We start from the raw sequence: 57,671 nt of genomic DNA, 5'->3' as shown, positions 1-57,671 counted from the left end.
ACAAGTAATCGTTTTTCATCAGGCGATGCATACACGCGCTGAGAAGTTGGAGGCTTTCGGCCGTCTGCTGGATGTCTTGGATACGTTGCGAGAGCAGTGTCCGTGGGATCGGAAACAGACGAACGAAAGCCTTCGAACAAATACAATAGAAGAGGTCTATGAGCTGAGCGAAGCTCTTCTGGGCGAGTGTCCGGACGAGATTCGCAAGGAGCTTGGCGATGTCCTGCTGCACGTGACTTTCTATGCCAAGATAGGAGAGGAAAAAGGCCAGTTTGATATTGCTTCGGTCTGCCATGCCCTCTGCGACAAGCTGATCTATCGGCATCCGCATATTTACGGCGATGTGCAGGTGGAAAATGCTGCCGAAGTGGTACGCAACTGGGAGCAACTCAAACTCCGAGAAAAGGATGGGAACAAGTCCGTTCTCGCCGGTGTGCCGAAGTCTCTTCCCGCTTTGGTGAAGAGCTATCGCATGCAGGAGAAAGCTGCCGGCGTAGGCTTCGACTGGGAGCAGCGAGAGCACGTATGGCCGAAGGTGGACGAGGAGCTGAACGAAGTCCGAGGAGCTATTGCCTCTGAAGATACCGATGCCATGGAGGCAGAATTCGGGGACTTGCTCTTTGCCGTGGTGAATGCTGCCCGTCTTTATGGTATCAATCCGGATAATGCTCTCGAACGTACCAATAGAAAATTCGACAGCCGTTTCTCCTATGTGGAGATGCGAGCCGGACAGCAGGGCAAAGCCCTCAAAGACATGACTCTTTCTGAGATGGATGCGCTGTGGAATGAGGCAAAGCAGAAAGGATTCTAACCTCGTTCCAAGGGGAAAAAGCTATCTTTGTAAGCACGATTTAGCATTATTACTATAATGAACGAAGACATTAAAAAGAATACCTCGGCATCGGAATATTCGGCCAGCAATATCCAAGTATTGGAAGGCTTGGAAGCTGTCCGCAAGCGACCGGCCATGTATATAGGTGACATCAGCGAAAAGGGATTGCACCATCTGGTCTATGAAGTTGTGGACAACTCGATAGACGAAGCTTTGGCCGGATACTGCGACAATGTAGAGGTAATCATAGAAGAAGATAACTCCATTACGGTTCGTGACAATGGTCGCGGTATTCCGGTGGACTATCACGAGAAAGAAGGTAAGAGTGCTCTCGAAGTGGTTTTGACCGTACTGCATGCCGGAGGTAAGTTTGACAAGGGTTCATACAAGGTCTCCGGAGGTTTGCACGGAGTGGGTGTTTCCTGTGTGAATGCGCTTTCCACGTATTTGCGTGCTGAGGTGCATCGTGACGGGAAGATCCATATGCAGGAATTCAGCTGTGGCAAACCGTTGCACGATGTGGAGGTGATAGGCTCCACGGATCGTACGGGGACAACTATTCAGTTCAAGCCGGACAGCTCTATTTTCTCTGTTACGGAATACCAATATTCGATACTGGCCAAACGCCTTCGTGAGCTTTCCTATCTGAATGCGGGGATCACTCTTTCGCTGACGGATAAGCGAATAATCAAGGAAGACGGTAGCGGTTATAAGCAAGATGTATTCTATTCGGAAGAAGGGCTGAAGGAGTTTGTCCGTCACCTCGACCGTATGAAAGAACCACTGGTGGACAACGTTATCCACATCGTTACCGAGAAGCAAGGGATCCCCGTGGAGGTAGCCATGACATACAATACTTCCTATCTGGAGAATGTATATAGCTACGTCAATGACATCAATACGATCGAAGGCGGTACGCACTTGGCCGGATTCCGTCGTGGACTTACTCGAACTTTGAAGAAGTATGCCACGGACTCCAAGCTTTTGGATAAGGTGAAGGTGGAGATCACCGGCGACGACTTCCGCGAAGGACTGACTGCCGTGATCAGCATCAAGGTGGCCGAACCCCAGTTCGAAGGACAGACCAAGACCAAGCTCGGCAATAATGAAGTGACCGGTGCAGTCGATATGGCTGTAAGCGAAGCTCTCGAATACTATCTGGAGGAGCATCCGAAAGAAGCTAAGCTGATCGTGGACAAAGTCGTATTGGCAGCAACCGCTCGTCAGGCAGCCCGTAAGGCTCGCGAAATGGTGCAGCGCAAATCGCCCTTGTCCGGTGGAGGACTGCCGGGTAAGCTGGCCGACTGCTCTTCCAAAGATCCGGAGCAGTGCGAACTCTTCCTCGTCGAGGGTGATTCGGCCGGTGGAACCGCCAAGCAAGGACGCGACCGTGAGTTTCAGGCTATCTTGCCGCTGAGAGGAAAGATCCTCAATGTGGAGAAAGCCATGCAGCACAAGGTATTCGAAAGCGAAGAAATCCGCAACATATATACTGCTTTGGGGGTGACGATCGGAACGGAAGAGGACAGTAAAGCCCTCAATCTCTCCAAACTTCGCTATCATAAGGTGGTGATCATGACCGATGCTGATGTGGACGGTAGTCATATCGCTACGCTCATCCTTACGTTCTTCTTCAGGAATATGCGTACGCTTATAGAAAACGGCTATGTCTTCATCGCTACTCCTCCTCTCTACCTTTGCAAGAAGGGGAAAGAACAGGAGTATTGCTGGACGGAGCAGCAGCGGCAAGCGTTTATCGACCGTTATGCCGATGGTAATGAAAGCCGTGTGCATGTACAGCGTTACAAGGGTCTTGGTGAGATGAACGAGGAACAGCTTTGGGAGACGACGATGGATCCGGAGAAGAGGACGCTTCGTAAGGTGACGATCGAGAATGCTGCTGAAGCAGACGCCATATTCTCCATGCTGATGGGAGATGAGGTGGGTCCGCGCAGGGAGTTTATAGAAGAAAATGCTACTTATGCAAGAATAGATGCTTAGTCCTAAGAACTATCAGTACTATCCTGCGGCGCTCCGACAGCTCTATGAAGAGCTTGACGGTGCGCCGCAAGCTTTTGAGGGAGGAGAGTCTCCTTCTCGGCCTGTTATCGGCTTGACGGCCAATTACAATGCCTCCGGCTCGTGTATCGCCAGAGCCTATACCGAGTCCGTGATCCGTGCCGGCGGTTTGCCTCTACTTATTCCTCTGACTGCGGATATGAGGACTATACGCCATTATGCCACGCTCATCGATGGACTGATTCTTTCCGGTGGAGACGATTTGCTCCCTTCCTATCTGGGAGAAGACCCGATCCCCACACTGGGCGAAGTCAATCCTGAGCGAGATCGGAGCGAACTGCTATTGGTGGCCGAAGCCTCACGCCGCAATGTGCCGATCCTCGGTATCTGTCGGGGGCATCAACTCCTTGCGACAGCTTTCGGTGGAGGGATGTATCAGGACATATATGCCCGGTTGGAAAATCCGCTGGGGCATAATCCGAAAATCCCCATATCGTTTGCGGCACACCAAGTCCGCTTGCAAGGCGATTCCGTATTGGCTCGGGTACTTGGCCTAAGCGATGGCAAATCAATACAAGTCAACAGCCTGCATCATCAGGCAGTCAGCAGAGCACCGAAACCTTTCCGCGTGACAGCCCTTTCGTCCGATGGCATTATCGAAGCCATGGAGGCCTATCCGGAGAAGCCTATCCTCTCGGTACAGTGGCATCCGGAGCAAATGGCCTATGCCGGTGATGCCCGTCAGCAGAAGCTGTTCGATCATTTGGTCGCCGAGGCATCTCTCTTTGCCAGAGCCAAAGCGGTGCACCGCTCTGTAATTGTGCTGGATTCGCATGTGGATACGCCCATGCATTTTACTCCGGATTTCGATTTTATGAAGAGAGGAAATACGCTGGTCGATGGCCCCAAGATGTGCGAAGGACTTGTCGATGCCTGTGTCATGGTTGCCTATCTTCCGCAGGGCGAGCGCGATGATGCCTCACTGAAACAGGCTACGGACTACGCTACGGAGAAACTGGAGGCTATTCGTTCCCAAGTGCTCTTGCATCCCGAAAGTCTGATGCTGGCGACCAATCCCGAAGAGGTGCGAGAGGCTAAACGTAGAGGTTTGCGTGCCATTATCCCCGGCATAGAAAACGGCTATGCCATAGGCAAAGAGTTGGCTAATATCGAGCGGTTTCGTGACATGGGAGTCTGCTATATCACGCTCTGCCATAATGGCGACAACGATATATGCGACTCTGCGCGTAAGAGCAAGCATGAGCATAACGGCCTGAGTGACTTTGGTCGGGAGGTCGTTCGGGAAATGAATCGGTTGGGGATTATGGTGGATGTATCCCATACGGCTCCTACCACCGTTCGTGATGTCCTTCAAATCAGTACTGCCCCGATCGTGGCCAGTCACTCTTCGGCTCGCGCCCTATGCGATCATGCACGCAACCTGACAGACGAAGAAGCCCTCGCCATAGCCCGCAATGGAGGAGTGGTTCAGGTTTGCCTCTATGCCGGATTCATCTTCGAGCAGGAGGAAGAGGCTTCTGTGCGGCATGCTGCAGACCATATCGACTACCTCGTCAGGTTGTTGGGCATCGAGCACGTAGGTATCGGTTCTGATTTCGATGGAGATGGGGAGTTAGTCGGCTGTAGGGGAGCCAATGACCTGATCAATCTGACTGTCGAACTTCTACGTCGCGGCTATACTTCGGATCAACTCAAGCTACTTTGGGGCGAAAATTTTCTTCGAGTAATGCACGATGTGCAAGAAAGATCAAAGTGTCACTAGATGTAGTCTTTCGGTGCGTTTTAGCTGCCAAAGATTCGATTTTGGTGTACAATTATTTGCAAATGTGAAAATAACCTCTATCTTTGCATCGTGGTTTTTTCATAATAGTATTAGATTTTAAGGTTAACAAGAAGATCGAAGGCTGTCGGGAGACATTCTTTAGATTGCGAGATCCCGACCTGTGCTTATTGCGCAGGGCGGGTTTTTGTTTTTAAGGCGATCTTTTTTTGTTACTCGTTACCCTTGTCCGAAAGGATCTCAAAAAGAGCAAAAAGCGGAGGAACAGAAAGTTTAAGATGTCGGACAGTGAGGTCATGACTGTCCTGGTCCCGTTTCATCTGTCAAAATACCGAGATTTGAAAGCTTTTTATCTTCATACCACCCACTCTTGTCAATCCGAGTTTCCACTTCTTCTCTCTTATAATCGCTTTGTAGAGCTGCAAAGCAGGGTGGGCTTCAAGTTGATAGCATTTCTCAATATGTAGTCGTCCCTTAAAGAACATTTTTAAGGGACGACTATATAATAGGGCTGTATTGTTAGTTCTGAGGAAGATTGATTAGCCCTAAACAAACATCTCCACCCCAGTTGCGGTCTTGGGTGGAGTTTTTTTACTCGTAAGTTTTTGGGTGTAGAAAAGGGCGTAAATCTCATAACTTGCTGATTTACACCCTTGTTTGCGGAGAGAGAGGTTTGCGAACAATACCCCACAACTCCTTGTATCGTAGACTTTTATGCCTTTTTTCTTTTTTATTGTAGCCAAATTGTAGCCACAAGAGAGTATTTAGAGAGTACTCATAGATACTGCTATTGGAAATACTCACTTGTATTTCTTTGGTTCAAAAGTACTCAAAACAGGAACACTTTCCAAACTATTTGATAGGAAATATTTTATCAGCCTCTTGGCTACAATTTTCAGTGCACGGTGCAAGCCCTTATATATAAAGGGACTTGCACCGTGCACTGACTTTCATTAACCTATACATGGCAAATCCTCCTCAATGGTATCATAATACCAAATAATGGTAATATAATATTCTGTTTCTGAGCTTTTCTCTATGGAACTTTGCAGTAAAAAATATAAATACTTATACGATGCCCAAAAAGAAATGCCCCAAAATGGAAGAACAAGGATGCCTGTTTATTGTCTGTCCAACTTTAGAAATGAGACTTCGAGCTTCTTCCAATCTCAAGAGAGTTGCAATGAATGCAAACATGGAATACTCCAATTTTATTAAAGCTTGTAAGTTAGAGAGCAATCTCAATCTTCGCACCTATCTAAAGTGTGCAAAGGCATTTGACAAGGAGGTTGTTTTACTTCATCTCCCTTCAGGCTTTGTGGAATCTATTACGACTCCTCAGAAACATCAATGGTTCTCTACTATCGAACAAAGAGACCTCATGGAGATTGTACGCAAGCTATTCCAAATAGACACAGAAGTTATACTTTTCCACATTGAGCACTTTGTGCATCAAATGAAAGAGCAAGGAGATGATGAGAGCATGAAGCAACTATTCGCATCATTGTTCGAAGTTGTACAGAAACTTTTGAAGAATTATGGACACAAATAATCCTCTATCGTTGCTTGACGAAGTCAGAGCTCTTCGTGAAGACATCAGACAGGTGACAGGCTTCATTCTGGAACTCAAACGTGACTACTCGGTACTGGAGGATAAAATAGAATTGAATAGTTCTGATGTTCTTCGCCTTTTGGGCATCTCGAAAGCATCATTGGCGCGTTGGCGAGAAGCTAAAGTTATTCCCTATCGCTACCTGTCGAGCAATCATGTGGTTTATCCTTTCAAGGGCTTATATCTTGCTATCAAGACGGGACGAGCAACTTTCAAGGGCTTTCGCAGGTTAGAAGCTTTGCAGAGAATGAATGCCTACAAAGATGGTATCATTAAAGGCTATATGGGCGAGGATACGGTAATATTTGAAGAACTATGAATCTGAAAGAAGAAATCTTAGCTCGCACCAATCGGGGTTTAGAAGTATTCTGCTTTTATATGCCGATTGATTTCGTGCCCAAACGTAACTTTAGAAACCCTTTGTACGACGATAGGCATGCCTCCTGCAACATCTATTTGGATGCTAAAACGCAGTGTTACCGAATGAAAGACTTTGGTAATGATATGTATTCGGGAGACTGTTTTTGGTTTGCTGCTACTATTTTGGGATTAGATGTGAAAACAGATTTTCGTAAGGTCTTGGAGTGTATTATTGAAGATCTACATTTGAATATCTCAGATGAAAGTAGTGAAAGGAAGAGATATTTGCCACGTCCCTCTCCCCCTGTTATCAAGCCTAAGCGACCTATAACAAGCACAGAGCACCTCAAGCGATTCAAGTTATACGAACAAGCTTTTACAAATGAAGAACTAAAATTCTGGATGCGTTATGGCATCAACAATAAGACCCTTGAACGCTTCCATGTTCGCTCCTTGGCTCGTTATGAGTCCATTTCATCTCAAGGGAAGCCCTACTTCCTACAATCCTCTCTGGAGGAGCCGATGTTTGCCTATATATTGGGAGATTTTGTAAAACTCTATCGCCCCAAGAGTAAAGTACGCTTTCTTTATGGAGGAGAGAAAACAGAGGATTATATCTTTGGTTTTGAGCAGCTCCCCAGTAAGGGAGATATACTCTTCATTACGGGAGGAGAAAAAGATGTACTCACACTCGCTGCTCATCATTTTCATGCTATTTGCTTTAACAGTGAAACGGCTCTTATTCCTGAGCCCACTATCGAAAGTTTACAACTCAGATTTCGACACATTATCCTCCTTTATGACACGGATGAAACAGGACAAAGAGAAGCCGAACGCCAGGCAGAAATACTCTCCCATCGCAACGTGTTGAGCTTGACTCTACCCTTGGCAGGAGGCAAAAATGAGAAAGATATATCAGACTTTTTCGCTTCGGGTAAAACCGAGGCAGAGCTTAGAGCCCTGATAACTCATAGGCTATCGGAAATATATACACAAACAATGATGATGCTACGTTCTTGTGAGATAGATTATGACAACCCGCCGGATGCTTCCAAAGCCATAGTGTCTGTAAAAGGTGTCCCCCTTGGAACACAAGATAATCTTCTCTGTATTACGGGAGGTGAGGGCACAGGGAAAAGCAATTATATCTCGGCTATTCTTTCCGGAGCCCTTGGCATAGAGCGTTTGAATCCCGAACAAACCTTGGGCTTGGAGATTACAGCTAACCCCAAAGGCTTGGCTGTATTGCATTACGACACAGAACAATCGGAAGCTCAGCTGTATAAGAATTTAGGCAAGACCTTACGAAGGGCTTCTTTATCAACTGTACCTGAATTTTATCACTCGTTATACCTTGCCTCCTTCTCTCGAAAAGATCGTCTCAAACTGATTCGCGAGAGTATGGATTTGTTTCACCACAAACATGGAGGTATTCATCTGGTTGTAATTGATGGTATTGCAGATCTCATACGCTCGGCCAATGACGAAAGTGAGAGTATTGCCATAGTAGATGACCTCTATCGTTTAGCCGGGGTTTATAATACTTGCATTATTTGTGTGCTTCACTTCGTTCCCAATGGTATCAAACTCCGCGGTCATATCGGCTCAGAATTACAACGTAAGGCAGCTGGCATTTTATCTATTGAGAAAGATGATAACCCCGAATATTCAGTGGTAAAGGCTCTGAAAGTAAGAGATGGCAGTCCTTTGGATGTGCCGATGATACTTTTTGGCTGGGACAAGGATTTAGATATGCACGTTTATCGAGGGGAGAAATCAAAGGAGGAGAAGGAGAAGCGTAAGACAGATGAACTTATTGCTGTTGTGCGAGAAGCGTTTAAGCATAGCCACAGACTTTCATATCAAGAACTCTGTGAGGTGCTGATGCGAGAGATGGAAATCAAGGAACGTACTGCCAAGAAGTATATTGCTTATATGAGGGAGCAGGAAATTCTGACTCAGGATACAAGTGGGTATTATCAAAGAGGAGAGTTATGTCGAATTTAGAGAATCAAACCGAAGAACTCTGGCAAAAACGCCTGTTTGAACGTATTTTATCTCTGGAAGAAAAAGTCGACCATCTGCTCGTTCTACAAGAGCAAAGGATCGACACAAAGATTCACCCTCCCTTAAAGCCCGAGTATCTTGACATTATCGATGTATCTAAACTTCTTAAAGTGGAACAGAAGACTGTCTACAACTGGGTTTGGTCCGGTAAAATACCCTATCTTAAGGCTAATGGACGATTACTCTTTAAGCGAAATGAGATTGATGAGATGCTAGAAAACGATAGAATATTGGAGTAGATGTTGCAACAAATAGAATATCAGAAGTTTGCATGCTCGAACTTAATTGTCTAAATTTGCAAATGGGGACGAAAAGTGTCCCTGTTTGCAAATTTGAACAATAGGTAGATTGCCTGAAGATGGTTTACGGAACTTTTATTGAAAGTGTGCTTGCAGAGGGACGACTAACATTCTCTCGCGAGGAACTAATTAGTCGTGGAGTATCTCCTGAGTTAGTAAAGAGAACTATCTCTAGATATACTCAGCTGGGTAAACTATATTCTATCAGACAAGGTTTTTATGCAATTGTTACTCCAGAGTTTAGTACTCAGAATAGAGTACCAGAGGTGTTATTCATTGATGACTTAATGAAATACCTACATACTCCCTACTATGTTTCTCTATTATCTGCCGCAGCTTTACATGGTGCCGGTCATCAACAACCAATGAGTTTCTTTGTAACACAATCAGGCACAAAAATTAGGAATATTGAGACAGGAAAGCATTTGATAGATTTTACTTTATCCCAACATTGGGAAAGTGAGTCTGTTATGTCATTAAAAACAAGAACGGGATATATCCAAGTTTCCACACCAGAAGCAACAATCTTCGATTTGGTTATATCTCAAAAGAAAATCGGTTTAGGGAGAAGTATTGAGGTTATTCAAGAACTGACTGATATTATACAAAAGTCTAAAATGAGATCACTAGTTCGTTTCTACCCTGTTGCGATACGACAAAGAGTAGGGTACATCTTGGACTTCATTGGTGTAGATTCAACAATAATAGAATCTTCTCTAAAATCTGAAATCCTACATAAGGTGCCTTTTTCTCTGTCTAAACCAAGAGTTGGTACAGCTGACGAAAAGTGGAAGGTTATAATGAATGAGACAATAACAACGGATATCCTATGATTCCTCAAAGATATATTATAGAGTGGCGACATATAGCTCCGTGGACAAATGATGCCCAGGTAGAGCAGGATTTGGTAATTAGTCGAGCTTTAGTTGAGATGTTTCAATCTGAGCTGTTGCGCAATGCTTTGGCTTTCCGAGGAGGAACAGCCTTGCATAAGCTATTTATTGCTCCCCAAGTGAGATACTCTGAGGACATTGATTTAGTTCAAATCTCATCAGAGCCCATAAAGCCAATCCTTATGGAAATCCGTAAGCGGTTAGCATTCTTAGGGACAAAACGTGTCGTTAAGCAACACATTCATAACAACACGATATTGTATCGATTTGAATCAGAGATGCCTCCTATTGTCAATCTCAGACTTAAAATAGAAATCAATACACGAGAGCACTTCAGTGTTCTGGGACTACAAGACTTCCCTTTTCGTGTTGAGAATTCATGGTTTTCAGGAGAGACCACCATCAATACATACAAATTAGAAGAGTTATTAGGAACAAAGTTGCGTGCATTGTATCAACGTCGCAAAGGTCGAGATCTCTTTGATTTGTATTGGTCTCTCAAGCAAGGAAATGTTGATTTAGAACAAGTATTGGCTTGTTACCAAAAGTATATGGAGTTTGTCGTAGACAAAGTCCCTTCTAAAAAACAGTTCTTAGCGAATATGGAAGATAAGATGCAGGACGAGGAGTTCCTCTCAGATATGAGAGCTATTATTCGTCCAGGGATAAATTACTCTCCGCAGGAGGCTTGGACATTGGTAAAAGAGAAACTAGTTGATTTGTTATAATGAATCTTGGCACAATTTATTTTTATATTTTCCACTTGGGCTTAGAGATTACCACACGACTCATGATGCCCGGGTTTTCTGGCTCGCTCTTCTTAGGAGCGTGCATAGAGGACTGCGGCGTTGTCATGTATTGGGGCAAAGTGTGAGTAGACTCTTGCGTTGCCTCTTGAGAGGTCGTGTTTTGTACTCCTCCTTGTCCTTGCCTCTTCTTCTCTCCATCTTTGATTTCTTCCTTCTCAGGCTCAGGCGGAGCAAGCTCTAAGGCAATTTTTCGGTCGAGTTCGGCAGCTTGTCCTTTGAGCAAACGCAGTTCGTTCTCCTTCTTCCACGATCCATTGGCAATTGTCGTGTACACCCCAATATCTGCCGTCGCCTTGGCAAGTTCCTTCTCATGTGTCTCAATGACCTTAGGGATACGTTCGAGGGCATTGACAAAGTTAGCACAGGCAAGTTTAGGATCACTGGCGAGCTTACCATTGTTATAGGTGTAATAGATACCTTCCTGCCCTTTGACAAAAAATCGATTGGACGACATCTGAAAGAGGTCTTTCATGGAGCTTTCGGTCTTGACCGTTATCGAGAAGCCATAAATCTCCCCAATCTTGTGATGCTCGCCATTGGTGCGGGCTTTCTCCTCAATCTCCTGAAGGCGTGCTGCCATCACCTTGATGTCTGCACCCTCGTCTACGCCTTTCAGAATAAGCTTATTGATGGGATTGCTCTCAGCATCTCGCTCTACTCGGCTCTCAAAGGTTGATAGGTCTGCTTTGGCTTCCTGCACTCTTCCCGTATGGTACTCGATAGAGTGCTGTATCTCTGCCAATTTACCACTCGCGGCATCACGCTCTTTGAGAAAGGACTTACGCTCTGACTCAAGAGCTGTTATCTTCTTATCAAGCTTGGCTTTCTCCAAAAGGTCTGTATTACCCGAGAGTACGGCCACATATTCCGAGAAGTTCATACCGCTATCCTCGTCCATAGAACCCTCGTCAATCGTACGAGAGCCGAGCGTATTTGTCTTGAGCTGATTGATGAAGAGCTGCTTGTTGTGCAGGAGATTGAACTTATAGCTATCTAATGAACGCTCAACGGCATAGATAATGACATCAACCTTATTGTCGGCAAACTCTTTGGCCACAAGGTTCCCTTTACGGATGGCTCGTCCATTGCGCTGCTCAAGGTCTGAAGGACGCCAAGGCGTATCGAGATGATGAATCGCTACCGCTCGCTGTTGGGCATTAACTCCCGTTCCAAGCATTTCGGTGGACCCGAACAGGATGCGTATACTTCCCTTATTCATACCCTCGATTACTGCTTTTTTAGCCTTCTCATTTTTGCATTCTTGAATGAAACGGATCTCTGATGAGGGTATGCCATAGTCTTCAGTGAGCTTACGCTTGATTTCCGAATAGACATTCCACTCTCCGGGCTTGTAAGTCCCGAGGTCAGAGAAGACAAATTGCGTCCCTTTTTGTGCATTATACTTTTGGTAGTAGTCGTTAAGCATTTTGGCGCAGTGAGAAGCCTTATTGTCGATGTGGTCTTCGTAGGCAGAATCAATCATGCGTAGGTCAAGACTCATCTTCCTCGCGTAGTCGGTTGCTATAAGCATTTTCGCCTTTTCCTCTTTTTCGCTTAGTGGTTCACGACCAAGAAGAGTGGCATTACCGGTCTTAGCAAACTCCATCAGTCGTTTGATAAAATCCTCCTGCTCAGGTGTTGGCGGAATGTTGTGTAGGACTTCATTCTTCTCTGGCCGATCGATACCGATGTCCTTGGCAGTGCGGAAATCGCAGATCTCCGCATAGAACGAGGCGAGTTCCGGTACCTTAATGAAGGTGCGGAAGCGTTCCTTCTGAATGATTTCATTTGTTACTGAAAACTCATAGTCGGTGCTTTTCTTGGCAAAGACTGCTGCCCAAGCATCAAAGCTGTTGATACCTTGCTTCTCAAGGGCTTGCGGACGCAGGTATTTGAAGAGCAAATAAAGCTCGGTCAAACTATTGGAGATTGTAGTGCCGGAGAGGAAAGTCGCCCCCAAGTCCTTGCCCGACCGCTCCTGAATGGTACGAATTGCAAAGAGCATATTGAGGGCCCGTTGTGAGCCATCGGGGTTCCCCAAGCCTGATACACGGTCATGACGGGTATTGAACATCAAGTTCTTAAATCGATGCGACTCATCCACAAAGAGGTGATCAATGCCCATCATCTTAAAGTCTACGGCATCGTCCTTGCGTTCGGCTATGCTGTCTTGGATATCTCGGAGCTTAACCTCTAAGGTCTGCTTCCGTTTTTCCAAGCCCTTGAGCATACCCCGAGAGATGTCCCTACCCTGTTGGCGCAACACCTCGAGGTTCTCTTCCACCGAGTCCATCTCCTTTTGCAAGATAGCCTGCTGTATTTCGAGGGCTTGAGGGATCATTCCAAACTGCTCGTGGGTAAGGATAATACAGTCCCAATCATTGTTCTTGATGTCGTTGAAAATACGTTGACGGTTCTGCTTGGAGAAGTCCTCTTTACCGGGATAGAGGATTTTGGCATTAGGGTAAGCTTTGCGAAAGGTATCGGCAATGTCAAAGACATTCGCCTTTAGACCGATAATCATCGGCTTATTCACCAAGCCCAATCGCTTCATCTCGTAGGCTGCTGTACACATAATGAGAGTCTTGCCTGCTCCTACTTCATGGTCGCAGATACCCCCTCCATTGTTTTTGAGCATCCAGACGGCATCTTTTTGGCTCTTATACAGGCCGGGAATCCCTAACCTCTTGAGGTCGAGGTTAGGGAAAGATTGATGCGAGCCGTCAAAATTTGGACGGACGAAGCAGTTAAAGAGCTCATTGTAGCGATCAGCAAGTTGCTCCTTAAAGCTCTCGGGACTTCTTCCCAGCCAATCGACAAATCCTTGGCGGATTTCTTCAATTTTGGCATTGGCTTGCTGTATCTTCTCACCATCCCTGACTTTGATAGTTTTTGTTTCACCCGTAGTCTTATCTACCACCTCCTTGTTCTTGTTGATGTCGGGGATGGTATTATGTAAGGCATGCTTGAGGAGATGTAAACCATCATAGCGACGAAACTCTCCTTGTACCGCATACTTGTGCCAGATACTGGCATTCTTCCTATCACAGCTAATCGTGTACTCATCCATGTTGGAATGGTAACTGATACGAATGTCCGTTTCAAAGAACTCGGAGGCAAACTTCTCATATACACTACTCGGAATCCAACGCTCTCCGAAGTTAAAATCAAGGTCGCTAAAAGGAATTGGCGTTGGGCGCGCTGCCATGAGTGCTGCCAAGCTCTGCTTGCCTTCCTCATGGTCGGGGTGGTCAAGCAACCAAGAGGCAAGCCTATCGGCTTTCTCAATCACATTGCCTGATACGAACTTGTCGGCAACCTCGTAACCATCTATCTCGGGATTGAAATAGATGCGTCCTTCCAAGGCAGAGAGGATATCCGACTCTTCCATCTCAGGAAGCAGAGAACTCATATAGTCAAGTTCTACCGTGCCGTACTTATTGAGCGAAGCACTGAGTGCTTCCAAGGGGTCGGCAGCAATGGTGAGTTCGGATGTGGAGAATCCCGTTGGATGGTCAAAGATATCGGCTTTGACAAATTGACCATTTTCTGACCTTTCGAGGAAGAGCATCTCCACCCCTGTGGCATCCATCTTGATGATATCGGTATTGCTTTTCTGATTGAAATGTCCCCAGCGAGCTACATAACTATCATATAGTCGATTGAGTTTACTGCGCTCCTCTGTTTCTTCGGAGTGGTTGATTGCTTCGTAGTCGTATAGGCGGTGATAGCTCTCACGGATTTCAATGTAGGCTTTGAGCTTTGAGAGTTGCGCATAAGGCAAATCCATCGGATTGAAAGTCGGATGCTTTTTCAGATCGGAGATAAACCCCACTTGACCATTCTGTAAGACGATAGAGCCATCCCTCAGATGTGAATCTGGCGTAGAGAGAAAAGGGCGAGGTGAAGCGTCAAAGATTTTCTTAGTCTCGATAGCAGATTGAACCGGATAAGCCTCATTTTCATTTGTATAGTCGAAAAGACTACGTTCGTAGCCACTTGTTGCTTCCTTTTTTTTGTTGGCTCTATGACGACGCTGTGTAGTTGAATGAGCGGTCTTTGTCGTGGAAGTAGTATTTGATTTCTGCTTGGACGCAGAGATCGGTTCTTTAATACCCTCATTGAACAGTGCAACCTCTTGTGTCCATAGGGTGTACTCCTCCGGAGCAAAAAGAAAAGTCTCAGACCAATCAGGATTCTCCATTATGGGATGGTGATCATCATCGAAGTAGACCGTTTGACCATTCATCTCTCGGGGAGGTTCTACATCTGTTCGTATTTCGGGTACCTCCTTCTGGTATTGATGGTGTAGCGTCAACGTAGGAACACCTTCGGGAGCGGGTTCTTCTTGGGACGTAAGACCGGCCGTAGGTGTTTGCTTTTCTTCTGTATTCTGTACCTCAGTTTTTCCCACCTCTGTCTCTTCTCCAATCTCTTCTGATACATTCTCCATCGCGGGAGTAGCTTCCTTAGTATATCGTCCTCTAACAAGGTCCTCGAGTTCCGCGATTTCGTGAAGTTTCTGAGGTTTGAAGTATAGATCTCGCTCTATGCCTAAGCCATGTATATTGACTTCCGCCATCTCATCGAGAGACATAATACCGAGTTCCCATTCATACCCCATGGTTACCGCACCGAAGCCGATACGCTCTTTGGGGTCATATTCGAGCAAATAAGCTGTGTAAGCTCCCATCGGAAAGAAGTAGCGAGCATAGGCGACTTTATCTCCGATAAGTTCCCCTTCAGTGCTGTAGAGTTTAGGTAGCTGTTTCTCGATGCTCTTAGGCAGGAGCGTGTAGGCATCGTTAATCTTGTCATCCTCCTCTGCACCTTTGCCTTTTTCCTCTTTGGACTCAGACAAGCCTGCTGTTACACCCAATTGACGGAGCTTCTTTTCGGCTTCAGCTTGTCGCTCTTCCTCTGTCATAGCAATGCCTGTCTCATACAATTTTCTGTCAAAACGCGTCCTTATATCCTCTGAGAGCTGAAAGCGTAGACTTTGAGCCATCTCTTCAATACCACCATCGAACTCATAGACCCACGTGGGTTTACCATAAGGGTCTGTACCCATCGTGCGACTTGTGGCGATGGTGTGTTTCATCACTTCCTGCCACTCACCCTCAAAAAGAGAGCTATGATTAAAGGCAATAGAGAAGCCATCACCTTTGGGTATCGGGAAAGTGCTGATAAAGGCTTGCTCCATCCCTTCGCCAATATCTTTACCCGACTGCTTTTGCAGGACAATGAGGTCGCTTCCGACTTCTGTGCCGGCATTCTCACTGAACATACCCGAGGGTAGGCGAATAGCCGAGATAAGCCGACTGTTTTGCATCAGATAGCGACGGATAGGCTCGTTACGGGGAGCATCGAGGACACCTTGTGAAGTGATGAAGGCAAGTAGCCCACCCTCCTTGAGCGTATCCAGCCCTTTAACGAAGAAATAATTATGAATGGCTCTGGTAGATTCGCTCTTGAGTACATCCTTACCCTTGGTATAACTACGGTCGTAGACCATAAAGTCTCCAAAAGGGATGTTACTTGTCACAAGGTCGTACTTATCCTTGTCCTCCACTTCTCCAATGGCTTCAAAGGGTTGATTCTGCACGAAGATATTCCCTTCACCATAGGGGTGAAGGGCTTGTGAAATGCGAGCCGTCAGGAGGTCTTTCTCCATGGTATCGACAAGACTTACCTGCTTGGCAAAGGTCTCGGCAAAAGCTCCCATGCCTGCGGAAGGATCCAAACATCGCTTGATGGTAACCCCGGTTGTCGCAATGGAGTCGGCAATAGCTGAGACAATATGTGTGTCCGTGTAGAAGGAGGTGAGTACACTCGCCTTTATACTATCCCAATAGCGTTTGGCGGTATGGGCATCTATTGCTTCTCGATAAATGAGTTGCTTGAGTTGTTGCGTGGGGACAAATAGGTTTTGCTCTGAGCCGGACCAGTGTCGGATGTCCTCGGCTTGGTCACATCTGTTGAGGACACACTTGAGTCCTCCAAAACCTTGGTAACCCCTCAATATTGTTTTTTCAGCCTCGGTTGCCTCTCGACGCTCTTTCTCTAAGCGGAGTACGACACGAATAGCTTCGGTATTAGCCTCTAAAACAACTTTCTTATTGTATGCCATGGTTGTAAATCAGATAAGGTTACACAGTCGATAGTGAAGAGCGTATCTTGCACTATCGACTGTTCGTTTTTTGCGGTGAAAGAAAAAAATGTTTTTATCCCTTCTTTTTCTTACCCTCAAACTCAAAGGTTGTACTGTTGTCGTCTTGGAGAACGAGTCGAGCATTGAACTTCTTACCGGCCTTGCTCACTAAGCCTTTGAGAATGGGTGTTCGTTTGGTATTGATCAGGTCTCTGAGATTATCCTCAGAAAGAAATGTGCCACAAACTTCTCGGAAGATGACGAAGCCACAGCCCTCGTGTCGGCACTTGGCAATCTTTGCATAGATACCGACACTTTCGTTACCACACTTGGGACAGCGATAGGTCGGGTAGCTCTTTTGGGGAAGCGATAGCTTCAAAAGCTCCTGACAGATTTGCTCGGTATACGCTGCAATACGCTGACTAAACTCTTGGGTAGATGCCGAACCTGCTTCAATCGCAGAAAGAGCAACTTCCCACGCTCCTGTCATCTCAGCATTAGCGATACGCTCGTCTTTGACAATCTCATAGACCGAAAGTCCTTTTTCTGTGGGTACGATGCTTTTCTTCTCTCGTCGGATGTACTCTCTCAAAATCAGAGTCTCGATGATGTTTGCTCGTGTGGCAGGTGTTCCGATACCACATTCTGCCATCGCTTGACGGCTTTCTGCTTCTTCGACCTCTTTGCCGGCATGTTCCATAGCTGAGAGCAAAGTCGCCTCAGTATAGAGGGGCTTAGGTTTCGTTTTGTGTGTTGTGATTCCGGCAGAGCTGACCTGCAGGGTTTCTCCTTCTGTAAGGTTGGGAAGAGAAGCCAACTGCTCTTCTTCATTTTCTGTCTCCTCTCCTTTGTTCTTCTCTTTACCCTCTTGAGCAACGGCTTTCCAGCCGGAAGATAAAATATGACATGCTTTCCAAATATAGGAATGGGTGCCATCCGTGAAGATGACCTGCATACGCTCCTCTTCTGAGTTCGGAGAGAAGGCTTCGATAAAGCGTGTACAAATCATCTGATAGATGGTGTTTTCATCTGCACTGAGCCCCAATGCCCTTTCTCCGGTTGGGATAATGGCATGGTGGTCGGTGACCTTACCATTATCTACGCTATGACGGTTGAGAGGAGCTGTCAAGCCCTCTCCAAGCATACTGAGAATAGCAGAAACTTCCTCGAAGACATCTTCACTGATGTAACGACTGCCTGTACGTGGGTAGGTTGCGACTTTCTTCTCATAGAGAGATTGAGCTATTGAGAGTGTCTTCTCTGCCGAGAAGCCAGACTTTCGATTTGCCTCCTTCTGAAGTGTGGTAAGATCATACAAGAGAGGTGGAGGGGTAGTTCCTACCTTTCTTGTGAGCGATGATACGGACAATCGGCCCTGACTGAGGAGAGCACTGAGAGCAGTCTGTGCCGAGACCTCATTATCGAAGCTGTTTGTGCTAATGGCTTTGAGGAGGATCCCCTCCTTCTCCACTAAGGCATTCACTCTCCAATAAGGGACAGAAGAGAAGTTCTTGTTTTCAAGGTAACGACGGCATACCATCGCAAGCGTTGGTGTCTGTACACGTCCCAAAGAGTAACCTCCCTTACGAGCGATCGACAAGGCCCGACTGGCATTGATACCTACAAGCCAATCAGCCTCACTTCGAGCTTTAGCGGAATAGTAAAGGTTATCATAGTCTCTCCCTGCTTTCACCTGAGCTAAGCCCTCACGGATAGCTTTATCTGTAAGTGAACTAATCCAGAGTCTGTCGAATGGCTTGTGGCAGTCGAGGTATTGATAAATCATGCGAAATATCAACTCTCCCTCTCTTCCTGCATCGGTTGCTACGATGATGCGTTCTGCCAAACCAAAGCAATGACGAATGGCTTTCAGTTGTTTTAGAGCAGCAGGATCATCACATAGTTCTTTATCCTTGCGGACTTGGCGAACGATGAGTCGGAAGGGATCGGGACGAATGGGCAGGTCTTCGGCTTTATAGGTAGATAAACCATAAACTTCGGGCATGGCCAGCGTAATGAGATGCCCCATCGCCCAAGTCACGAGGTAGCCACCTCCTTCGAGGTATCCCTCCTGTTTCGTATTTGCCCCTACAATACGGGCAATATCACGAGCTACCGAGGGTTTCTCGGCAATAATACATATTTTCATTTGTTGTTCAATTATTTAGTTGTAATTTTGAGCCTACTATATGACTCGCACTTTGTGGGGAATATCTTCAGGCTTTAGTATAATCAGTTATGTGCTGCCTCTATTACTCGGTTTTACTGCAGATTGTTGTACAATTTTAAGTTTTACAAGAAAGGAGATACGGCTTATGGATTATATTGTATTGGCTCTTGGGGTTGTGGCAGATAAAGACCTTTATATGTAAAGATGATATATTCCTAAGACATAGTGATTAACCCCACTGCCGCCACCTACAGAGACTCGCTTTTGCGAGTCTTTTGCTTTTTACATCTTGCGTCCACGACGCTGTTGTGTCTTTCTCTCTTGCCTCTCTTTTTGCTCCGCTGTGAGCTGTGTTTGGCCGGATTTGAGAGGTTCCTTTAAGTGCTTAGTGGCTTCGTTGCTCTTGCCTTGGTTATTGACTGCTACCTGCGTCTTGTGTTCTTCAGCCACGGCTTCGACCTTGCCATTTCCTTGTTTCTTGTCAGGATTGTATTTGAAGAAGCGTGGGCGGTTCTGCTCCTTATCCATACGTACATAGGCATTAAAGCTTTTACCCTCCTTATCTACCATATTTTTGAGATAGAGCGTGCTACCACTGTTCAATGCTTCACGCTGTTTCTCGGTTAGCTCCAAGCCACAGAGTTTATGAGGCACTCCTCCTTGCTTCTGCTGTTGATCTTGGCGCTGTTGGAGACTTTTGCTTTCTCCAAAGATAAATTCGATACCTTTCTTCTCGGCATTTACCTGCAAGGTCGCATCAAAGGATTTGCCATTCTTCGAGGTCATACCTTCTACTTTCACCGCCTTGCCTTCTACGAGGTCTTTGTACTGGATATCAGAGAGAGTAACACCCTTAATCTCTTTGGGGATAGAGACACGGTCAGCACGCAGAGCGATAACCTCGTTGGTCTGTGGATCAATAGACACATAGGCGGCAAAAGACTCGCCATTCTTCGGAGTTACTTCAATGGTTTTTCCAAGGTTGCCTGTTTTGAGAAGCTGTTCCTTCTCCTCCGGAGTAAACTTATGTCCCATATAGGGGAAATCCAACTGCGGCTCTTTACGCATAGCATGAACGGCTAAGCCTATGTTACCATCATCATCAGTACGGAAAGCGAGGCGTGCTTCTGTATAAATAGAACTGTTGCCATAGGGTACAGCGATGCCCACAAGGTCGCTCTTCTGCCAGTTGAGCATCTTCTCTAAAGCTCCACTCGCTTCGAGTTTCTCTCGGTTTAATCCGAGATCTTCGAGCATACGCCAATCAATCTTTTCTGGATCAATGGCTGTAGCATTTTTTTGCATGGGTAAAAAGTCCTCAAAGTGTACCTGACTCTCTTGGAGTTGTGCTTTCACTGTGGGGCTTTGTCTGTTTTGAAGAGCTGTGCGAAGGTGCTCCACACCTTGTTCCACATTGTTAGCTACCACCTTATACAGTCCGAAACGAGAAGGGTCATTGAACTGTTTGAGGAAGTTGGTCATAAAGTTCTTGAAGAGTCCATCCTTGCTGTTGAACTTCAAGAAGGAAGCTTGATTGGCTTCCCGTGCTTCTGAGGTCTTGAGTTGGCCACTTTCGTCAATACTCGAAATGACAGAAAGCGTACCGACCTCTTGGTCGTTTTTCACGGCTGTGCGGTCTTCTAAGACCAACACGTAATCATTGTTGTTCGAATCCATAATTACTTGTTATTAAAGTGGTTGTTTTTGATGGGAACAAATATATAGGCAATAATCCTATCCTTATAGATGTCGGGAAATCACGGGAAATCACAGGAAGAAAAATAAAGCATATAAAAATTTTCTTGTTTCAATTTTTATTTGTAACATTGTGATCGATAGTTAAAGTAAGACATAGCGAAATTGCTTTAAAATGTTCCGTAGTTGTATAACACATAGTTGTATAACACCATGTTTAAAAAGATGTCTGGTTAACAAAGTCTTTTGGATAGTGCTTTCGTTAATCATACCTTGTTTGTCGTATGCTCAGACGGCTGCAACCAAATTGTGGGGAGAGGTTAAAAATTCCACTGGTGAGGTAATGGATTTTACCAGTATTGTTGTGATGAATCCTAATCTACCCAACAAGATACTGGCATCAACGTATACGGATGACCGTGGCAAATATCAGATTGCCGTTCGTTGTGATTGTGATAGCTTGGTGCTTCGTGCGTCACGAATTGAAATGAAGCCTGTTATTATGAAAATCCCCAATTTATCGGGGCAATATGATATAGAGGTAGATACAAAGCCAATTGAATTGTGTGAGGTTGTGGTAAAAGCGAAAAAGATGTATTCTAAGAACGATACCATCAATTATAACATAGCTTCTTTTCTCTCTTCATCCGATCAGACAATTGCCGATGTTTTGAAAAAGATGCCCGGCATTACCGTATCGAAGAATGGGCAGATTTCCTATCAGGGCAAGCCTATTAAAAACTTCTACATAGAGGGTCTCGATCTCATGAAAGGATATTATGGGATCGCAACAAATAATATTGACCCTAAGAATATAGGGTCGGTGCAAGTATTCGAGAACCATCAGGATATTAAAGCCCTGAAAGGACTGAAGCCGGAAGAGCAAGCCTCGATTAACATACGGCTGAAGGAGGGAGTGAAGGGAATATTCAATCTGATTGCAACGCTCGGAGGAGGCTTTGCCAATGAGACTCTATGGAACAATGCCACCATCGCCACTTATTTCAAACGCAACAGACAGCTTCTTGCCACATACAAAGGAAATAATAGTGGCGATGACTTGTCGCAGGAGCTTTATTCTTTTGACAAAGACTATTCGCGAACAAGTACAATCTCAGCCATTACAATGCCTTCTGCACCAGAGATAGATAAGCGTTTCTATTATTTCAATTACTCACATAGTGCTACTTTCAATAACGCTTATCGTATCGGGAAAACAGGAGAGTTGGGGATCAATGCGGCATATCTTCACGACAAAGACGAGCGGAGCAATTGGTCGAGCATCGGCAATACGCTGCCTGATGGTTCTCAGAATGTGGTCGAGGAAACCATGATGGGGATGGCGAAAAGAAAAAAGGCTTATGGAGACATCACCTACTTGCAAAACAGCGACCACTACTACATGAAAGAGCAGGTGAAGTTCGACTGGAACAGAGCCAATGCCAACAGCCGAATAATAGCTGGGAACAATTCTATTGACCAATTCGGGAAGGTTGATTCATACTGTTTACTCAACAACTTTCACCTCATCAATGGAAATTCAAAATACAGGGGTTATGAATTTACCTCTCTTATCAATCTTGAAAAGAGGCCTCATTCTCTTACTGTTTCTCCCAATCTGTTTCCTAAAATTATTGCAGACCCAATATTACATCAGCAAGTAGGTACTCATAATTTTACTACAGAAAATAGTTTTTCGTTACTTTCTGCATGTAGAATAGGGAACATGCACGTACATCCCTCAGCTACAATGAATTATCAGCGCACCGCGTTGAATAGCTCACTTGCAAACTTCAGAAATGATTTGACTTTTAGTCTCATCAATGTGGGTGTTGGAGTACAAGCAACATATAATGGAGAGAAGTTACATGCCTCTTTATATATGCCCATAAGGTACAAGCATTTCCGACTGTCTGACATAGTAGAAGGCCAAACGAGAAAAAAGTTTGGAGTGCGCATAGAGCCCTCTACCTCTGTTACTTACAACATCAATAGTAATCATGAATTAAGATTAAACTCCAATATTTCTTATTCTACTCCGGTCATTGAGAATTTATACACAAATAATATACTCACCTCATATCGCCAACTTTTTGCATATGATATTACAGGATTGTTCGAGGGTCTTAATCAATATCATTCTTTGGGCTACTCATTCAAGAATATCCTTTCTATGAGCTTTGCGGGGATTGATTTTTTGTGGCATCATCAGAGTCCGGAGGTTCTTTATGGATCATACTATGACGGCATATCCGAACACTCTATCAATCAGCCTACTAAGGAAAAAGCCAACACGCTTACGGCAAAAATCCACGCAAGCAAAGGATTTGATTGGAAACGGCTGAAAATTGGGGCATCGTTATCTTATTCTTATTACAACAATCCTCTGTTGGTACAAGATAGGATACTACGATATATTGGCAATGCAATATCTGCAAATATAGATCTCTCTTTTGCTCCATTAAAATGGTTCTCTCTTTCTTATCAGGGAGAATACTATCAGATGGTTTCACATCAAAGAGAGAGGCAACACCAGCCACGGTTACGCACAGTAAGCAACAACGCCTTGCTGAGTTTCACACTGCCAGCAGGAATAATGCTAACAACCTCACTCAGACACTATTACAACAACTTCAACAGGGGAGATAAGTCATTTCTCTTGCTGAATGCTGAGGCAAATTATACCATCAAACGTTTTAGCTTTACGCTCTCTTTTGACAATTTGCTTAATCACAATACATACTCATACTCTGACATATCGGCACTCACTGAAAGCCGATCAGTATATAACATCCGTCCTCGTTGTGTATTGTTGAAAGTTAGATTTAGAATAATATAAACCCTTTAGAATATGAGACTCCTATTTTCCATCGTTTGTATGTTCATATCATTTGTCGCTCATGCGCAAATAACAACACCATTTCCGCAAGTGCTTCAAAAGAGTAATGCCGTTGATACGGCACAGTACAAGGTTACATACCAATTGAGATATAAAAATCATCCTGCAGACAAGGACTATCACAGCGATATACGCAATGTGTATATAGGCAGGCGCCATGTGAGAGATTTTAGCGATATCATATTCCATTTTGACTCGCTTAGCACAGAAGCCTTCAGGCGTGGAGCTGTGGTGCGAAGCAACATTCAAGGAGAGCCATGGCCAATAGAATTAATCGTTGGGCGAACCAGTCGAAACGCAGATATTAAGTATCGTATGCCACTACAAATAGGTGTATTGCATTACCAAGAGGATATCCCCCAATTCAATTGGGATTTCACAGAGAAAACTGATACTGTTATTGGTTACGTATGCTCTATGGCCACCGTTTCGTTTGCAGGTAGAAATTATGAGGCATGGTACACAGAGAAAATTCCCCTGCCGTTTGGGCCATATAAATTTGGTGGTCTACCAGGCTTGATCCTAAAAATACAGGATAGTGAGAACCAGTACGTTTGGGAGGCAGTAGGCTTTGAAAGATCAAATACTCCGATGATGACATACCATTATGAGGGAGAGAAAAGGTGTTCTCCAGAAGAAGCGAGTAAAACTATCGCTCGTATATTCAAGTCACCATTTTCTTTTATTGCCGCAAGTATGGGTGGAGGGAAAGTAATGATAATAGATAAAAATGGAGATGCCCCAAAATCAAGAGATATTGATGGAGACTCCATTGCATACAAAGCTTTGGAAGTCAAAAACTAAAAATAATTGCCTTGCAGTTGTAGTGTTTAATCAAATTATGTTTAACAATTCAGTTAATTTCTTATGAGAAAAGTCAGTATGAATGAGCTCTCAAAAAGAGCAATGAGCGCTCGTGAAATGAATGCGCTTGCAGGTGGCAATGTTTGTGGATGTGGATGTCATGGTTCATCTTCAACACAAGACAATGCAAATGCAAACTACAAAGGGAACTTGTCATCCAGTGGTGGGCAAGCTGTAGTAATTGCTGACATGAACGATGGTACTAAAGTGGTAATAGAAGTTAAGTAGTTGCCACTTTTCCTTAATGAGGGAGTGTATGGTTGGGGGATTATTCTTCGGAACATGCACTCCCTTCGTTGTATATGCAACATATTATAATTCTCGTTTGTCTACATGAAGCAGTTAACAGCACAAGATATAAAATTGTTTTTTGCTAATACACAGCAAATTACATTTGAAGTCACAGAAAGATGCAATCTAAATTGTAAGTATTGTGGCTATGGGAGTCTATATAACAACAAAGATCCACGGCATAATGGCAATCTGACAAAAACAAATGCTCTTGCTCTCTTGAAAAATATAAAAGAGTTATGGGGTAATGGATATGATGCCTCTGGCCCATCTGTGATTCATGTCAGTTTTTACGGAGGTGAACCCCTCTTGAATATGGAGCTTATTCGCCAAGTAGTTGATTATGTAGAATCAGATATGAGAAATGATTCCAAGAAATTCGTTTATTCAATGACGACAAATGCAACTTTATTGCGTAGATATATTGATTATCTCGTGGAAAAGAATTTTCATTTACTTATCAGTCTCGATGGTGATGAGTATGCTAATTCTTATAGAGTTGATCGTAGAGAACATCCTGCATTTTCTCAAATTATAGAAAATGTTGATTATGTCCAAGCTACATATCCGGACTTTTTTCTTAGCAATGTGACCTTTAATTCGGTCATAACCAACAGAACTACAGTCAATTCTACCATATTGTATGTTCAGGAACGGTATGGGAAATCCCCCTCAACTAGCGAAATCAATAATGTCGGCATCAATCCTTTGATGTTGAATACCTTTAAGGAAATGTATCGGTCTAAGAATGATGATTTGAAAATTCAAGAAAAGCACGCCCCAAACTCTTTTGAGCTCGCCTCTAATTTCGAACGTGTAGCCAAATATTTCCAGATGTATAGCGAATATTTCTTTTCAGATTACAATGAATTGCTGTATTTGTCGAATACTAATAAGAGTAAGCCTCCTACAGGAACTTGCTTGCCTTTTACAAAAAAGATTTTTGTTACTGTAAATGGGAAGATATTTCCTTGCGAACGAATTGGAGCTGCATATTCTCTAGGACAAATAGAGAATGGGGAACTACAAATAGATTACCAAAACATTGCAGACAAATACAACTCGTATTACTCTAAAATAAGTCCAGTATGCTCAAAATGTAGTGATTATAAAGGCTGTCTAAACTGCTTTTTTAATACTGGTCAACTTGTGTCTCCTAAAGCTGCTTGCAATTACTTTGTTACTCCAAAAGAGTTTCAAATTTTGCAAGAAGAGATATATGCTTTTGTGAGAGCTTACCCCGAGTCTTATGAATACATTATGACAAAATACGAAATAATATGATGGAAAAAAGATGGATTTGTTTGTCTGAGAAATGCTTCGTTGATTTTATCGACTATAAATCTGTATTTATGTATAATACCGAGCAGCATTCCATGTTGTCTACTGAGAATTTAGACTTCATTATGCTTGTGCAGGAATTACAGAGCCCAGCTAATTTAGGGAGTGTGGAAATTGGAGAGAATAGAGAAACTGATAGCACTATTTCTGAGGCCCTAAGCAAAGAGTTGCTGTATATAGAAAATAGCGTCAACAAACCATTGATCTTTTTGCCCATCCTTAATCTTCAGAGAGATTTGGAGAGAGGGGATAGTATTGAAAGTCAAATTTCAATTATGGGGAATAAAGCAAGGTTTGTAACAGGCATAAATATTTGCATTAACATACCATTTTCTCCCATCGGCAGCAAAGTGGACTCGTTAAGGATGGAGGCAATTTCGCAAACATTTGTTAGTAGTTCTAATTTAGAAAAATCAAAAAGTTTATCTTATGGAGAATTGGAACAAATATTGAGTTCCCTATTTGCAACAAGCATTAAGAACGTAGACTTGATTTTTAATTTATCTCTGATGAGACTCGATGAAATAGAACGACTATCTTATTTGCTAGTAAAATATCCATACGATTATAGAATTCATAGCTATATTGACGGGGTAGATCTCCAGACTATAGAAACTCTATCGCGCAAAAAAATTTCACTGTCTTTATATTTCGATCGCTATACAGCCTCACTCGAAAATCAAAAGAGCTTGGAAACCACAATTATCGCAAAGCTGGATAATGTTTCTGTTACTAAATTCGTTTACGATAAAGAAGATATGGAAGCCGATTCTCAGATCGCGTTGAAGCCAATATTCACGAAGGACAATATAGCGTTCTTTAAAGAACATATTTATCTTTCTGCAAGAGATATAATGTCAATTCGACCCACAATGAAAGAAATTATGAGAAATACCAAGTTGAATTACAACTTTTTTGGCATTCTAGATGTCCTTCCAGATGGAAGTGTCTTAGCTCATGGATCAAGTGTTTGTATTGGAAATATAGCGAATAAAAACTTTATAGTAGAGTCTGTTATTGATGAATTCCGTAATAATCGTTCGTGGAGACTAACTAGAGATCTTGTTAATTGTAGAATTTGTAAATTCAGATATATCTGTCCTCCAATATCTGCTATTGAAATTGCTTCTCATGAATTTAATATATGCAATTTATAATGTATGTTTATAAATAAATTTCCGTGTTATACACAGCTCAATAGCATGGATTGCGGTCCAACATGCCTAAAAATAATTTGTTCATTTTATGGTATTAAACAAGATATAGAATTGATTCGAAATATCTGCGGTTTTTCAAAAACAGGAGTATCTCTTCTTGCATTAAGCCATGCGGCTACAAAACTTGGTTTTGAAAGTGTTGGGATTAAATGCAAGTTGGAAGACTTATATGAGATGCCTTTGCCATGTATTCTTCATTGGAATCAGGGGCATTACGTTGTTCTTTACAAAATAAAAAAGAGAAGAGACGACTTCGTTTTTTTTGTGTCTGATCCTATCGGATATAGATTTTCCTATACTTCTAAAGAACTTTCTACTTGCTGGCTAGACTCAGCTAATGGTCAAGGTGTCCTTTTATGTCTAGAACCAAGAGCTGATTTCCCAAATGAGTTTCAAGAAAAAGGATTTTTTTCAAAATCTAAATGTAATAATTTGGGGCTTTTATCATATCTAAAGGGCTACAAAGCTCAGTTCGTAAATACCTTAGCCGGTATATTATTTACCTCAATTCTTATTTTACTCCTCCCTTTTTTGACTCAAGCAATTGTAGACATCGGGATAGCGCATAAGAATATTAGCTTTATAAAGCTGATTCTTATCGCTCAACTTTTTCTGATAATTGGAGCTAATTCTGTCGACTTCATAAAAAGCTGGATATTACTTCGAGTTGGAATGAGTATAAATATAACTATAATATCTGATTTTATACTAAAAATAACAAGACTTCCCATTAGTTTTTTTGATCAAAGAATGACTGGAGATATCTTGCAACGCATAGGAGACCATTCTAGAATCAAAGATTTTCTCACAGAGACATGCCTAACTTTTATGCTTTATTTTTTCAATATAGTTATTCTAGGGGCGATTTTATTAATATACAGCAGGACTATTTTTGCCATATTCTTTCTGGGAAGTGCAATTTACTTAATTTGGGTCGCTTTCTTTATGAGAAAACGTGCAATACTTGACAATAAGTTATTTGCGCAAAATGCAGCAATTCAAGGGAGCCTGTATGAGCTTGTATATGGTATGCAGGAAATTAAACTTAATGGGTGCGAGAATCAAAAACGATGGAAATGGGAGAGAATTCAAGTCCAGATTTACAAGGTGTTGAGAAAAGGTTTGACAATATCTCAATATCAAACATCTGGAGGGATAATAATTAATCAAGTTAAAAATGCTGTGATAACAACTGTCGTTGCTGTCTATACAATTGATGGACAATTATCATTGGGAATGATGATTGCTATTCAATTTATTATTGGTCAGTTAAATAGCCCTATTGAACAGTTAATAGGCTTGATGAATAAATATCAAGATGCAAAGTTAAGTAATGAAAGACTTAACGATGTCTATGCAATTCCAAATGAAAATGATTATAAAAAAACTCAGATTTCAGAATTTGATGGTGATATTTCTTTTTCTAATGTTTCTTTCAAATATGACAACTTGGATGAACAGTATACACTATCAAATATAAATTTGGTTATTCCCAAAGGGAAGACTACGGCAATTGTCGGTTTGAGTGGAAGCGGTAAAACCACTTTGTTAAAACTGATGTTAGGATTTTATTCTCCAATGGAAGGTGAAATTTATATTGGGGATATGGCATTGTCTGATTGTGACATTAGTCAATGGAGACTGAAATGTGGTGTGGTAATGCAAGATGGTTATATTTTTTCAGATTCTATAGCCTCTAATATATCTCCAAAAGATGAAGAAGATATTGATCTTGAGCAAATGAAATTTGCTGCACATGTAGCTAATATTGATACTTTTATCGAATCGTTACCCTTAGGTTATAAGACAAAAATAGGTAATGAAGGAAAGGGCCTGAGTCTTGGACAGAAACAGAGAATTCTGATAGCTCGAGCTGTATACAAAAGACCTCAATTTATATTTCTTGATGAGGCAACAAATTCTTTAGATGCAAATAATGAAGTAGAAATAATGAATTCATTGAATAGTTTTCTTGTGGGAAAAACATCAGTAATTATAGCTCATCGCCTTAGCACTGTACGAAATGCAGATAAGATCATCGTGATGGACAAAGGTCTGATTGTAGAAGAGGGGGATCATAACTCCTTAATAGAAAGGAGAGGATTATACTACACATTAGTAAAAAATCAGCTGAACATATGAAAATGTCAAGTTTGCATAGTCCGGAATTCGAAGAAGAACTTCATTTTGAAGTACAATTTTTTGATAAGTATGGTATGTTTATAATTGTGTTGCTGCTAAGCCTTGTTCTCTACATCGCCTCTAGTTATACATTAAAAGAGTCGCAATCGGTAAATGTGATAAATGAAAATGCGAATTATACTTCACACAAAGGCAAAGTATACTCTCTTAATATCATCGGCATTAAGAATTTCTATATGTTTTCAAGAGATTTTGAATTGGTGATAAACAATAGACATATTCCGTGTTCTATTTTAGCATACAATGAGGATAATCAGCAGAATGAGATAATAATAACGTTTGTATCGTCCGAAGAACTAAGTTCAAGCCAAATAGAATCTGCTACGCAAGGTTCCGTGAAAGCTGAATTCTATATTTCCTATAGAACTTTAGTGATTAATCCAATTAAATCATTATTATTTCGCAACAAAGGGTCCCTTCCATAGGATTTTATTTATAGACTTCGCAAGATAATTTAGCAATAAATTTTGATTGGTTATTGTTTTATTAATTTTGATAGATTTGGATCCTTTTTTATTCTTTCAACTTCGTAATTCACCAGTGAAAGAATCTCTAATTTCACCTTATGGTAATTGCTTTCAATGACTCTTTTTAGATTGTCGGAGCCATCTTCGTTTGTGAAGTCGGCGATGGTCGGGATAGGTTCGTAGGCTTTCATTTCGGCGGAGACCTTGGCGGAGTCTACTACTATCTCAGCGTGAAAGATCTTCTGATTGATACGTTCATCAAAGTTGTCGGACACTGCCCCCACAAACATACCTTGTGTTAGGTTACTAATCTTAGATGCCGGGATAAGGCTATCCATCTGCGTAGAGATAGAGGTGGACTTATCGTTGCGATTGATAGTCATAGATTGGCGTTGCTGGAGCACCTTGCCGAAACGCTCCGAAAGCGTTTTGGCAGTTTCGCCAACCGCCTGCCCTGAGAAAATATTGCCCACCGTATTTTGTATCACCTTGCTCTCTTTATCTCCATAGTCACGAGTGAGCTGAGAGAAGTCCTGAAAGCCCAAGCAGACTGCTACCTTGTTGCTTCGTGCTGTTGCAATGAGGTTGTCCAGACCTCGGAAGTAGATGGTGGGCAATTCGTCTATAATTACCGAAGATTTGAGTTGCTTCTTCTTGTTGATGAGCTTCACAATACGGCTATTGTAAAGCCCAAGTGCCGCTGAATAGATGTTTTGTCGGTCGGGATTATTGCCGACTACAAGCACCTTTGGTTCTTTCGGATTATTGATATCAAGCGAGAAATCATCACCCGTCATTACCCAGTAGAGGGCTGGCGAGATCATTCGAGAGAGCGGTATTTTGGCTGATGCTATCTGCCCCTGTAATTGGTCTTGTGCTCCACCCTCCCACGCATCCATAAAGGGAGAAAGATAGTTGGCAAGTTCATCATAGGAAGTGAGTATCGGGAATATCTGGGCATAGGGACGGTTAAGGAACTCAATAGCGTGGGGGAAGGTGCAGAAGCGACCACCATCATAGATCTTCAGAAACCAAATGATACCCGCAAGTAGAATGATTGGCGACTCCACGAAGAAATCCCCCTGCTTCTGAATCCAAGAGCGGTTGAGATTGAGCATGATGGTGTAGGCACTCTCATAGGCATCAGATATATCGGTCATAAAAGCAGGATTGATGGGATTGCATCGATGGCTCTTGCGTGGGTCATCGAAGTTGATCACATAGAATTGTGGCTTTATCTTATAGGCATCAAGATGCTTCCGCAAGTGATTGTACGCAACCTCAGATAGATCTGGGAACTTATAGTCGTAGATATACATCGCAAACCCCTTCTCAATCTGCTGCTTGATGTAGTTGTTCACAATCGCATAAGACTTGCCCGAACCCGGTGTACCGAGTACCATCGAGGCACGAAAAGGATTGACCACATTGATCCAGCCGTTGTTCCACTTCTTCTTGTAGTAGAAGCGAGTCGGCAGATTGACGGAGTACTCGTTGGTCATCAATCGAGTTTCCTGCATAAAACTCTCATTCTCAACATTGAAGATATCGTCCATGAGGTTGTTCTTAAGGAGACGACTCATCCACACACCAGCCATCAGGAGGCAGATGTAACCGACAGAAAGTGTAAAAATGTAGAGTGAGGCTGCTCCCACTTTACCAATCGGTAGAGCAAGTTGCCACCAGTTGAGAAAGAAAAGGACAAAACCAAGAGAGAGTACAGCCCCAATCTTTGCCCAAGTGATTTTCTCCTCCTTGACGCCCTTTGTGCCTAGGCAGGAGAGAGCGAGGAACACTACACAAAAGAGCTTCGTCCAAAGGATAGATGAAAACAAGCCTGTCGTTCGCTGAAAGTTCATCAGGATTTTGTCTACAATATCCTGCGTAAAGCCCCACGCATGAAAGGCTTCATAGCAGAACCAATAACAGTTGATAAGGAGGAATATCACGGATAGTCCTCGCATAAAGTCCATAATCTTGCCGAGTGCTCTCAGATCATCTTCTTGTGCCATGTGTATTTGTAGATTTTTCTCGTCAGAGCGAATATAAAGATACTTTTGTAACCTGTTATTACTGAGAGAAAAGAAATTAAATTGAAGGAATATTACAGAACTGAAAATTTTGTGTACATTTACCGCATAATATAATTAATATTGCATTTTTAAAGTTCGCCATGGAAGCTCACAACCTCTTTACGAGTATCATTATTCCCTCAATAATGGCTCTAACAGCTATTATTACTGTTGTTATCAAGATGCAGGAACACTTTATCCTACTAAGCAGAAATGTGGTAAAACAATCTAAGGATGAGAATCTCGTAAATAAAGGCTTATTGCCTAAATTCTCTCTTGGAAAGATTTTGTTTTATAGGCGACTAACCATGAAAAAAGCGATGAGTGCAGCCAAAAATGTTGCAAGGAATATAGAAGCCTTAGAGTTTGAGCCAACAATAATTATTGGTATAGGACGAGGAGGATCTATTTTTGGAGCTTTGATTTCATATAACTTATACCATACCCCAATCTTTAGTGTCGATCGAGAATATGAATGGCTGGAAAAGAGACATGATAAGATGTTATTTACTTTTGACATTCCCATTCATTTAACGCGTAGAGTATTGCTGGTTGCAGGTGAAGCTCATACCGGGGGAACGATGGAGGCTTTTACTAAGTATTTGAGAAGTATAGGGGCAGGAGAAATAAAAACATGCGTTTTTTATAAGCAAAGCATATGTACACAGCATATAGATTTTTGGGGAATGGAAGGAGAGAATACCATACTAATGCCTTGGCAAAATGCCCAATCCATTCGAGATAGTTTAAGTAAAGCGCAAGCAGAGCAATTAAAGAAGATACAATGCCAAAGAGATTGTCCTAAGGTAATATATCTTGTGCGCCATGCAGAAACTGAAGAAAATTCAGATGGAGATCGTTTTATAGGTTCTACCAATGCCATCTTAAGTGAACATGGTAGGGCTCAAGCAGAACAAGTGGCTGACTTTATATCAAAAAAGGGGAAGATCGATCTTATTTACACTAGTCCTCTTCTTAGGTGTTTGGAAACAGCTCAAACCATACAGCAAAAGGTCCAATCACATCTGCTAAAAAATGATGATTTGCGTGAAATGGACTATGGTGTTTGGGAAGGACTTCAAAGGGAGGAAGTAAAGATACAATTTCCTGAATTATACCATAAATATGAAGAGGATCCTTTTCATAATTATCCAGAAGGAGGAGAGAATCCTTTTGATGTCCAGGAGCGGGTCAGAAGATTTTGGGAGAGAGAGATCCTTTCACTACCAAGCAATGTCAATCAAGTTGTTGTAGTAACTCATAAAACCACAGGTAGAATATTATTGAATAATGTTATAGAGGGTAAGGGGACCTCTTTTAGGGGGAAACAGATGGCTAATGCCTCAGTTGCAAAGATCTCTATAAAGCTAGGAATTGTGGAAGTCGAGTATGAGAATAATCGAGTATTTCTCTCTTAATAACTGATATTTTAATGGATATTCAAAAGATAGTGAAGTTCTTCGAGCAGTTACAAAATCAAAATTTTGTTCAATGGGAGGATTATTTCGGTAAATATGATGTTGAATTTTCTGATAATATAGCTGAGACTATTTTTCAATCATGTGATTGCGATCATGTTGTGTTGTTCAATAACAGACTCAGCAAAGTCATGTTGCTCAAAACATCAGATTCCATACTGTCAATTGGTGGTTTTCAGGCTCATAACAGGGGAAAGATAGAAGCAAAAAATAGGGAAAAAACTTTGATAACTGTACCAACTCAACTAGCAAATGATTCTTTTGGGACAAATAGGTATAGCCTTCAGGATAATGAATGTAAGCCTTCTATGGGAGGGATTTACCCTCGCAAAACAATTTTTGATTTTTCGATTCTTCTGTCAAATGAAATAGAGAAGTCTTTGTGGGGAATTGGTGAATATGTGGGAGTATATTTTTCCATTATAGACTATTCCTCAAAGTACCAAGAAAATTTTGAAGAATTAATTGCTTGGACAGTAGAGCAAATTGATGAATTAAGTTCTCTTTTGAAAAGAGAGGATAATAAGACCATACTAAGGAGGATTGCGAGTCTTTTGACTGTAAAATGCCTTATTATGAGATCTAACGAGAATCATGAGATAGGTTGCGGCATCGATCACTCTTTTGCTCGGTACCTTGAAAATAAGATTCAAATACCTCACGGAAAGGCTGTCTACTTGGGCTCCCTCTTAGCCCTGTTATTTTATCCTGAGTGGGAGGATAAGGGCATTTCGTTGGAGAAATTATTCGAGATCGGGCATTATGTGGGCATTACAATGTCAGATATTCAGTTCTTAAAAACGCTGGATTTTTTAACTTTAGTTGAGGAGGCTTCTTTACTTCGTCCCAAACGTTCCTTTTCATTAGATCAGATACAGGAGGGAGAAGCAATGCGGATGAAAAAAGCAAAAGAGCGAGCCAATATGATTACACAAATATGGGACAGATAAAATTAGAGTATAGAGTAGAGAAGATAACTGTACCAATTCAAACCATCATTGGGGAGTTTGAATATGGGAGTACTTTTGCGTTGTATCCTTCTCATGAGAGCGTAATGCCAAGTGGTATGGGAGAGTTAAAATGGATTCAATACCATTATTCTGGAAGCCTCTTGGAAGTTTGGATTGATGACTCATTCTGGGAAATGGACTTTTTCTTTGAAAAGTTTATGACCTTATGCCTGCATAACTTATCTGATTTTGGAAATATCTGTCTTGACAAGATAGATATCTCAAGCTCAAAATTGAAAGACATATTATTCCACGGAGAAAAGTCAATAATCACCACTCCTTTAATTGGAACTATATTCAAACCTTATTATCACCAGACGGTTGAGGAGAAAATATCACAAGCGGAGCGATTTGTTGATTTAGGGTTCAATGTTTTCAAAAATGATGAATGTTACTTTTTGCCCAAAGAAAAGTTGGCAAAGGAAGTTTATAATATCCATAAGGCAATAGGAAATGACGCATATTTTGTGCCTAATATAAGTTCTGTGGTTACAGACATTGACTTTATGAAAGAGCTTATAGAAATGGGCACAAGCATTTTTATGGTCGATTACTTAATTTCGGGTCTAAGTTCTATTTATAAACTTAAACAGAGTTTCCCTGAAATTACAATATGGGGGCATAGAATCGGATATCAAGCTATAAAATCTTCCATCTCGATGGATGCTTTATGTACTTTGGGACAATTAGCCGGGATTGATTTTTTACACGTAGGAACTCCTGTTTCTGAAGCCATACTTGATTGTAAATGTTTAGTCAATAGGCAAAAAATGTATAATTCTAGATTCAGGCCAGTTTTCACGAAAACAACCCCAGATGTACTAAAAGAACTTCTACCTATATTTGGTTCTAGTGCTATTTATCTAGCATGCGGATACTTTAGAACTCAAAATGGTAGTATTGATTGGAATAGGGTCATCCATTGGAAATCTTTTTTTTAATATTATGAGGGCTTATTGTTGTAATAAACAAGCGGATTTATATCCCAAGCTTTGGGAAATTTTTGTTTCAACTGCGTTTTCAAGCATTTTGACATTTTTTGCCAAGAGTTCAAATATGCTGTCTACTTGGAGTATAGTTGTTGTATTTTTTGTATTGTTATTTTTTGTATTGTTATTCATATTTCGTTTACTTCGTTTGAAACTATCCTCACTTGGCGTATTAAAGGTTTTTCCTAATAGAGACGAGGCATATAAGGATATTTTCAAAGACTTAGTGGACTCCAATGAAATACTCCTCTTAGGTTATAAAGGTAATGCTTTGTTAAGCAATTCAGACTATCCGTCAAGGCTAGAGATTTTAGAGGAATACTCTCGAGGACAAAAGCTTACAATCAGAGCATTGCTATTAAACCCTCAGGAAAAACAATATGTCAAACGTAGAAGTGCTGAATTAGGAGAAAAAAACTTACATCGTAATCACAGTAGAGATATAGAAGATAGCATAGTAAATTTTAGAAAAGTAAAAGAAAATGGTATTTTAGATGTAGAATGTCGTCTATTTTCAGAAGCGTTGAAGTGGAGCTTGCTTTTTTCCGATAAATATATTTTGGTTAGTTTTTATAACAATAAGGTAAGGGTTAAGCTATCTCCTTGTTTTAAACTTAGAAGAAGCTCAATGTTAGGATGGGCTTTTGAGAAACATTTTAGGGATTTATGGGAAAAAAAATCAATAGATGCCTTCACATCATATACAAGACCTTGTATTATAGTTGTAGTTGGAGGCTCTTTTACTGGTAAATCTATAATATCCAATCATCTATCAAATAAATATCAATTTTCAGGGGTGCTTTCCACTGATATGGTTCGGAATTTTTTTCGTATTAGCACTAGAGATAAAAAAACTTATCAAACATCCACGTATAGAATGGATGATAGTGAATTAAATATTCAAAAAAATAATGTTTCGAATATGATTGAACAGATGCTGGAGATTTATCGAAGCAGGAGAGAGAAAATTATTATTGAGGGAATGCATCTCACAGAAGATTTTTTGAGAAATATAAACAAACAAGATTGTCTTATAATAGGATTAGACAACAAAAGGGATATAAATGATCGGCTGGATTTGAAAATGAAGACTACCCGTGAGGAAGTCTCAAAAAAAACAGAAGATGAAAAAAAACGAATTAATGAAATACATTATGGAATTATCGAGTGCTGTAAAAGAAATAATTTTAAGGTAGTTGAATTTGAAGATATTGAAGATGCAAAGATAGAGTGTGAATCTCTGGTAGAAGAATTTTTCACTCAAAGGAGTAAAATGTAGCGATATGAATGGTAGAAAAAGAAGAATTATAATAAAAGAGGAAGTTCAAAAAGCTTATCAATTCCAACTAAAGAATACTGATTGGACTTTTTATTCAGAAAGAGAATTTGTCGAATATATACTATCTCAAAGGTTCAATTATTTAGTTCTTCTCTATTCTTTGTTTATCACAGCCTTTGCAATGATCAGAGGAGAGAATAATAAGATTATAGTATTGTTCCTAGGCTTTCTGATAGTTTCAATGATGGGCATAACTATATACAGAGTGTATGTCAAACTGATGATTAATCTTGAGATTTTAGATAAATTGGGGGATATGCATGCATTCCATTTTATTAGAGCAAAGGCAAATCAAAAGAAATGGTATGCACTCTTCAAAGTTAATCCAATAATTGGCAAATGGCTTCCTCTCTTTTTTAGTGTTTCACTTCTCGTAGCTTTACTCCTTATTACCTTTGACTTGTACCATTTTGAGGCTTAAGTTACGATGCTTTGGATAATTACCTATTCTTCAATTTACTTCTTTTTCGGAGTTTGCGTTGCCAAGCCGCCTCCTTCCAATCATCATTGCTTGTTGGAAGAGGTGTATCACTAATTAAGTTTTCAAGCACCTCGTCAAAGAGGTTATCGCCTTCTGTCTCTTGGGATGATAAATCAGGAGACCATGGTTTATCGATCTGCTCAGGAACCGACAACTTACCATAGAGGCTTTCATCTAAGAATCGATTGTGTATCGTATCTGCGAAGTAGGCTTCAAATTGATTGGCGGCATAGCCTTTGCCGAGTCGAGAACCATTGAGGGCGATACCTTCAGTGTCGTCAATGAAGGTGATACCGTAGATACGACCACTGTTATTCTTCCTAATAACTGCTCGTAGACCTTCGTTCTTTAGTCTACTATGCAGTTCCTCCTCTGTTGGGGGAGAAGTTCTCATCACCTGTAAGACCCTTTGTCGTATGTTTGCCACAAGCGGTTTGATGTTCTGTTTGGATTGCTGCATCTTATGTTGAACAGCAGAATAGCCTACCCCTCGTCCAATTTCTGAGGCATGGATAGGTGTACCGATCTTACTCCCCTTACCATCTGTCGGGACATAGACCAATCCGTTGTATCTCTTTCCTCTATACTCCGTTTTCACTTCCTCTACGGCAAGCTTATACTTAGTAAGAATCGCATTGAATTCTCCCAAAGAGCAGAAATGGTAGTGAGAAATAACGGAGCGGGCAACAGAGGCGATCTGTTCCTTTATATTTCCTTTCCCCTGTTTCACACCTTGAATCGTTGCTATCTGGTCTTTTCTTTGAGTTGTACTCGGAATCAAGCCATACTTTTGCTCCAAGGCATCGGTTATCTTCTTACTTCGTCTCTTCTCAAATTGGTCATTCAGTTTGCGCCCCTTTCCATCTATGCGTAGTGATACGATATGAATATGTTCGCGTGCAATGTCGTTATGCTTAAAGATGATATAGGGCTGCTTGCCATAGCCGAGTGCCTGCATGTACTCTTGGGCTATCCGAGCAAGAATATCGTCCGATAGTTTCTCATCGGGATGCGGATTGAGGGAGCAGTGAAAGACCACATTCTTCGTCCTGCATTTTTGGGGGATAAGTGCTTGCATATCGGCAAGAATTTCATTCATTGTGTACTTGCCACTAGTATTCTGATACAACCCCTGAGCCAAGAGTATTGTCGCCTCCTCAGCCTCCACTTTTTTGAAGTTGTAGCCGAGTGCTCCTCCGAGGTTTGCTGTGCCGGAAATCTTCGCAATCATCGCTTGCGGTAGTCTATAGTAAGGGCTATTGCCTGCTCTTGTAGGGCAATAATCTGTGAAGCATATTGCTCCAACTTTTGTAGCAAAAGTTGAGCTGTTTTCACCGAGTGGTAGCTGTTGATTGCCTTCACAACTTGATTGTAGAGGATGCCGATTTTATGAACTTGTGCCGTGAGTTCGGAGAGTTTACGATAGTATTCCACGGCTGATTTGTCTACGGTAATGACCTTAAAACTCTCTCCCAAAAGACGGGCACGCACGAAGTCTGACTTTGTTTCTGCTCCCGATTTGTGGAAGAGGGCAATGACCTTTTGTTGGTCTTTGGGATTGGGTAGGCGAGTATCCCACCTGTCCCAACGTTCTATCTTTTCATTCATGGCTGTATTGTTGGTTAATGACGACTTTGGAGTCATTTTCTCCTCGCACCGAGGCAAGGGGGCTTTGTCGGCAGAAACGGAGTTTGTCGGACAAAGACACACCTTGCCGGTATCAAGAGATGATGCTGATGAAGCATCCACCCTCTTCGGGGGCTACTTCGATGGAGATAGTTCTCCATTTTCTATTCCTCTGCAAAGTTAGAGGCTTGTTGTAACAGTCTCATCATAAGGGATATTCCGAGAATATCCTGCTATTTCCCGATGCTTCCCTAGGGGTTGAAAGCGACTGATTTACCAACTTATTTTGCAGCGGATTTAGGTCAGAACCGACTGACCGACCTAACTCAGAATAGACCAACCGACCTCCGTTTGTAAGTCGGTTCAAAAGTAGGAAAGTCACGATGTAGAGCAGTTATTGAATCCGTCAGTTAATCAAGATTTCAGTCGCTTAGTTTAGACTGAGTTATCTATTCACTAACGAATCAACCTCAGAGCATCGGTCGGTCACTAAATCCAAGAATCAGTTATTTCCGTAAACAGTTATCTGACATGAAAACACTCCCTATGCAAGCTCCCATTTATTTGGGCTTCGCCTCACAAAAAGGCGGTGTCGGCAAGAGCTCTCTTGCCGAAATCCTTGCCTCCATACTTTACTATGAGAAGCATCTCCCTCTCGTAGTGGTCGATTGTGACGGTACGCAGGAATCGTTCTATAAACTTCGAGAGCGGGAACGCAATCTCATTCAAGCTTCCAAGGAGCTGAGCGAACAGCTCAAAGTCCATTTTACCAAGTTTGGGCATCCGGCTTATCCCATTTTACGCTCCACCCCTGATGCGGCCTTGAAAGATGTCCAAAAGTATCTGGAAAGCTCGGAACGAAAGGAACGGTTGGTCATCTTTGACTTTCCGGGGCATGCCGGTACAGAAGCCCTTTTACAGCTCTCCATAGAGATGGATTATATCATCTCCCCCATAGAAGCCGATCCTCAGTCCCTGGTATCCGGTTTTGCCTATGCTCAAACCGTTCGGGACTTGGGTCTCAGTTTTGAAGACGCACGCATTCGAGACCTCCTGCTTCTTTGGAATAAAATCAATCGCAGTGCCAGTCCTGTGGTTGTCGACCACTATACGAAATATGCCCAAGAGGAGGAGATCAACCTGTTTGATACCCGTATCTACCATTCGGTGAAGTTTTCTCGAGAATTAGGTCAGGGAGGCGTCAAAGGCGTTTTTCGCAGTTCTTATTTACCACCCGTACCTGCACTTCGTCTATCCACAGGGATAGATGAATGGGTAGAGGAGGTTCTCCAACGTTTTCACCTTATTCATGAATAAATCATGCCTTCCATCCAAGAAAAACGACAAAAGATATTGAGTGCCAAACTTCAAGAGATGGGCGATATCGGGGTTACGAAGCGTAGTGCAGAGGAGTCCCCCTTTTTCGACCAACCCGTGGAGTTAGAGCCACAAGAGGCTCCGATACCGACAGAGGAGACATCGGAGGATGCTATACCTACGATGACAAGATCTAAGAGTAACAAGGAGAGCGGATGCTCTTTTCAAGAGTACCAAAAACGCTTCTTCGCTCCCTCTCGTGATGGTATCGGGAAATCTGGCTTCACCATCCATGGGGAGATTCTGCAAACACTCCGAGATATTCTTCGTGATGTCCGCTCCAAAGCGACACTTACGGCCTATATAGAGAACATCCTCTTGGAGCATCTCAAAGAGCATCAGGCGATGCTTAATAAAACAGCGGCACAGTACAAACGTAATCCAACCATCAATTTAGACTTGTAACGATGCAAACGATACTATTGAATGTCCTGCTTCTCTTGGTTATCATTTGGGTGCTACTCCTCATTCTCTATACTTACTGCTCCAAATTCTCTCGAATGGGTAAGCAGGAGCAAGGGCACGCAACTTCTAAGCAGGAGCAGAACAGGGAGGAGAAACTTCACGTTCTGGTGGGGAAAAGCAAGGGGCTTAGTCCCTCAGATTTCCCTAAAGTTCCCAAGACTTCCTCCTCCGAAAAAGCACTTGAAAATGCCAATAACTTTGCGGAGTCCGAGGTGTCGGAGCAGCAAGAGAAAACTGAAGAAGTGCCCACGATTAGTGAGGAAGAGAACGAACTCCATGTCGCTTATACCATGGAAACCGTCGATGAGGATGAGGTCTTGAGAGAGGAACTGTTACTCACTCCCGATCCGACTCCGGAGGTTTCTCCATCGGCAATTCTTGCTCGTGACCTTGTGCGCATGGGACGCTGGAGCAAACATGACGATACCCTAGATGAAGAGGATGACGCAGAAGTTCAGGCAACCCTCAGTAAAGTGCAAGGTACTGACTTGATTGAGAAGTACAAAGAAAACCTCAAGGCACAAGAATCGAAGCATACCAAGTTCTTGGAAGCCATGCGTCGTGCAGAGGAAGCTCAAATACAAAGCGATATGGAAAAAGCTGAACATTCCCCAAGACAAGAACCTCAAGGAAGCAATGAAAGAACCTTAGACTATTACCTCTAAAACACAAGCGGAGTAATGGATGGGGTAGCACATGAAGGCTACACGCAAGTAGTACCATGAAAACGAGCTGGAGAGGTGCTCCCCATCCAGACCTCCCCACACAACAGAGAATAACCTATTCATAATCAATAACAATAAATCCAATAACATGAACAGAAAGAAAATCGCATTGATGTTGCTCCTCATCGCCACTGCAACTGCAGGAGCTTATGCACAGGGGAACGGTATGGCCGGTATCAACGAAGCCACTAAAATGGTGACAAGCTATTTCGATCCCGGTACCAAATTGATTTATGCCGTTGGTGCTGTAGTCGGCTTGATTGGGGGAATCAAGGTATACAATAAGTTCAGCTCGGGAGACCCTGACACAAGTAAGACGGCCGCCTCTTGGTTTGGGGCATGTATCTTCCTTATCGTAGCTGCCACCATCCTTAGAAGTTTCTTCCTCTAATGGGATCTTGGGAAATCAATAAAGGTGTAGGACACACAGTGGAGTTCAAGGGCTTGAAAGCTCAGTATCTCTTCCTATTTGCAGGAGGGCTTCTGGGGACTTTCATCATGGTGGTCATACTGTACCTCTTGGGCATTAGTCAGCTCGTTTGCCTTGGCATAGGCGTATTGGGTGCCACGCTGGTGGTGTGGCAAACATTCGCTATGAACCGCAAGTATGGCGAGCATGGGCTGATGAAAATCGGAGCGGTACGCTCCCACCCTCGTTACCTTTTGAACCGGCGTACCGTTTACCACCTCTTTCGTAACCTCAAATCACAGGCAACAAGATGAGAAACAGCAGTAAGATGAGCACTCTGGAGGCAAAGTTCCCCCTGCTCGCTATTGAACAGGGATGTATCATCAGCAAGGAAGCCGACATCACGGTGGCTTTTCGGGTGGAACTGCCCGAACTCTTCACGGTGACTTCGGCCGAATATGAAGCGATGCACTCGGCTTGGCATAAGGCAATCAAGGTGCTGCCCAACTACAGCATCGTGCATAAGCAGGATTGGTTCATCACGGAAGAATACCAAGCTAAGCTCGCAGAGAGTGGGTTGAGCTTCCTTGCTCGCTCTTCGGAGCGACACTTTAATGAGCGTCCTTATCTGCACCACTCGGTCTATCTCTTCCTTACCAAAAGCAACAGGAAGCGTATGGCACAGCAGAGTAACTTCTCTGCCCTCTGCCGTGGGCATCTTATCCCAAAAGAGATTGAGGATAAAGACTCTGTCATCAAGTTTATGGAAGCCGTCGATCAGTTTGAGCGCATCATCAACGACACTATGCTCATTCGATTAGGGCGTATGACGGAAGAGGAGCTTGTGGGGACAAAGGAGAAAAGCGGTTTACTTGACCGTTATTTCTCCCTTTCCGATGAGCATCATGCTTCGTTGGAGGACATCCGATTGGGTGCCGACCTTGTACGTGTGGGCGACAATAGGCTTTGCTTGCACACTCTCAGCGACACGGACGACCTGCCAACGACTGTCAGCACGGATAGCCGTTACGAACGACTATCCACCGACCGCAGTGACTGCCGCCTCTCCTTTGCTTCGCCCGTAGGGCTGATGCTTCCATGTAATCACATCTACAACCAATACCTCTTCATTGAGGATAGCGATGCCAACCTGCAGCGCTTCGAGAAGCAGGCAAGGAATATGCACTCCTTGGCACGCTACAGCCGTAGCAATCAAATCAACGAGGAGTGGATACAAGAGTACCTCAATGTCGCCCACTCTCAAGGCTTGACCTCTATCCGTGCCCACTTCAATGTGCTGGCATGGAGCAGTGACAACGAAGAGCTCCGCCAAATCAAGAACGATGTGGGGAGTGCCTTGGCTCTGATGGAGTGCAAGCCCCGCCACAACACCATTGATGTGGCTACACTCTATTGGGCAGGCATCCCCGGCAATGCTGCCGACTTCCCCTCGGAAGAGAGTTTCTATACTTTCATCGAGCCTGCGCTCTGCTTCTTCACAGCCGAGACAAACTACAAGGACTCACTTTCTCCCTTTGGTATCAAGATGGCAGACCGCCTGTCGGGTAAACCCATACACTTGGACATCTCTGACCTGCCGATGAAAAAAGGTATCATCACCAACCGCAATAAGTTCATTCTTGGTCCGTCGGGGAGTGGCAAAAGTTTCTTTACCAATCACATGGTACGCCAGTACTACGAGCAGGGAGCACACGTCCTGCTTGTCGATACGGGTAACTCCTATCAAGGCTTGTGCGAGCTGATTCACGGCAAGACCAAGGGCGAAGATGGGGTCTACTTCACTTACACAGACGAAAACCCCATCTCTTTCAACCCCTTCTATACGGATGATTACCTCTTTGATGTAGAGAAACGAGAGAGTATCTGCACCTTGCTTTTGACCCTTTGGAAGAGTGCGGAGGAACAGATTACTAAGACGGAAGCGGGAGAGCTTGGTTCGGCTGTCAATGCCTATATCGAACTCATTCGTTCGGATAGAAGCATCACACCCTGCTTCAATACCTTCTACGAGTATCTGCGTGACGTGTACCGAGAGGATATGGGTAAGCGAGAGATTGAGGTTACCCTCTCCGACTTCAACATCAACAACCTCTTAACGACCCTCAAGCAGTATTATCGAGGCGGTCGCTACGACTTTTTGCTGAACTCGGATAAGAACATCGACCTGCTCAGCAAACGCTTCATCGTCTTTGAGATTGATGCTGTGAAGGATAATAAAGACCTCTTCCCCGTGGTGACCATTATCATCATGGAAGCCTTCATCAATAAGATGCGTCGCCTCAAAGGTATTCGTAAGATGATACTCATCGAGGAAGCATGGAAGGCCATTGCTTCAGCCAATATGGCGGACTACATCAAGTATTTGTACAAGACCGTCAGAAAGTTTTTTGGAGAAGCAATTGTCGTCACACAGGAGGTGGACGACATCATTCAGTCGCCCATCGTCAAGGAGAGCATCATCAACAACTCCGACTGCAAGATCCTGCTCGACCAGCGCAAGTATATGACCAAGTTCGACGGCATACAGGCTATGTTAGGGCTTTCTGAAAAGGAGAAGAGCCAAATCCTCTCCATCAATCAGAACAACGATCCCAACCGTCTTTACAAGGAAGTTTGGATAGGCTTGGGTGGTATGCAGAGTGCGGTTTATGCGACAGAGGTATCGCTTGAAGAGTACCTCACCTACACGACAGAAGAGACCGAAAAGCTCGAAGTGATGCGCCTCTCGGAAGAATTAGGAGGAGACATCGAAATGGCTATCCGTCGTTTGGTCATGGAGAAACGACAGAAGTAAAACCCTTAAACAACAGTAACCTATGAAAAAGTACATCCTTATGGCTCTCCTTGGATTGAGCCTGTTCATTTCTAAAGCCCACGCTCAGTGGGTCGTAAGTGACCCTATGAACTTTGCGGGAAATATTGCCAATACGGTCAAAGAGATTGCCACAGCCTCCAAGACGGTCAAGAACACCTTGAACGGTTTCAAGGAGGTGGAGAAACTCTACAATGACACCAAGAAATATTACGATGCTCTCAAAAAGGTGAATAACCTCATCGGCGATGCCTACAAAGTGAAGGAGACCATCCTGATGGTGGGTGATATTTCAGAGATTTATGTCTCCTCCTATAAAAAGATGCTCAGTGATACGAATTTCCGTCCTACTGAGCTGGCTGCCATGGCTTCAGGCTACAGCAAACTTTTGGAACTGAGCGGAGAGAGTCTGAAGGAGTTGAAATCCGTTGCTAAGAGCAATGTCTTCTCTATGAATGACAGCGAGCGGATGCAAATGATAGACCGCATCTATAACACCGTTCGAGAGTATCGCTCTTTGGTATCGTACTACACTCGAAAGAATATCTCCGTGAGCTATGTGAGGGCACGACAAAAGGGTGAGCTCGAGCAGGTACGCTCCCTATATGGTACTTCAGACATACGTTACTGGTAAGCCATGGATTTTTCAAGTTTACACGAACTGCTTCGCTCCACCTATCAGGAGATGATGCCCTTGGCCTCGGAGATGACAGGTATTGCCAAGGGGATAGCCGGCTTGGGTGCCCTGTTTTACATTGCCATACGTGTTTGGTCGTCACTGGCAAGAGCCGAGCCGATAGATGTCTATCCTTTGCTTCGCCCCTTTGTTTTGGGCTTCTGTATCATGTTTTTCCCTACGGTGGTACTTGGTACGATGAATGCAGTTCTCTCTCCCGTGGTGAAAGGCACAGAACAGATGGTACACAAGCAGGAGGGAACACTTGACAAACTGACTGCAGAACGTAACAAACTGCAGGAGGAGGCCTACCTGCGTAATCCCGAAACCGCTTATCTCGTCTCGAATGAGAAGTTCGACCAAAAGATAGAAGAGATGGGGATTATCGGCCCCGAAGATGCCGTAACTATTGCAGGAATGTATGCAGAACGTGCTGCCTACCAAACCAAGCGATGGTTCATGAAAAAGGTGCAAGACCTTTTGGAGCTTATCTTTCATGCTGCCGGTCTTGTCATCGACACACTCCGCACTTTCATCTTGATTGTTCTCTCCATCCTCGGTCCGGTTGTTTTCGGCATTGCCGTGTGGGATGGTCTTTCGGGGTCACTGACTGCATGGTTTTCACGCTACATCTCAGTCTATCTCTGGCTACCTGTCAGCTCCATCTTGACAGCCCTTCTGACAAAGATTCAAATCTTGATGATTCAGAAAGACATCGCCCTGTTAAGTGACCCCAACTACATCCCTGAAGTGGGCAGTTGGTACTATATGGTCTTTTTCCTTATCGGTATCATTGGCTACTTCTCTGTTCCGACCGTTTCGGGATGGATTATCGAAGCAGGAGGAGGTATCGGTTCTTATGGACGTAATGTGAATCAGACGGCTCAACGAGGAGCTCAGGGAGCTTATCTCGGAGGAAAAGCCGCTGCTGCAGGGGCAGGTGCTTCTATCGGTAACATCGGAGGTCGTATCAAAGGAGCTCTACTGAGAGGAAAAGGAAACTAATAAAGAAGAACAAACAGCATTTTTATGGAATTCAAATCACTCACCAATATCGAAACCTCATTCAAGCAGATACGGCTTTATGCCCTGCTTTTTGTACTGCTCTGCGTAGCAGTCTGCGGTTATGCGCTCCATGCCTCCTACTCTTTTGCCTCTCAACAGAGGGAGAAGATCTATGTTTTGGATGAAGGCAAGTCGCTCATCCTGGCACTCAGTCAGGATGCCGCAATGAATCGCCCCATTGAGGCACGTGAGCATGTCAGACGCTTTCATGAGCTCTTCTTTACGATTGCACCCGACAAGGCAGCTATCGAAGGGAATATGGAGCGAGCCTTTCTGCTCTGTGACAAGTCCGCATTCAACTATTACAAAGACTTGGCAGAAAAGGGCTACTACAACCGAGCCATCTCGGGAAATGTCAATCAGCGGATAGAGATCGACTCGATACATTGCAACTTTGAGAGCTACCCCTATGAGGTAACGACCTACGCTCGACAGTTCATCCTGCGTCAGAGTAACGTTACGGAGCGTAGTCTCATTACAACTTGCACGCTTCAGAACTCCGTCCGATCGGATAACAATCCACAGGGCTTCTTAATGGAGCATTTTCTTGTGCGTGAAAACCGAGATCTACAAACCTATAAACGTTGATGCCATGAGACAGACATTTACACGAGCTTATCTCCGTCTCCATCTTTGGTTGCGCCGGCGATGTGACAGAATGAGCCCTCGCAGACGAAAGATTTTTGTCTACACGCTGAGTCTGCTCTACCTCATTACCTCTTGTGTCATGATAGCCAACCTGTTTTTACCCAAGGCGGAGAAATCGTCCGCTAACATCATCGTGGAAGAGGTTGTCGATAGCCCTATCCCACGAGATAGCGTACGCCTCGATATGATTATGTACCAATTAGCTTGTAACAATGGAAAAGAAACAGAAAGAACAACTTAAGAAGATACTCATCTATAGTGGTATCGGCTTACTCTTTACGCTCTCTATGTGGTTTATCTTTCGTCCCTCTGAAAAGAGCGGAACAGAGGAAGAAAGGGGGCTGAATAAAGAGTTGCCTCAAGCCTCCGTGGAGCAGCTCCCCGAGAATAAACTCAAGGTCTATGAAATGGGAGAGCATTTGGAACAAGAGGAGATCTCCCGCAGTGAAATGGGCCAACTCTCCGATTACTTCGAGCGACAAGGAGAAGAGACGAACGACTCCGAACATACCTCCTCGGTCTCCAAAGTTGCCTCTTCGATGGAACGCTACGAGGAAAACAGTCGCCTTCTTTCCTCTTTTTATGATTATGACCCAAGAGATGAAGAGCGAGAAGCGATGCAGGCCGAGATAGAAGAACTCCGAGCTCGATTAGAGGTGCAAGAGAGCGAGCAGGATGAAGAGGAGAAACAGCTTGCCTTGATGGAAAGAAGTTACCAAATGGCATCCAAGTACATGACTCAAGCAACTCCTCCAAGTAATTCCCCTTCAGCTACCAATGCAAAGGAGGAAACTTCGGTTACCTCAGCTTCAACGACCCTACCCGAAGTGGAGTTGATGCCCGAACGGGAGCATTTGGTCTCTTCCCTTGAGCAACCGATGACAGACTCTGCCTTCATTGCCGAATATGCAGGAAGAGAACGTAACCTTGGGTTTCATTCGCTCTCGGCACAACGCCCCGCCCCCCTTCGTAACACTCTTCGATGTGTGGTGGATAGAACAACGACACTCCAAGAGGGAGATTTTATTGTCCTTCGTCTGACGGAGGGAGCTCGGCTCCATAATCTCTCTCTGCCCCGCTACAGCCGTATCGTGGCTCAAGCTAAAATTGAGGGCAATCGTATGCGACTGCTTGTTCAAAGCATTGAGGTCGGAGGTTACATCTCCTCCGTCAAGCTCTCAGCCTACGACACAGACGGACAAGAGGGCATCTACATCCCCGGCTCTGAGAATGTATCTGCCCTCAAAGAAATGGGGGCGAACATCGGAGGCACTGTCGGTACCTCCTTCACCTTTGCATCTTCCGCTAAGGATCAAATCATCTCCGATGCCGCACGCGGTGTGATGCAGGGAGCTTCACAGCTTTTGCAAAAGAAACTGCGTACCGTTAAAGTGACGCTTAAAGGGGGCTATCGCCTCTATCTGCTACCGACTCAATAACAACCAAATCAGATATTATAAAGACAATGAAAAAATGGATTTTATCAGCCCTGATGCTCTGCTCATTCGGGCTAACGGCTTTTGCTCAAACAGAATGTAAAGAAACAACGCCTGCTCATTTACCCTCTTCAGGAGAACTCTTTCAAGGAATGAGCAGGGCGATTCCTGACGGGAGAGTCGTACTACCTTACGGCTTGGAAGTTACCTTCGACAAAACGGTGCACCTTATCTTTCCTTCGGCCATCCGATATGTGGACTTGGGAAGCAATAACCTGATTGCAGGCAAGGCGGAGGATGCCGAGAATGTGCTACGTGTCAAGGCTGCCGTTCGAGACTTCGAGACAGAGACCAATATGAGTGTCATCTGTGAGGATGGTTCTTTTTACTCATACAACGTAAAGTATGCCGAAGAGCCCGAGAAGCTCAACGTAGAGATGAAAGACTTCCTCTCTCCGACAGACGGACGCCTGCCCTCTAATCGCGCAGACATCTATTTCAAAGAGTTGGGCAACGAATCTCCCATACTCGTAAAACTGATGATGGAGAGTATCTACAAGAGTAACAAGCGTACCATTAAGCATATCGGGATACGACAGTTCGGAATGAGGTTTCTACTTCGGGGACTCTATGCGCACAATGGGCTGCTCTATTTTCACACACGCATAGACAATGATACCAATATGAACTACTCAGTGGATTTCATCACCTTTAAGGTCGTAGACAAGAAGGTCGCCAAGCGTACCGCGATTCAAGAGCATGTTCTGCAACCCTTGCGTGCCTATCATCAGATAATGTGGGTGAAAGGACAGAGTAGTGACCGAAGCATCTTTGCCTTAGAACAGTTTGCGCTATCGGAAGATAAACAACTCGAAGTAACGCTCTATGAACGAAACGGAGGTCGCACGCTCTCCTTCTACCTTGAGCAGGAAGACCTACTACTTGCCCGAAAGATTGATAAGCTCAAACTCAAATGGTAAGCCCTATGAAGAAGTTTTGTTTACTCCTCGCTTGTGCTGTCTGCGGATTCATCTCCGCAAACGCACAGCGACTTATCCCGAAGCAAAAGGGGATTGAGGTAGTAGCGTCTGTGCCAGTGATTAAGGGCGAGAAGCTCTTTACAAAAGGACAGTTTGGTGTGGGTGTTTCGCTGACAAAATACCTCAAACGAGAGAATTATGCCTTCCTCTCAGCAGAATACGAGGAGCAGAGCCTGCCGTATCGCACTTATCAAGTGCCTATGCGTGATATGCTCTTGCAAGTAGGCTATATGCAACCTATCCTCTCGGATAGAGGCAAAAACATATTTACCTACCTCGGCATCTCTGCCCTCGGAGGCTATGAGGAACTGGGTGAAGAGAAATCTTTGCTCCCCGATGGGGCAACCCTGCTTGACCGCTCCCGCTTCGTCTATGGCGGTGCGGTGCATAGTAGCATTGAGTGCTTCCTCTCGGATAGGCTGCTTCTCGTCCTCAAGGCTCAGGGGCGACTGCTCCTCGGCTCGGATGTGCATCGTTTTCGTCCTGCAATATCGGCAGGTATTAAGTTTAACCTTTAAGCAACAAGAGAACAATGAAAAAGAAAATATTCAATACGCTGTGGGTCGTGGGGGTACTCACTTTCGCTGGGTTTTGTCTACCTGCTTGTAATCGGGAGCTGGATGTGCAGCAGTCTTACGACTTTGCTTTACAGACGATGCCCGTTCAAAAAGAGATCAAGAAAGGCGAAACAGCTGAAATCCGTTGCTCGCTCAAAAGAGCAGGCAACTTTGCCGACACAAGGTACACCCTCCGTTACTTCCAGCCCGAGGGCAAGGGCATCCTAAGAATGGACGATGGTTGGGTATTCAAGCCCAACGACAGCTACCCTTTGACGAGGGAAGAGTTTCGCTTGTACTACACTTCGCAGTCTGCAGACCGTCAAACGATAGATGTGTATATCGAAGACAACTTCGGCAAAGTACAACAGTTGACCTTTACTTTCAATAATAAGACAGAGAAGAAAAAAAGCTTAAGGCATTCTTAGATAGATGTACAACTATATGGGCTTTGGAGATTAAGTTTAATTCAGGTGTCACTCCGAAAGGATAGATACCGGCATCTTTTCATTGGTTAAGTACCGAAATAAGACTTTTTCCTGACGAGGTAATTTTGTAAATTTGCAACATATAGATTAATATAACAATATATTTACACAATGAACGTAATTGCTTTAAGAGGTGAGCCTAATTGTGGCAAAACAGAGACTCTGAAGATAGTCCATAAGAAGATGTTGAAAAAAGGGTTTCGACAAGTGGCGGGAATATATCAAGACTTAGGTAACAATGACTTCCTTGATTTATTAGAGTTTAACAATAAAAAGATTGGTATTGTATCTCAAGGGGACTATGCTCGAAGCCATAGGGGAGGAACGTCAGTAAAGAAATACTTAGAAGATCTCAAACGCAAGGGAGCTGATATCGTTATTTGTGCTTGTACAGAGGGGCCAACTAAGGGAAACATTCAGAAAGCAATTAATGGCTATCAGAGTCGGTATATTGATAAAGAGAAGTCAGTAACCGATTGTAGAAAAGATAATCTTTTCTCCGCTGAAGAAGTTATGACTCAATTGATGAATCTACTACCGTAGCAATTCATCTGAGACTTTCTTTTGCTTCTTTACTTTGGTCGCCTGCTCGGCTCAAAGACAAAGAAAAGAAGTCCCGAAGTGATTAAGCAAATCGCTTCGGGATTTTTGTTTTATAGGCTATGGCTTAAGCTACACAGCTTTGTATCTGCTTGATGTTTTGGTGTACAAGGTCAATGATGCGGTCGTGATATTCGGTGTTCTTGTTCAGCAAGCCACGGCATTGAATGACTTTCATTGTTTCAAGCGATACCTCTACCGTTTCTATCCGTTTGCCATTTATACAAGCTGAAAGGATAAGTGAGTTCTCTTTGAGGTAGTAGGCATTATCGAACACGCAATGGTGCAAGACTTGCCCTTCCTCCATATACTCCTGCACACTCTCCAACACACGTACCTCAATCGTGCCGTCTGTGAAGGCGATGCCAAAGAATGGAGCTTTGAGGGCTTGAAAACGCGCCTCATTCTCCAATGCCTTTTGTCGCTTTCGTGCTTCGACTTTCCGCTCTAGTTGTGTCTGCAACTTTCGCTGCACTCTGTCGTGGGCTTCTTGTAAGCTATCAGGACAAATAAAGTGAGCGTTGTATATATCCTTGCCCAACCTCTTGAGCATATCCACATAGTCGCACCAAAGGGCTATGTCTGTGATGTCGTACTCCCTACGCAGTGTTATTTTGTAGGCTTGCCAATACTCGTCTATCTTCCTTGCTCGGCTGAGGAAGTATCGTAGATGCTCGATGCGTCCTGCCTTCATAAGTGTTTCGGCTCGGCTATCTGTGAGTAGGGCAGGGATAAGCACAGAGGGGGCGATGTCGTGGCACTCGCCTGCAAAGCCATTCCTGCGAAGAGTGTCTATTGCCTTGACCTTGGGATATAGGGGGCAATGGGCGATAAAGCGATAGGCTTCATTCTCGTTACGAATAGCCATAGGCGAATAGTAGGCAAAGCTATCCACATAATGCCCCATAATTCTCTGTACGGCGACAATCGTCTGTCGTCCACTCTCGCTCCACCAATACTGCCCAATCTCTATAATGGAGGACACGGCTCGGTAGCCCTTCTCCATACCCACAATAAGTAGACACATACGCAAGACTTGATACTCTCCCGATGTCGTTAGGATTGTAAAGTACTGCTTCTGTTGCAATTTTCTTTGATAGGTTTCTTTGACCTGCAAGCCTGCCCCACACTGGGGGCAGGTGCAATGCTCTGTCGTTTCGTTCATCTGCCACGAATGCCCACAATCCATACAAGTGGTTTTCCCTTTGGGTAGGCGGTAGGCAAAGTGGTCGATACATTCACGGAATGCCCATTGCTTTTGTATTTTGGTTATCGGGTGGAGGTGCTTACTCTGAGCCAAGACGGCTTGCTCAAATTTATTTCGTGGTTTCATAGGCTTATAAATCAAATAGAGAGGGTTGGGGTATTGGGTCGCTGTTGATGCTTACCTTGGCTTTCACTCGCTTCGGCTCTTGTAACTTGCGTAGCTCTTCGGTTTGATACTGCTGTATCGCCTGCTTGCGTGCTTCGGCTTTCTCTTCTTCGGTGAGGACTATGGTGTGATTGACTACCACATTGCAGGCTACACGGCTACCCACTTCTAAATCGTCTTCATCATAGTAGTGTACCGCCATAGCGTAGATTTCATCGTCCTCAAAGCCATTGCACCCGCTCTGTCGCACCTGCTGTAAGATATAGGTGATGCAGTCCTCGATGTTCTTGCCGGGCTTCGCCAAGTTAGGAGCAAATAGGGGGTCTGTCATTGCTCTTTGATTAAGATACTCGGCTATGGTGCGTGTGAATTGTTCTGTTCCTTTCATTGTCTTGCTCTCTTTGGTGCTTTATTTCCCGATTGTCCATTCTCCATTTCGATAGACAGAGAGGCAGGCATATTCGTTACATAGCTCGTGGGAGAGGCAACGCATATAGAGAGTGCCATCTTGACTTAGGCTCTTGCCCAAGTCCTCAAATAGGCTTTTAGGGAAGTCCCAACGGCTGTATAGCTCGGCTTCAATCTGGAAGTCATCGCTTTGCTCATGCCAATCATCGGGGAAGTGTTCCTCTATAAATGCCCTAATTGCGTCTATCGTTTCTGCCTTCTCGCTTGATGCGTAGAATAGGTTGGTGCATATATTTGCCATAATCGTCTTAATGTTTAGGGATTTCTACTATCTGATTGATGTGCCCACATAGGTGTTTGCGTAGGCTGGTGCGGTCGGGGGCATAGTACTCAGCCCATTGTCCGTATTGATTGACCAAGTATTTTTTCAGCACATCAAAGAAGTCAAATCGGTAGCCCATCACGGGGATGGCGGTACGGAAGTAAGTATTGCTATTCACGGCTTCACATAGCCAATCCTTTTCCTCACGGCTTATCGCTTCGCCACGATTGAGTTTTTCACGCAAGAGGTAAGCTTTACACTCACGGAGGGTTTCCAAAGGTTGTACCTCCCACTGCACGAACTTAGTCGCCACTGCACGCTCACGCTCCCCAATCCCCGAACTTATGCGGTAATGAGAGGAGGTGCTATATCCTTTTCTGCCCATCGAAGATGTTGTATTTATTTTCTGCTTATCCATAGTGACATTTTTTTTATGCGTCCAAAGATCGGAGTATGCTGATTCCTTTTTTCGAGCAAAACAGAGGTAGTGGGGTGAAAGCTAATACAAGGTTTGGACGGAAAATACGACCTGAAGAGAAGCACCGCGAAGCGCAAGTGTGGAGATTTTCCAGACCAACCATAGGCTTGACCTTGAGGTAGCATAAGCCCCATACTACCTTTGCGAAGAAAAAGAAACAGCATCCATCTGCCACGCATAGGGTGGAACGTTCTGGATAGCTGAGAGCAGAAGCGAACTTGTTCGAGTTCTGCCGAAGCGGACAAACGAAGATAAAATCAGCGAATGGTAAAAGAAACAGAAGTGCAAAGCCGACAAGCCCGAAAACAAAAAAGGTGACTACCCCCCGAAGAGATAGTCACCCAGAAAGGTTATTGTCAATCGTCTACTCTAGAAGACGAAGAGTAAAATTGCTGCTAAAACAGCCAACCAAAAGAGGATGCTAAGCAGCGTAAGTGTAACTCTTAGTATCGTACGTACAATGAAGCGTAGCACCAAGAAACCCACGAAAATGCCGATGACGGTTACGACTTGAGGCGTAACGAGCTTCGAGATGAAGTAAATTGCACAGGCAACAACTGAGAGTAGGAGCACTAGTTCAATGATACGTCTCCAGTCGATAGAGCGAGAATTCTTCGTTGGCTCTGCCTTAGGCTTATCGTTGGTAGTCTTAGCCCTAATGAAAATAGGACTGTGAACATCGTGATTCATTAGTTGAGTATTCATATTCGGGAGCATTTTAGAGTTTCAAGAGCTCCACAAGATGCCCCGAAACACAAAGACAAGGGCTTGCCTCTTGGTGTGTGGGGCGGAGTGTATATCTTGGCTCTTGATGCTCCAATGCTCCCGGTAGGATAAAGTTACTTCGATGATTCAGCTTTCTCCATTGTAGGCAAGTTGTCATTCTCGATAAGCTGAACAATCATTCCTGTGAGTTCGGTGTAGAGAGCCTCGTACTCAGTGCTTCCGTCAAAGTCGTCTGTGAGGTCATACTTCGCGAAGACTGCTTGAATGAATTGGTTACCAAGTAGAATGGGAGCAAGCTTTTCTGGTAGTGGTTCGGGCAATTCTTCGCTGAACTCATTCTCTAAAATAGACACAAGGGTATTGTGCTTAGAGAAGTGAAGACCTTGGTAGAGAACTTCGCTCGAAATCGCCTCGGCTTCGAGGTGGGAGAAGCCCTGCGATATGGCATCGCAGTAAGCGGTGAGTGCTGCATCGACACGAGCTGAAATAAAGGCTGCGTCTGCCATTAACTCGGGGTGATAATCATTGAGGTAAGTTTCCAACTTCAGGCGGAAGTAAGAAAGCTCCTTCTTAGTCTGACTCATAATATTATTTTAGTTTTAGATGAAACAAGTCTTTGTTAGATGCCCATGGCGGTATTGAATTTATCAAGTTTTTCAGCGAGTTGCTCCATATCATGCTCTATTTTTTTGTTAGTGATACGGGCATAGATTTGCGTGGTCTTTATGTTGGTATGCCCTAGCATCTTCGATACGCTTTCGATAGGTACACCTTTAGAGAGCGACATCGTTGCAAAGGTGTGGCGAGCTAAGTGGAAGGTCAGATTCTTCTTGATTCCACAGATGTCGGCAATCTCTTTGAGGTAGGCATTGGTCTTCTGGTTAGAGAGCATCGGGAAGAGTTTCCCCTCTCGATAAGTTTGGTCGCCATATTTGGCGATGATACTTTTAGGTATGTCCAGGAGGAGAACATTGGTCGAAACACTAGTCTTCTGACGCTGCGTCATAATCCACTGCTTGTCGCCTATAGTGACGATGTGGTCGGGCGTGAGGTTGGCCACATCAATATAAGCCAGCCCTGTGAAGCAGGAGAAGATAAAAATATCCCGAACGAGTTCGAGACGTTGTAGTTCGAGTTGCTTGTTCGCTATTTTGAGAATCTCCTCATCGGTCAAGAAACCTCGATTGACAGGTTCCAAGTGGAAGCGATGATTGAGGAAGGGATCATGATGAATAACACCCATCTTACCCCCAAGGATAACAATCGTCTTGAATGTTTTCATAGTCTTTGTCGCCGTGTTGGGATTTTGCCCAACAATGGTACGCAGATAGATGTTAAACTCACGAATGACCGTAAAGGTCAATTCTGATAGTTTGAGGTCGGAGCGTTTGTAGTTCTGCTGTAAGAACTCAGCAAAGCGACGCTTACATACATTATACTTCTGGAGTGTGGCAGGAGCGATAGATAGTCCGACTTGCTGTGCGATGTCTGCGTTGTGCTTATCGAAAAGTTGCATTATCGTGTCAATGTCAACTTTCTTCCCTAAGAATTCGGTTTTGATACGCTCCAAGCATAAGTCGTCGCTATCCTCCAGTTTGCGATAAATGTTTTGCAAGCCATTGCGGATATTGTCCAGCTCCAAGTTAATACTGAGGGCTTCGGTAGTACGTCCCTTTATTTTCTCGTTTACACAGTCCCACTGTGTTTGCACGACAGCGATGCCCGTAGATCCAAGGGATAGACGCTCGTTGTTGAGGTAAATTCTCAACATCACAGGAGTCTTGCCATCCTTGTTGACATAGTTGCTTCTAAGATAGAAGGCTGTTCTAAAAATAGACTTCATACACATCTGTTTTTAAGAGTTGTAGCCAAGGCGAGAAAAATTGTAGCCACGGTGACCATAAATTGTAGCCAAAACGTGAAAACTAAACCTCTGTAACCACGCTACAAAGTTCTACATAATACTTTGAATAACAGCAATGTATGAGTGCTCTAAACGAACTCCCTACGTACTCTTGGCTACAATTTTCAATCGGCTCGAAAAAGTGTAGCCAGATTGTAGCCATTTGAGAGTATTTTGGGAGTATTTGCGACCTCTGTACGTACTCTGAGAAGATGTGTAGGTATAAAAGAAAAGTATCGTAACTCATTGAAGTTACGATACTTACTGATTTTGTTGGTGTTTTCTGAACTCTTGTTCAGAGTACCTCAAGCGGAGAGAGAGGGATTCGAACCCCCGGTACCTCTCGGTACGGCGGTTTTCAAGACCGCTGTAATCGACCACTCTACCATCTCTCCTAATCAAGAAATAAATGACGTATCTCTCAATTGCGGTGCAAATATAAAGGTATTTTCTAAACGGGCAATCTTTTTGCCTGCTTTTTTGTTTTTGTACAGAACTGGTTAGAACAGTAACGCTTTGGCCAGGGGTGACGCATTAAAACTGTATTGTGATTAGTTGTTGTGGCTTCATTCGAGCCAATTTCTTTTGGATACGAGGGATTGAAGACTTCATATTCGTCTTCAGTCGCTCTATAATGAGTAAATTGATCTTTTGAATGAGATCCATAATCTGCGCCACATTCCTCGTTCTCTTGTGCGAGGCATCGTGTCCGAAATAGACATCCAAACAGTGATGCAACTTGTTCTCTATTGCCCAATGTCCACGAATAGCCTGTTTCAATGAAGAAAGATCTGTCAATGACGAAATGTAGTAGGCCGCTTCTTCGCTCGTTTTGTCGCTCTTTTTATCCCTTCGTTTGCGTACAACTTTGTGTATCGACCCAATGTTGTCCTAAATAAATTATGAGTTAGGCGTAACCCGTTGAGTTATACAGCCCAACGAAAAAATAAGAATTTTAATCTCGCCTTTCCCCTAATTGTTGTCATCCGGAGGCGGTTTGAAGGGTTCGTTAAGCCACTTTTCAAGATCAATTTTGGTAAAAGTGTTCAGCCTTAACGACACGACAAGGTTTGCCAGCCCCCATTTGTAACGAGCAGTATGCTTTAGCCAACAGAGTAGCAACATTGTTGTTAGGGCAGTCCATATCTGCGTTTCCACA

The 57,671-nt window shown here is 43.6% G+C and carries 52 protein-coding genes, 1 tRNA gene and 3 pseudogenes (1 of these 56 running past the window's edge); 39 read left to right on the top strand and 17 right to left on the bottom strand.

The genetic code is table 11. The features are described 5' to 3' along the window. The 11 genes and pseudogenes from F452_RS0104140 to F452_RS0104090 form a co-directional block, all read left to right on the top strand. A protein-coding gene (locus tag F452_RS0104140; RefSeq protein WP_026292173.1) for a protein-disulfide reductase DsbD family protein crosses the window boundary here: on the top strand, positions 1-8 show its end. Its footprint begins 2,059 nt before the window's first position; the window shows 8 of its 2,067 coding nt (coding positions 2,060-2,067); the start codon falls outside the window, past its left edge; the stop codon is at positions 6-8. A gap of 17 nt (positions 9-25) precedes the next feature. Further along, positions 26-811 carry a nucleoside triphosphate pyrophosphohydrolase gene (mazG, locus tag F452_RS0104135; protein WP_018964979.1) on the top strand — a complete coding sequence of 262 codons (786 nt, stop codon included), beginning with the start codon at positions 26-28 and terminating at the stop codon, positions 809-811. Between the two features lie 57 nt (positions 812-868). Then, positions 869-2,833: a DNA topoisomerase (ATP-hydrolyzing) subunit B gene (gyrB, locus tag F452_RS0104130; RefSeq protein WP_018964978.1), complete on the top strand. Its 1,965-nt coding sequence runs from the start codon at positions 869-871 to the stop codon at positions 2,831-2,833. Further along, positions 2,826-4,634, top strand: a complete 1,809-nt coding sequence (locus F452_RS0104125; RefSeq protein ID WP_018964977.1) for a gamma-glutamyl-gamma-aminobutyrate hydrolase family protein — start codon at positions 2,826-2,828, stop codon at positions 4,632-4,634. Before gyrB ends, F452_RS0104125 begins: the two co-directional genes overlap by 8 nt. 266 nt (positions 4,635-4,900) lie before the next feature. Next, positions 4,901-5,116, top strand: a pseudogene (locus tag F452_RS10700) (IS982 family transposase); the annotation flags it as partial. A 635-nt stretch (positions 5,117-5,751) separates the two neighbouring features. Then, a complete protein-coding gene (locus F452_RS0104115) occupies positions 5,752-6,204 on the top strand; it encodes a hypothetical protein (RefSeq protein ID WP_033317141.1) in 453 nt (150 codons plus the stop codon). Next, a complete protein-coding gene (locus tag F452_RS0104110; RefSeq protein WP_018964974.1) occupies positions 6,191-6,583 on the top strand; it encodes a hypothetical protein in 393 nt (130 codons plus the stop codon). The genes F452_RS0104115 and F452_RS0104110 overlap by 14 nt, the downstream gene beginning before the upstream one ends. Next, complete coding sequence (locus F452_RS0104105) at positions 6,580-8,631, top strand: bifunctional DNA primase/helicase (protein WP_018964973.1); 2,052 nt, start codon at positions 6,580-6,582, stop codon at positions 8,629-8,631. The genes F452_RS0104110 and F452_RS0104105 overlap by 4 nt, the downstream gene beginning before the upstream one ends. Next, positions 8,619-8,930, top strand: a complete 312-nt coding sequence (locus F452_RS0104100; protein WP_018964972.1) for a helix-turn-helix domain-containing protein — start codon at positions 8,619-8,621, stop codon at positions 8,928-8,930. The genes F452_RS0104105 and F452_RS0104100 overlap by 13 nt, the downstream gene beginning before the upstream one ends. Positions 8,931-9,049: 119 nt before the next feature. Next, on the top strand, positions 9,050-9,823 hold the full coding sequence (locus F452_RS0104095) for a type IV toxin-antitoxin system AbiEi family antitoxin domain-containing protein (RefSeq protein ID WP_018964971.1): 774 nt from the start codon (positions 9,050-9,052) through the stop codon (positions 9,821-9,823). Next, positions 9,820-10,611 (top strand): nucleotidyl transferase AbiEii/AbiGii toxin family protein, encoded by a 792-nt coding sequence (locus F452_RS0104090; protein WP_018964970.1) that lies wholly within the window; start codon positions 9,820-9,822, stop codon positions 10,609-10,611. Before F452_RS0104095 ends, F452_RS0104090 begins: the two co-directional genes overlap by 4 nt. A 22-nt stretch (positions 10,612-10,633) precedes the next feature. Here F452_RS0104090 and F452_RS0104085 read toward each other — a convergent pair whose 3' ends face one another. From F452_RS0104085 to F452_RS0104075, 3 genes are all read right to left on the bottom strand, one after another. Then, positions 10,634-16,822, bottom strand: coding sequence for a helicase-related protein (locus F452_RS0104085; RefSeq protein WP_018964969.1), 6,189 nt, complete (start codon positions 16,820-16,822; stop codon positions 10,634-10,636). A gap of 94 nt (positions 16,823-16,916) precedes the next feature. Then, positions 16,917-18,992 (bottom strand): type IA DNA topoisomerase, encoded by a 2,076-nt coding sequence (locus F452_RS0104080; protein WP_018964968.1) that lies wholly within the window; start codon positions 18,990-18,992, stop codon positions 16,917-16,919. A 303-nt stretch (positions 18,993-19,295) separates the two neighbouring features. Then, positions 19,296-20,690: a DUF4099 domain-containing protein gene (locus F452_RS0104075; RefSeq protein WP_018964967.1), complete on the bottom strand. Its 1,395-nt coding sequence runs from the start codon at positions 20,688-20,690 to the stop codon at positions 19,296-19,298. Between the two features lie 361 nt (positions 20,691-21,051). On the opposite strand from F452_RS0104075, the gene F452_RS0104070 reads away from it, so the two are divergent. The 7 genes from F452_RS0104070 (at position 21,052) to F452_RS0104045 (ending at position 29,947) form a co-directional block, all read left to right on the top strand. Beyond that, entirely contained in the window at positions 21,052-23,547 is a 2,496-nt protein-coding gene (locus F452_RS0104070) for a TonB-dependent receptor (protein WP_244263768.1), read from the top strand. A 12-nt stretch (positions 23,548-23,559) separates the two neighbouring features. Then, the gene (locus tag F452_RS0104065) at positions 23,560-24,411 is read left to right on the top strand and encodes a GLPGLI family protein (RefSeq protein ID WP_026292171.1); all 852 of its coding nucleotides are present in this window, start codon (positions 23,560-23,562) and stop codon (positions 24,409-24,411) included. Positions 24,412-24,474: 63 nt separating this feature from the next. Then, positions 24,475-24,699, top strand: a complete 225-nt coding sequence (locus F452_RS11370) for a TIGR04149 family rSAM-modified RiPP (RefSeq protein ID WP_080637680.1) — start codon at positions 24,475-24,477, stop codon at positions 24,697-24,699. Positions 24,700-24,804: 105 nt separating this feature from the next. Next, on the top strand, positions 24,805-26,046 hold the full coding sequence (locus tag F452_RS0104060; RefSeq protein ID WP_018964964.1) for a radical SAM peptide maturase: 1,242 nt from the start codon (positions 24,805-24,807) through the stop codon (positions 26,044-26,046). Further along, complete coding sequence (locus tag F452_RS0104055; protein WP_018964963.1) at positions 26,043-27,260, top strand: hypothetical protein; 1,218 nt, start codon at positions 26,043-26,045, stop codon at positions 27,258-27,260. The genes F452_RS0104060 and F452_RS0104055 overlap by 4 nt, the downstream gene beginning before the upstream one ends. A gap of 3 nt (positions 27,261-27,263) precedes the next feature. Further along, positions 27,264-29,462, top strand: coding sequence for a peptidase domain-containing ABC transporter (locus F452_RS0104050; RefSeq protein ID WP_018964962.1), 2,199 nt, complete (start codon positions 27,264-27,266; stop codon positions 29,460-29,462). 2 nt (positions 29,463-29,464) lie between these two features. Next, positions 29,465-29,947 carry a hypothetical protein gene (locus tag F452_RS0104045; protein WP_244263766.1) on the top strand — a complete coding sequence of 161 codons (483 nt, stop codon included), beginning with the start codon at positions 29,465-29,467 and terminating at the stop codon, positions 29,945-29,947. Between the two features lie 50 nt (positions 29,948-29,997). Here F452_RS0104045 and mobC read toward each other — a convergent pair whose 3' ends face one another. Then, on the bottom strand, positions 29,998-32,001 hold the full coding sequence (gene mobC, locus F452_RS0104040) for a conjugal transfer protein MobC (RefSeq protein WP_018964960.1): 2,004 nt from the start codon (positions 31,999-32,001) through the stop codon (positions 29,998-30,000). A gap of 206 nt (positions 32,002-32,207) precedes the next feature. On the opposite strand from mobC, the gene F452_RS0104035 reads away from it, so the two are divergent. Genes F452_RS0104035 through F452_RS0104015 form a run of 5 tightly spaced genes read left to right on the top strand, consistent with a single transcriptional unit; the run spans position 32,208 to position 37,298 of the window. Beyond that, positions 32,208-33,479, top strand: coding sequence for a histidine phosphatase family protein (locus F452_RS0104035; protein ID WP_244263765.1), 1,272 nt, complete (start codon positions 32,208-32,210; stop codon positions 33,477-33,479). A 14-nt stretch (positions 33,480-33,493) separates the two neighbouring features. Beyond that, the gene (locus F452_RS0104030) at positions 33,494-34,489 is read left to right on the top strand and encodes a dehydroquinate synthase/iron-containing alcohol dehydrogenase family protein (protein ID WP_018964958.1); all 996 of its coding nucleotides are present in this window, start codon (positions 33,494-33,496) and stop codon (positions 34,487-34,489) included. Then, a complete protein-coding gene (locus tag F452_RS0104025) occupies positions 34,477-35,490 on the top strand; it encodes a RuBisCO large subunit C-terminal-like domain-containing protein (protein WP_018964957.1) in 1,014 nt (337 codons plus the stop codon). Before F452_RS0104030 ends, F452_RS0104025 begins: the two co-directional genes overlap by 13 nt. Continuing rightward, on the top strand, positions 35,441-36,817 hold the full coding sequence (locus F452_RS0104020) for a hypothetical protein (RefSeq protein ID WP_026292170.1): 1,377 nt from the start codon (positions 35,441-35,443) through the stop codon (positions 36,815-36,817). The genes F452_RS0104025 and F452_RS0104020 overlap by 50 nt, the downstream gene beginning before the upstream one ends. A 4-nt stretch (positions 36,818-36,821) precedes the next feature. Then, positions 36,822-37,298 carry a hypothetical protein gene (locus tag F452_RS0104015; RefSeq protein WP_018964955.1) on the top strand — a complete coding sequence of 159 codons (477 nt, stop codon included), beginning with the start codon at positions 36,822-36,824 and terminating at the stop codon, positions 37,296-37,298. Between the two features lie 19 nt (positions 37,299-37,317). Here the strand turns inward: F452_RS0104015 and mobB are convergent, their stop codons facing one another. Then, entirely contained in the window at positions 37,318-38,589 is a 1,272-nt protein-coding gene (gene mobB, locus F452_RS0104010; RefSeq protein WP_018964954.1) for a conjugal transfer protein MobB, read from the bottom strand. Then, on the bottom strand, positions 38,586-38,966 hold the full coding sequence (locus tag F452_RS0104005) for a plasmid mobilization protein (protein ID WP_018964953.1): 381 nt from the start codon (positions 38,964-38,966) through the stop codon (positions 38,586-38,588). The genes mobB and F452_RS0104005 overlap by 4 nt, the downstream gene beginning before the upstream one ends. On the opposite strand from F452_RS0104005, the gene F452_RS0104000 reads away from it, so the two are divergent. The 4 genes from F452_RS0104000 to F452_RS10695 all read left to right on the top strand — a co-directional run bounded on the left by F452_RS0104000 (position 38,965) and on the right by F452_RS10695 (position 41,491). Continuing rightward, positions 38,965-39,168 (top strand): hypothetical protein, encoded by a 204-nt coding sequence (locus F452_RS0104000; RefSeq protein ID WP_018964952.1) that lies wholly within the window; start codon positions 38,965-38,967, stop codon positions 39,166-39,168. The genes F452_RS0104005 and F452_RS0104000 overlap by 2 nt on opposite strands. A gap of 347 nt (positions 39,169-39,515) precedes the next feature. After that, entirely contained in the window at positions 39,516-40,301 is a 786-nt protein-coding gene (locus F452_RS0103995; RefSeq protein WP_018964951.1) for a ParA family protein, read from the top strand. Positions 40,302-40,304: 3 nt separating this feature from the next. Beyond that, positions 40,305-40,766, top strand: coding sequence for a DUF3408 domain-containing protein (locus tag F452_RS0103990; protein ID WP_018964950.1), 462 nt, complete (start codon positions 40,305-40,307; stop codon positions 40,764-40,766). Positions 40,767-40,768: 2 nt separating this feature from the next. Beyond that, positions 40,769-41,491: a hypothetical protein gene (locus F452_RS10695; protein WP_050563581.1), complete on the top strand. Its 723-nt coding sequence runs from the start codon at positions 40,769-40,771 to the stop codon at positions 41,489-41,491. On the opposite strand, the gene F452_RS11930 is transcribed toward F452_RS10695, so the two are convergent. Further along, positions 41,474-41,614 (bottom strand): hypothetical protein, encoded by a 141-nt coding sequence (locus F452_RS11930; RefSeq protein ID WP_155259037.1) that lies wholly within the window; start codon positions 41,612-41,614, stop codon positions 41,474-41,476. The two genes, F452_RS10695 and F452_RS11930, sit on opposite strands and share 18 nt — an antisense overlap. Positions 41,615-41,639: 25 nt before the next feature. Between F452_RS11930 and F452_RS0103980 the strand changes: the two genes are divergently transcribed. The 12 genes from F452_RS0103980 (at position 41,640) to F452_RS0103925 (ending at position 51,246) form a co-directional block, all read left to right on the top strand. Beyond that, positions 41,640-41,942, top strand: a complete 303-nt coding sequence (locus tag F452_RS0103980; RefSeq protein WP_018964948.1) for a DUF4134 domain-containing protein — start codon at positions 41,640-41,642, stop codon at positions 41,940-41,942. Beyond that, positions 41,942-42,274 (top strand): DUF4133 domain-containing protein, encoded by a 333-nt coding sequence (locus F452_RS0103975; RefSeq protein WP_018964947.1) that lies wholly within the window; start codon positions 41,942-41,944, stop codon positions 42,272-42,274. The genes F452_RS0103980 and F452_RS0103975 overlap by 1 nt, the downstream gene beginning before the upstream one ends. Continuing rightward, positions 42,271-44,775 carry a TraG family conjugative transposon ATPase gene (locus tag F452_RS0103970; protein WP_018964946.1) on the top strand — a complete coding sequence of 835 codons (2,505 nt, stop codon included), beginning with the start codon at positions 42,271-42,273 and terminating at the stop codon, positions 44,773-44,775. The genes F452_RS0103975 and F452_RS0103970 overlap by 4 nt, the downstream gene beginning before the upstream one ends. 22 nt (positions 44,776-44,797) lie before the next feature. Further along, on the top strand, positions 44,798-45,427 hold the full coding sequence (locus F452_RS0103965; RefSeq protein ID WP_026292169.1) for a DUF4141 domain-containing protein: 630 nt from the start codon (positions 44,798-44,800) through the stop codon (positions 45,425-45,427). A 3-nt stretch (positions 45,428-45,430) separates the two neighbouring features. Beyond that, complete coding sequence (gene traJ / locus F452_RS0103960; RefSeq protein ID WP_026292168.1) at positions 45,431-46,474, top strand: conjugative transposon protein TraJ; 1,044 nt, start codon at positions 45,431-45,433, stop codon at positions 46,472-46,474. Between the two features lie 24 nt (positions 46,475-46,498). Then, positions 46,499-47,122 (top strand): conjugative transposon protein TraK, encoded by a 624-nt coding sequence (gene traK / locus F452_RS0103955; protein ID WP_018964943.1) that lies wholly within the window; start codon positions 46,499-46,501, stop codon positions 47,120-47,122. 4 nt (positions 47,123-47,126) lie between these two features. Further along, positions 47,127-47,423 carry a hypothetical protein gene (locus tag F452_RS0103950; protein WP_033317138.1) on the top strand — a complete coding sequence of 99 codons (297 nt, stop codon included), beginning with the start codon at positions 47,127-47,129 and terminating at the stop codon, positions 47,421-47,423. Continuing rightward, on the top strand, positions 47,395-48,621 hold the full coding sequence (gene traM, locus F452_RS0103945) for a conjugative transposon protein TraM (RefSeq protein ID WP_018964941.1): 1,227 nt from the start codon (positions 47,395-47,397) through the stop codon (positions 48,619-48,621). The genes F452_RS0103950 and traM overlap by 29 nt, the downstream gene beginning before the upstream one ends. Before the next feature lie 26 nt (positions 48,622-48,647). Continuing rightward, entirely contained in the window at positions 48,648-49,598 is a 951-nt protein-coding gene (gene traN / locus F452_RS0103940) for a conjugative transposon protein TraN (protein ID WP_026292166.1), read from the top strand. A 5-nt stretch (positions 49,599-49,603) separates the two neighbouring features. Continuing rightward, entirely contained in the window at positions 49,604-50,176 is a 573-nt protein-coding gene (locus F452_RS0103935) for a conjugal transfer protein TraO (RefSeq protein WP_026292165.1), read from the top strand. A 14-nt stretch (positions 50,177-50,190) separates the two neighbouring features. After that, a complete protein-coding gene (locus F452_RS0103930) occupies positions 50,191-50,643 on the top strand; it encodes a DUF3872 domain-containing protein (protein ID WP_018964938.1) in 453 nt (150 codons plus the stop codon). A gap of 171 nt (positions 50,644-50,814) precedes the next feature. Then, positions 50,815-51,246: an ATP-binding protein gene (locus F452_RS0103925; RefSeq protein ID WP_018964937.1), complete on the top strand. Its 432-nt coding sequence runs from the start codon at positions 50,815-50,817 to the stop codon at positions 51,244-51,246. A gap of 124 nt (positions 51,247-51,370) precedes the next feature. Here F452_RS0103925 and F452_RS0103920 read toward each other — a convergent pair whose 3' ends face one another. The 10 genes and pseudogenes from F452_RS0103920 to F452_RS10690 form a co-directional block, all read right to left on the bottom strand. Next, positions 51,371-52,636, bottom strand: coding sequence for a PcfJ domain-containing protein (locus tag F452_RS0103920; protein ID WP_018964936.1), 1,266 nt, complete (start codon positions 52,634-52,636; stop codon positions 51,371-51,373). Between the two features lie 4 nt (positions 52,637-52,640). Continuing rightward, positions 52,641-53,063: a PcfK-like family protein gene (locus F452_RS0103915; RefSeq protein WP_018964935.1), complete on the bottom strand. Its 423-nt coding sequence runs from the start codon at positions 53,061-53,063 to the stop codon at positions 52,641-52,643. A 21-nt stretch (positions 53,064-53,084) separates the two neighbouring features. Beyond that, positions 53,085-53,384, bottom strand: a complete 300-nt coding sequence (locus F452_RS0103910) for a hypothetical protein (protein ID WP_018964934.1) — start codon at positions 53,382-53,384, stop codon at positions 53,085-53,087. 7 nt (positions 53,385-53,391) lie between these two features. Further along, complete coding sequence (locus tag F452_RS0103905) at positions 53,392-53,823, bottom strand: hypothetical protein (RefSeq protein ID WP_018964933.1); 432 nt, start codon at positions 53,821-53,823, stop codon at positions 53,392-53,394. A 429-nt stretch (positions 53,824-54,252) separates the two neighbouring features. Then, positions 54,253-54,588, bottom strand: a complete 336-nt coding sequence (locus F452_RS0103900) for a hypothetical protein (RefSeq protein WP_026292164.1) — start codon at positions 54,586-54,588, stop codon at positions 54,253-54,255. Between the two features lie 134 nt (positions 54,589-54,722). Next, positions 54,723-55,193 (bottom strand): DUF1896 domain-containing protein, encoded by a 471-nt coding sequence (locus F452_RS0103895; RefSeq protein WP_018964931.1) that lies wholly within the window; start codon positions 55,191-55,193, stop codon positions 54,723-54,725. A 35-nt stretch (positions 55,194-55,228) separates the two neighbouring features. Next, a complete protein-coding gene (locus F452_RS0103890; RefSeq protein WP_018964930.1) occupies positions 55,229-56,452 on the bottom strand; it encodes a site-specific integrase in 1,224 nt (407 codons plus the stop codon). Between the two features lie 370 nt (positions 56,453-56,822). Beyond that, positions 56,823-56,907 (bottom strand) — tRNA-Ser (locus tag F452_RS0103885). A 139-nt stretch (positions 56,908-57,046) separates the two neighbouring features. Continuing rightward, positions 57,047-57,391, bottom strand: a pseudogene (locus tag F452_RS0103880) (transposase); the annotation flags it as partial. 93 nt (positions 57,392-57,484) lie between these two features. Then, a pseudogene (locus F452_RS10690) lies at positions 57,485-57,671 on the bottom strand (IS4 family transposase); the annotation flags it as partial.

It is taken from the genome of Porphyromonas gulae DSM 15663 (assembly GCF_000378065.1).
Taxonomy (GTDB): domain Bacteria; phylum Bacteroidota; class Bacteroidia; order Bacteroidales; family Porphyromonadaceae; genus Porphyromonas; species Porphyromonas gulae.
Note: the sequence above shows the minus strand (reverse complement) of the source record. Positions and strands in the feature narration are given on the sequence as shown.

What these genes read in the sequence shown, in the direction of transcription:
- F452_RS0103935 (WP_026292165.1), top strand. Translation starts at nt 49,604, where the DNA reads ATGAAGAAGTTTTGTTTACTCCTCGCTTGTGCTGTCTGCGGATTCATC.
- F452_RS0103980 (WP_018964948.1), top strand. Translation starts at nt 41,640, where the DNA reads ATGAACAGAAAGAAAATCGCATTGATGTTGCTCCTCATCGCCACTGCA.
- F452_RS0104105 (WP_018964973.1), top strand. Translation starts at nt 6,580, where the DNA reads ATGAATCTGAAAGAAGAAATCTTAGCTCGCACCAATCGGGGTTTAGAA.
- F452_RS10695 (WP_050563581.1), top strand. Translation starts at nt 40,769, where the DNA reads ATGCAAACGATACTATTGAATGTCCTGCTTCTCTTGGTTATCATTTGG.
- F452_RS0104025 (WP_018964957.1), top strand. Translation starts at nt 34,477, where the DNA reads ATGGGACAGATAAAATTAGAGTATAGAGTAGAGAAGATAACTGTACCA.
- traM (WP_018964941.1), top strand. Translation starts at nt 47,395, where the DNA reads ATGGAAAAGAAACAGAAAGAACAACTTAAGAAGATACTCATCTATAGT.
- mobB (WP_018964954.1), bottom strand. Translation starts at nt 38,589, where the DNA reads ATGATTGCGAAGATTTCCGGCACAGCAAACCTCGGAGGAGCACTCGGC.
- F452_RS0104035 (WP_244263765.1), top strand. Translation starts at nt 32,208, where the DNA reads ATGGCTCTAACAGCTATTATTACTGTTGTTATCAAGATGCAGGAACAC.
- traK (WP_018964943.1), top strand. Translation starts at nt 46,499, where the DNA reads ATGGAATTCAAATCACTCACCAATATCGAAACCTCATTCAAGCAGATA.
- F452_RS0103910 (WP_018964934.1), bottom strand. Translation starts at nt 53,384, where the DNA reads ATGGCAAATATATGCACCAACCTATTCTACGCATCAAGCGAGAAGGCA.
- F452_RS0104100 (WP_018964972.1), top strand. Translation starts at nt 8,619, where the DNA reads ATGTCGAATTTAGAGAATCAAACCGAAGAACTCTGGCAAAAACGCCTG.
- F452_RS0104055 (WP_018964963.1), top strand. Translation starts at nt 26,043, where the DNA reads ATGATGGAAAAAAGATGGATTTGTTTGTCTGAGAAATGCTTCGTTGAT.
- traN (WP_026292166.1), top strand. Translation starts at nt 48,648, where the DNA reads ATGAAAAAATGGATTTTATCAGCCCTGATGCTCTGCTCATTCGGGCTA.
- F452_RS0103950 (WP_033317138.1), top strand. Translation starts at nt 47,127, where the DNA reads ATGAGACAGACATTTACACGAGCTTATCTCCGTCTCCATCTTTGGTTG.
- F452_RS0103915 (WP_018964935.1), bottom strand. Translation starts at nt 53,063, where the DNA reads ATGAAAGGAACAGAACAATTCACACGCACCATAGCCGAGTATCTTAAT.
- gyrB (WP_018964978.1), top strand. Translation starts at nt 869, where the DNA reads ATGAACGAAGACATTAAAAAGAATACCTCGGCATCGGAATATTCGGCC.
- F452_RS0104090 (WP_018964970.1), top strand. Translation starts at nt 9,820, where the DNA reads ATGATTCCTCAAAGATATATTATAGAGTGGCGACATATAGCTCCGTGG.
- F452_RS0104065 (WP_026292171.1), top strand. Translation starts at nt 23,560, where the DNA reads ATGAGACTCCTATTTTCCATCGTTTGTATGTTCATATCATTTGTCGCT.
- F452_RS0103965 (WP_026292169.1), top strand. Translation starts at nt 44,798, where the DNA reads ATGAAAAAGTACATCCTTATGGCTCTCCTTGGATTGAGCCTGTTCATT.
- F452_RS0103970 (WP_018964946.1), top strand. Translation starts at nt 42,271, where the DNA reads ATGAGAAACAGCAGTAAGATGAGCACTCTGGAGGCAAAGTTCCCCCTG.
- F452_RS0104020 (WP_026292170.1), top strand. Translation starts at nt 35,441, where the DNA reads ATGGTAGTATTGATTGGAATAGGGTCATCCATTGGAAATCTTTTTTTT.
- F452_RS0103890 (WP_018964930.1), bottom strand. Translation starts at nt 56,452, where the DNA reads ATGAAGTCTATTTTTAGAACAGCCTTCTATCTTAGAAGCAACTATGTC.
- F452_RS0104045 (WP_244263766.1), top strand. Translation starts at nt 29,465, where the DNA reads ATGTCAAGTTTGCATAGTCCGGAATTCGAAGAAGAACTTCATTTTGAA.
- F452_RS0104080 (WP_018964968.1), bottom strand. Translation starts at nt 18,992, where the DNA reads ATGAAAATATGTATTATTGCCGAGAAACCCTCGGTAGCTCGTGATATT.
- F452_RS0104110 (WP_018964974.1), top strand. Translation starts at nt 6,191, where the DNA reads ATGGACACAAATAATCCTCTATCGTTGCTTGACGAAGTCAGAGCTCTT.
- F452_RS0103905 (WP_018964933.1), bottom strand. Translation starts at nt 53,823, where the DNA reads ATGGATAAGCAGAAAATAAATACAACATCTTCGATGGGCAGAAAAGGA.
- F452_RS11370 (WP_080637680.1), top strand. Translation starts at nt 24,475, where the DNA reads ATGAGAAAAGTCAGTATGAATGAGCTCTCAAAAAGAGCAATGAGCGCT.
- F452_RS11930 (WP_155259037.1), bottom strand. Translation starts at nt 41,614, where the DNA reads ATGAATAGGTTATTCTCTGTTGTGTGGGGAGGTCTGGATGGGGAGCAC.
- traJ (WP_026292168.1), top strand. Translation starts at nt 45,431, where the DNA reads ATGGATTTTTCAAGTTTACACGAACTGCTTCGCTCCACCTATCAGGAG.
- F452_RS0103920 (WP_018964936.1), bottom strand. Translation starts at nt 52,636, where the DNA reads ATGAAACCACGAAATAAATTTGAGCAAGCCGTCTTGGCTCAGAGTAAG.
- F452_RS0104070 (WP_244263768.1), top strand. Translation starts at nt 21,052, where the DNA reads ATGGATTTTACCAGTATTGTTGTGATGAATCCTAATCTACCCAACAAG.
- F452_RS0103990 (WP_018964950.1), top strand. Translation starts at nt 40,305, where the DNA reads ATGCCTTCCATCCAAGAAAAACGACAAAAGATATTGAGTGCCAAACTT.
- F452_RS0104075 (WP_018964967.1), bottom strand. Translation starts at nt 20,690, where the DNA reads ATGGATTCGAACAACAATGATTACGTGTTGGTCTTAGAAGACCGCACA.
- F452_RS0104060 (WP_018964964.1), top strand. Translation starts at nt 24,805, where the DNA reads ATGAAGCAGTTAACAGCACAAGATATAAAATTGTTTTTTGCTAATACA.
- mobC (WP_018964960.1), bottom strand. Translation starts at nt 32,001, where the DNA reads ATGGCACAAGAAGATGATCTGAGAGCACTCGGCAAGATTATGGACTTT.
- F452_RS0103925 (WP_018964937.1), top strand. Translation starts at nt 50,815, where the DNA reads ATGAACGTAATTGCTTTAAGAGGTGAGCCTAATTGTGGCAAAACAGAG.
- F452_RS0104085 (WP_018964969.1), bottom strand. Translation starts at nt 16,822, where the DNA reads ATGGCATACAATAAGAAAGTTGTTTTAGAGGCTAATACCGAAGCTATT.
- F452_RS0104015 (WP_018964955.1), top strand. Translation starts at nt 36,822, where the DNA reads ATGAATGGTAGAAAAAGAAGAATTATAATAAAAGAGGAAGTTCAAAAA.
- F452_RS0103895 (WP_018964931.1), bottom strand. Translation starts at nt 55,193, where the DNA reads ATGAGTCAGACTAAGAAGGAGCTTTCTTACTTCCGCCTGAAGTTGGAA.
- F452_RS0104115 (WP_033317141.1), top strand. Translation starts at nt 5,752, where the DNA reads ATGGAAGAACAAGGATGCCTGTTTATTGTCTGTCCAACTTTAGAAATG.
- F452_RS0104030 (WP_018964958.1), top strand. Translation starts at nt 33,494, where the DNA reads ATGGATATTCAAAAGATAGTGAAGTTCTTCGAGCAGTTACAAAATCAA.
- F452_RS0104095 (WP_018964971.1), top strand. Translation starts at nt 9,050, where the DNA reads ATGGTTTACGGAACTTTTATTGAAAGTGTGCTTGCAGAGGGACGACTA.
- F452_RS0103975 (WP_018964947.1), top strand. Translation starts at nt 41,942, where the DNA reads ATGGGATCTTGGGAAATCAATAAAGGTGTAGGACACACAGTGGAGTTC.
- F452_RS0104125 (WP_018964977.1), top strand. Translation starts at nt 2,826, where the DNA reads ATGCTTAGTCCTAAGAACTATCAGTACTATCCTGCGGCGCTCCGACAG.
- mazG (WP_018964979.1), top strand. Translation starts at nt 26, where the DNA reads ATGCATACACGCGCTGAGAAGTTGGAGGCTTTCGGCCGTCTGCTGGAT.
- F452_RS0103995 (WP_018964951.1), top strand. Translation starts at nt 39,516, where the DNA reads ATGAAAACACTCCCTATGCAAGCTCCCATTTATTTGGGCTTCGCCTCA.
- F452_RS0104000 (WP_018964952.1), top strand. Translation starts at nt 38,965, where the DNA reads ATGGCTGTATTGTTGGTTAATGACGACTTTGGAGTCATTTTCTCCTCG.
- F452_RS0104050 (WP_018964962.1), top strand. Translation starts at nt 27,264, where the DNA reads ATGTTTATAAATAAATTTCCGTGTTATACACAGCTCAATAGCATGGAT.
- F452_RS0103930 (WP_018964938.1), top strand. Translation starts at nt 50,191, where the DNA reads ATGAAAAAGAAAATATTCAATACGCTGTGGGTCGTGGGGGTACTCACT.
- F452_RS0103900 (WP_026292164.1), bottom strand. Translation starts at nt 54,588, where the DNA reads ATGAATACTCAACTAATGAATCACGATGTTCACAGTCCTATTTTCATT.
- F452_RS0104005 (WP_018964953.1), bottom strand. Translation starts at nt 38,966, where the DNA reads ATGAATGAAAAGATAGAACGTTGGGACAGGTGGGATACTCGCCTACCC.